Source organism: Undibacterium paludis (genome assembly GCF_022568815.1).
Taxonomy (GTDB): domain Bacteria; phylum Pseudomonadota; class Gammaproteobacteria; order Burkholderiales; family Burkholderiaceae_D; genus Undibacterium.
Genome location: NZ_JAKZHX010000016.1, coordinates 1 through 57,671, shown reverse-complemented (window position 1 = coordinate 57,671; position 57,671 = coordinate 1). Strand labels below are relative to the sequence as shown.

The following is a 57,671-nucleotide window of genomic DNA, read 5'->3' as shown; positions in this document are numbered from 1 at the left end:
CATCGGCTTTCTCCACCAATACCACAGAAACAGAAACCAGCCGCAGCAGCTATGAAGGCGCCTGTAACAAGGCACTGGAAGCTGGCTACCATGTCGCCTTTACGACGGACCAGGATAACCACTGTGCAAACTGGGGTGCTTCCTACACCAATCGCACCGGTGTATTGCTGGCTAATGGCGCGGCGTTCAACAATGCCAATTTTATCGATGCTCTGAAGGCTCGCCGCATTTTCGCGACCATGGACAAGAATTCGCAAATCGTCCTGACCGCCAATGGTCATTTGATGGGCGAACGTTTTACCAACAGTGGTGCGTTAACCCTGGTCAGCAACTTCGCCAGTACGGCAGGCCGTACTGTATCCACGGTAGCGATCTATGAAGGTGTTCCTGGTCGTAACGGCACAGTAACGCAATTGTCCAGCACTGCCACTACGACCATCACACCTGCAGTGGGTGAGCATTTTTACTATGCAAAAATTACCCAGGATGACGGCAAGATTCTGTGGTCTGCACCGATTTGGGTGACACAGTCCAATACAACTGACACGACACCACCAACTGTCAGTGTCAGCGAATCGGGCAGCAGCGGCACCATCAGCCTGTCAGCCAATGCAAGTGATAATGTCGGCGTGACCAAAGTTGAGTTTTATGTCGATGGTGCATTGAAAGGGGCGGCCACAAGCACACCTTACAGCCTGAGCCTGAACTCCACGACCCTGAGCAATGCCAGCCACAGCCTGGTTGCCAAGGCCTATGATGCGGCCAATAATGTTGGTACCTCATCAGCCGTCAGTTTCACGATCAATAACCCTGTCAGTGACACGACAGCACCGACGGTCAGTGCCAGTGAGAGTGGCAGCAGCGGTACAATCACACTGTCAGCCAATGCGACTGACAATGTGGGTGTTACCAAAGTCGAGTTTTACGTCGATGGCGCTTTGAAGGCAACCAGTACGACAGCACCGTATTCAACGACATTGAATTCGACCACGCTGTCCAATGGTACGCATAGCCTGACGGCCAAAGCCTATGACGCTGCCAACAACATTGGCACTTCTTCGGCTGTGAGCTTTACTGTCAATAACAGCACTTCAACACAGTTGATCGCCAATGGTGGTTTCGAGAGTGGCACCAGTTCCTGGACTGCCACCTCCGGTGTCATCAGCAACAGTGGATCTGAAGTGTCGCGTACTGGCAGCTACAAGGCATGGCTGAACGGCTACGGCAGTGCTCACACCGATACGCTGTACCAGCAAGTGACGATACCTGCGACGGCAACATCGGCGACCCTGAGTTTCTGGTTGAAAGTCAGTTCGGACGAAACTACGACCACGCAAGCCTATGACACCCTGAAGGTGCAAGTGCAAAACAGCAGTGGCACCGTATTGGCGACGCTGGCAACTTATTCCAACCTGAACAAGGGTTCGACTTATCTCAACAAAACCTTTGACCTTAGCTCTTATAAGGGCCAGACCATACGTGTGTATTTTGTCGGCGTAGAAGGCAGCGTGACAGCGACATCTTTCCTGCTTGATGACATATCGCTGATCGCGCAATAAGAAGCAAAAAACAGTAAAAAAGCAGCAAAGCCTTAAACATGAAAACCCGCCGTTCGCAAAGAACGGCGGGTTTTTTATTGAAGGATATCCATCAGGTATGAGGCCAGAACGAAAATTTCAGGATCAAGATACAATCGGGCATGGAGTCGCTTGTTCATACTGCTAATCAAAGTGTTGACTAAACCATCTACAGGAAAAAGCCATGCATATCAGGTTCTATCACGCACAAGAGGCAAACTGCTGTGAACGTATATTATGGATGCTGAACTATAAGCAGCTTGCCTATGAACGTATTGATGTCGGCTTGGGTGATGTCGGTGAGCATGTCAGGTTGCATAGCCCGTTCGCCAGGGTACCTCTGATGGAGGTAGATGGCATTCCCCTGAGCGAGTCCATGGCCATGGCTGAGTTCATCGAAGAAATCGCACCGCAGCCGCCTTTGCAATACACGGACCTGTTTGCCCGTGCACAGGTGCGCGAAATATGCGAAGCAGTCAATTCGTCCATACATCCTCAGCAAAACGGCAGCACAGTTCGGTATTTCCATCCTGAATGGAGCAGGGAGCAAATGAAGCCGGTGCGGGCAAAATGGCTGCACATCAATCTCGACAGGCTGCAACCCCGTCTGTGGCGCAGCAGCCAGTTTGCCGTTGGGACGCAGTTTACCCAGGCTGACATTTTTGTCAGCATCATTTATCGCAAGGCAGTAGACCTGGGCATACCTGTCAGTGATTTGCCGCGCTATGAGCAATACTGGCAATTTTTGATGTCGCAGGAAGCGATACGCAATAGCTGCCCTGTGTTGTGAAGTACGTCTTGCCCGACGTCTTTAGATCAAGGACACAAATTGACCAAAAAAATTTTCTGGGATGACCCTTACCAGACCAGCCTGACTACTCAGGTCATCAGAGTTGAAGGTCCTGACGTGCATCTCGCGTCGACCATCTTCTTTGCTTTTTCCGGAGGGCAGGAGAGTGATGCCGGTAGCATAGGTGGCCATGCAGTGACGGCCGCACGTAAAGAAGGTACGGAGATTGTTTATACCCTTGATGACGAGCATGGGTTGGCGGTCGGGCAGGAAGTGGATGTCCGTATAGACTGGGCGCGGCGTTACCGCCTCATGCGCCTACATTTTGCTGCTGAGCTGGTGCTGGAATTGTTTTATCAATCACTGCCAGGCGTTGGCAAGGTGGGGGCGCATATTGCGCAGGACAAGGCGCGCATAGATTTTGTCTGGACAGAGAGTATTGCGCCATTATTACCGGGCTATACGCAACAGGCCCAGGCCATCATTGACGCCAATCTCGATATCGTCTGTGCATTTGAGGATGAAGCGACAGAAAGACGTTACTGGGAAATTGCCGGGTTTTCCCGTGTGCCCTGCGGTGGTACCCATGTCAAACGCAGCGGTGAACTGGGGCAGATAAGATTGAAGCGCAACAATATAGGGCGCGGTAAGGAACGTGTAGAGATTTATCTGACGCCATAAATAAACAAGGGCGGATGAGGCCGCCCTTGTTCTTGTGCAAAATGGCTTTATCGCTTATTGCCCCTTTACTGACTCATTAATTGTCCCATTATTTTCCGAACAGAGAAGAAAACTGTTGCAGGACAGAAGCCGGGTCGATATTGCCTGAATCCGGCACCTGACCATGTGGGGTCAGATGATCGATAATGCCAGGCAGGAATTCTGCCAGATGGCTGGCTGCACCTTCGTGGGAAATGCCGGCAGCATCTGCCAGTTGCTGCAATTGTCCGCCGCTTAGTGCCTGCTGGATTTGTGCTGCAGAGATAGGCATATTCTGCCCTGTCCCGACCCAGGATTGCACGATGTCGGCCAGGCCATTCTGGTGAAATGCGCTGATCAGGTTCTGCAAACCGCCGACACCGCCAGGCTGTTTGTCACCCAGCATGCCGACTACTGCCTGTAGTAACATGGATTTGGGGTCATTGCCCTGGTTCACGCCGCCGAGCATGCCTAATGCGCTATCTAATAATCCCATGATATTCCTTTGTTTATGGTTTTTTCAGTCATGCCAGTGTAGAGTTAAATCGTGGATGGAATTGTGAATTTTGTATTAAATTTGACGATGTTTTACTGCCAGGGCAATATTTCTCCGGTAAGGCAAAACCTGCTTACATGCCACCCCAGGCGGCATTCAAGATGGCAATGGCTGCCAGCCCTGCTGTTTCGGTACGCAAGATGCGCGGCCCCATGGACAAGGCCAGTACGCCATGCTTGATGGCCAGGTTTTCTTCCTCGTCCGAGTAGCCACCTTCCGGCCCTATCATCAGGCTGACTGCCTGTGCCGGATGATGGCGTGCCCAGTCGGCCAGCGAATGCTCTGCGCGGGGTGACAGCAGTATGCGCTGGTGCATGTCTTGCTGGGCCAGCCACTGACTGAAGTTCATCAGCGGCGCCAGGTGTGCCAGGCGGTTGCGGCCACATTGCTCCGCTGCAGCAATGATGATGCCTTGCCAGTGAGCCAGTTTTTTTTCTGCCCTTTCTGCCGACAGCTTGACGACGCAACGCTGGGCCGCCAGCGGTTGTATCGCGCTGACGCCAAGTTCCATGGCTTTCTCTATGATCCAGTCCATCTTTGACGCTTCTGGCAGTGCCTGCACCAGATTCAGGGAATAGGGCAATTCGCATTCTTCAGGCAAGAACACCTTGACTTCGGCACCTACTTTCTTTTTGCCTACTTCAGTGAGGGTGGCAACATAGCTGCCGCCTTCACCGTTGAATATGCAGATCTTGTCGCCGACATTCTGGCGTAATACAAACACATGGTGGGCTGCCTCATCGGGCAAATCGATTGTGTCACCGATGCTTAGCGGGAGCGGGCAATAGAAACGTGGCATGCAAATCTCGATATTCTTTACTTTAATTCCGTACTTTGTTTAATAGGTCATGCAGGCTGCATTCAACATTCCCAACCCAAGGCTAAGTGCACCGAGGAATATGCCAGAAGCAATTTTATTGTCAGGGATGTCGGACACAATGCCGGGCAAAATCAGGCGCGCCACCCCGAACGCCAGCAATTGTATGACCAGGGCGACTACCCCCCAGAAACACATGTCGACCAGGCTGACACTGTTGGCGATGGCTGAGGCCAGCGCCGTACAATAACCAAGCACTGCGCCAGACAGGCTGGCAGCGGCGGCGCAATTGCCTTCACGTATCAAGGCAATTTCACGGTAAGGTGTGATGCGGATATAGATGACAACAAACAGAGCCAGCAAGACAAAGGCGGCAGCGATGTGACTGAAGAAGGCGATCAGTCCGTGTGCCAGTAATTGTTCACTCATGGAATATCCTATTCAACAAAGTAATGTGGGATGAAGCGGCTGGTGTTTTTTGTGATCAGTGTTTCATCTTCACGTATGCCTATGCCGGCAGGTTCATCACCAACTATCCACGCCCCTATTGATGTGTAGGCTGGTGTGATGCCGTCGTCAAATTTTGGTTGTGGTGCATAAGCCTGGTAGATATAACCTTCTTCACCGTAATCACCTTCTGTGCGTATGACCTGGCCATTGGCATAGATGGAAATATTTTCTCCTTCACGTGAATACAGGGGTTTTTTCACATGATTACCACTGATGCGCCAGGCGTCAAAAAAGGCAGGTAGAAGGTTGGGGTGATTCGGGAATAGTTCCCACAGTATTGGCAGGATTGCCTTGTTGGACAAGATCATCTTCCAGGCAGGTTCGATGATGCGCATGGGACGTGTCAATAACTGGCTGGAAAAGTCTTCACGGCACAGCCATTCCCAGGGGTAGAGTTTGAACAGGTTGTCGACTTGGCTGTCGGCATCATCGACAAAGACTCCGGCACTGTCGTCCCAGCCCAGGTCTTCTATGGCACATTGTTTTGTGGCAAAGCCTGCCTGTATGGCAGTATCGCGCAGGTAGGATAGATTACCTTCATCTTCTTCATTGCCGCCAACGCAGGCAAAATGCAGCAAGCCTTTGCCGGGGTACTTTTTCCATCGTTCTATCAATTTTTCATGCAGGGAATTGAACTGGTCAGCATCCGGATGTACGTCCTGCAGCCAATACCACTGGGCGACGCTGGATTCCACCAGGCCGGTAGGTGTATCGGCATTGTATTCCAGCATCTTGGGCGCACCGGTGCCATCCCATGACAGGTCAAAACGACCATAGAGCGAGAACTCTTTTTCGCGCCAGCTTTCTTCCACATGCGACCAGAAGGCTTTGGGTATGGCGAAGCGCTCCTGCATGCCATTCCTGATGACATGCTCAACGGCTTGCAGGGACATCTGGTGCAGGTCCAGGCTGGCCTGTTCCAGGATATCGATCTGCTCTGCGGTAAAGCAGTAGGCATAACGCTCATCCCAATACAAGCCATCAATTGAGTGATAGCTAAAGCCCAGTGATTCAAATTGCTGTTGCCAGCCTGTGCGCGGTGTCAGTGAGGTGCGTATCATCAACCGCCCCCGCTATGGCCGTGGGCCGTGCCACCAAAACCGCCACGACTGACGCTGCTGCGACTGACACTGCGGCTGATTGCATGGTCGCTGCCACTGCTTTGCACGCCAAAGCTTCTTTGTACGGTGTCACGATAACCGGGTGAATACAAGGGTCCGAAATAGCTATGGGTATAGCCGCTGTAATGGCTGCCACCGCTGCTGCCGCTAAGGCTGTTGCCGGTATTGCTGGCGCTGGTATCATCAATGGTGCCGGCCAGGCTGGCAGAATTCATGTCTTTGCTGGAGGCGACAGTTTCGCAGGCCGGACCATCACCCCAGTCCTTGCGGCAGTCTTCCAGACTCTGGTACTGGTCGCGTATGGTCGTCAATTCCTGGCTGCTGCCGCTGTCATTGCTGCTGCATGCAGTCAGGGCGGCACTGGTTACCAGCACTAAAGGCAGGCTGTGGCTGACTCTGCGTTTGCCATGTTGTTTGGTTTTTGTGGCACTCACGGTTTCTCCTGTTTTTCCCTATTCTTGGTTCAGGCTTGGGGCACCAGGTCTTTAACATAATTGGGTAGGGCGAACAATGCCTGATGCACTTCGCCATTGTAATACTTTAGCAATGGCAGGCTACGGTGTTTGATGCGCTGATTTACCGTTGACGCAGGCATTGTCTGTGGTCGTGCTTGCATGCTGGCAATGGCCATGCCCCAGATGGAGCCATAAAGGGGAATATACACCGTGTAAGGGGCCAGTTGCGGGAATACAAGCTGCAGTTTCTTCAATGTATCACTAAACCTTTGCGGGTGATAAAACGGGCTACCCAGATGCAGGACCAGCATGCCGTCTTCTTCCAGCCGCTGCGCGCAAGCCTGAAAAAAATCGACGGTCATGCAGCTTGCTGCCAGCGAACTGCCGGTGTGGGCATCCGGGCTGACCGGATCGGTCAGGTCCAGCAGTATCAGGTCAAACTGCTCCTCACAGGTGCGAACAAAGGCAAAGCCATCTTCATGCCGGTGTTGTATTTTTGAGTCATCAAGAGCACCTTTGTGGACGTTTTGCAGATGCTGGCGTGCCATGCTGACGACGTCAGCATCGATTTCACACAGGATGATACTCTCCATGCTGGGATGCTTGAGCAATTCTTCGCAAGAGCCGCCGTCTCCACCACCGATGATCAAGGCCCTGCGGGGGGCAGCATGGGCGATGGCTGCCGGATGCACCAGACATTCATGATAAAAGAATTCGTCTTTTTCTGAGGTCATCATGGCGCCATCAATGCGCATGATCCTGCCAAAATCCGTTGTCTCGGCAATCTCAATCTGCTGGAAACGGCTGCTCTGGCTTGCCAGCACCTTATTGATGCGGGTGGCGGCAAAGCTGTTGCTGCTCAAGGCTTCAAAGGCCAGGCCGGTGACGGGTAAGCCGGCAATGGGCAGGCCGCGTTGCAGTTCCTGGCGTGTTACGCTGGCAGGTTTGAACAGGGTGATCAGGGCGTCGACGATCTGCCTGGCTTTTGTGCCGTTGTCCTGGTTAAAGTTACAGACATAGACATCGAGTGTCACAGCGGCCCGTTCTGGCCAGGTATGGATGGCGACATGGGATTCTGCCAGCAACAGGGCGCCGGTGATGCCCGCCGGACTGCCGTCATTGTGGGTGAACGGATGGAATTTTTCACCCACGATGGTCATGCCAGCTGCCAAGGTAATGGCGGTCAGGGTATCACGCAGGCTTTGCTGGTTGATAAAAAAATCCTTGCCAGCTTCACAATCGAAGCAGTCGGCGGTCAGATGCAAGCCTTCCATAAATTCTTTTTTCTGATTCTTGTGAGTTATTGTGCGTTGCTATCTATGGGGGCAAAGATGCCTTGCAAATCATCGGCCGTCAATTGCATGCTGCCGATGTCGCCCTGGTCAAGTATGGCGCGCGCCAGATCGGATTTTTGGGCCTGCATTTCCTGGATTCTTTCTTCCAGCGTCCCTTTGGCAATCAGTCGGTAGACGAATACAGGCTTGTCCTGGCCGATGCGCCAGGCGCGGTCCGTTGCCTGGTTTTCTGCTGCCGGGTTCCACCAGGGGTCATAATGGATAACAGTATCAGCGGCAGTCAGGTTCAAACCCACGCCACCGGCTTTAAGACTGATCAGGAAGAGCGGTATATCACCTTCCTGGAAACTGCGCACGACGTCACCGCGATTGTCCGTGTCACCCGTCAGTAAGGCATAGCGGTGTTTTTTTTCATCCAGTGCCTGGGCGATCAAGTCCAGCATGCTGGTGAATTGTGAAAAAACCAGAATCTTGCGGCCTTCTTCCAGTAATTCGTCGACCATATCCAGCAATTCAGTCAGTTTAGCTGATGGCGGCGTTTTCGCCTTGGCGGGTTTTGCTCCGGTAATCTTGACCAGGCGCGGGTCACAGCATACCTGACGTAACTTGAGCAAGGCATCGAGTATCACGATCTGGCTGCGAGCAACGCCTTTTTTGGCGATTTCTTCGCGAACCTTTTCATCCATGGCCAGGCGTACGGTCTCATACAGGTCACGTTGTGCGCCCGTCAGTTCTATATGCCTGACGATCTCGGTTTTTGCAGGCAACTCCGTCGCAACCTTGTCCTTGGTGCGACGTAACAGGAAAGGCTTGATACGGCGTGTCAACAGGGCATGACGCTGGTTGTCGCCGAGCTTTTCTATAGGCTGGCGAAAATCCCTGGTAAATGTCTTGATATCACCGAGTAAACCGGGCATGAGGAAATTGAATTGCGACCACAGTTCACCGAGATGATTTTGCAGTGGCGTGCCGGTCAGGCACAGTCTGTGATTTGCCTGCAACATGCTGGCTGTCTGGCTGGCCTTGGCCTGGGCATTTTTGATGTACTGTGCTTCATCCAGTATCAGCAAATGATAGCGATGGCGACGCAAAGCTTCTTCATCGCGCGGCAGCAGGGCATAGGTGGTCAGTACCAGGTCTGCCTGCGGGATCTGCTCGAATAATTTGCTGCGGTCTTTACCCTGCAAGACCAGCACACGCAAATCAGGTGTGAAGCGGCGTGCTTCTGCCGCCCAGTTGTCCATCAGGCTGGTGGGGGCAATGACCAGCGCCGGTTGCGTTAGACGGCCAGCTTCTTTTTCTGTCAGGATATGGCTCAGGGTCTGTATGGTTTTGCCCAGGCCCATATCGTCTGCGAGTATGCCCGCGAGCTGGTATTCGCGCAAAAACTGCATCCAGGCCAGGCCCTCTTTTTGATAGTCACGCAAGCTTGCCTGCAAGCCCGCAGGTGGGGTGACACTTTGTATGCCACCAAATTCCGCCAGTCTTTGACCAAAAACCTGCAGACGTTCACCACCTATCCAGCGTAATTGCGTGGTGGCTGCCAGTTCTGCCAGACGGGCGGCATCAAGGGTAGGCAGGCGCAGACTGTCACCCGGTTGCTCATTGAAATACAGCTCGCCCAGAATCGTCAGTATGGGTTTGATACGTGCATAGGGCAGGGCGACGCGGCTATTGTCAGGCAGGGCCAGCAAGACTTGCTCGTCATCGGCACGCTGGTTCAATTGCTGCAGGCTGAAGTCTTGCGGGGTCTGGCGTATCAGACTCACCAGCAGGGGCAGTAATGATATCCTGGTCTGGTTGACAATAATGCCCAGTTCCAGGTCAAACCAGGGGGATTGCTGGTTTTCTTCTGCCACTTCGGCATACCAGTCTTCCACTTCCTGCAAATCATAGCGATAGCCGTTCAGCAATTCGACTATCCAGCCTTGCTCTTGTAAAGCCGGTAATTTGACCGTCGTGAACTTCAGCCAGGCGTTCTGATCTGCCAGCGTGTAAAAGTTGCTGTTGCCACCGTCAGGCGCCTCGACCATTTGAAAGCCGAGGTCCAGCATGGCTTGCAAGGCTTGATGTTCAGCCTGCCTGTTCCTGGTGATGTGCTCCACGCCATCATCAAGACGTCGTGTCAGTTTTTCTGTATCCATGTCGGCTGGGATGAGCAGGTCGTCATAGGCATAATTGAGCATGGCAAAGTCGCTTACATCCCAATCTGCTTCCGGATTGGTCACAGCACCCAGCATCAGGACGGGTTTCATGACGATGTCTGTACGCTGCGTCTGTTTCAGTTCGGCAGGCAGGGGGATGACATTTTGCAAACCAAGTTCAAGCAGGCGATGCGCCAATTCCTGACGTTTTTTTGTTTGCGCAGCGTTAATCGGCGGTGCTTCATTAACCAGCTTGAGCAATTCTGGCAAAGTATAGGCACCTGTCGAATTAGCATGCAATTTGCCACATTTTTCATGGGTAATAACCCATGGGGGATCAGTGGGCAGGATGTAGGGGGGCATGTCATTGCCAGTGTCAGCGATCTGCCAGTGCAGCCGCAAAAAGCCCTGTTCTTCCTGCCATTGCAAATGTGCCGGCAAATTATCCTGGTAAGTCAGTTTTTGCAGGATGCTTTGTTTGTTCTCGGTCTTGAGCCAATACAATTTGTCTGCCCTGGCCATGCGCTCAAGGACTTTTGCACCTATCTTGCCCTTTGGGGAGTAGTAGGAGAAATAGTAGGAATTCATCGTGCTCATGTTGAACAGGGCCAGTAATTCCATGTCCTCTTCATCAAGGAAATCGTTATTGCTCAGCAATTCCCTGGCATTGAGCGACAATTTGCTGTACTTCAATTCACCCTTTGCATTCAATTTTGACTTGCCCGGTATCAGACGCACTTCCTTGCTATTGGCCAGGGTGGACAGAGTGAAGATCAGGCGATCACTGCTTGTCTTGAGCTTCTTTTGCATGCCAGGTGGGTGGGCGGCGTTTTCATGCCGGGAGAACTCCAGCTCGTTAAGCCATTTTTGCTCGGCAAATGTCAGTTCAGACTTGCTTGCCTGGCGGGGCGAGGGAAGTTGTTGCCAATAATCCAATATGCTGATCAATACGGCGACGACGTGTTTGCAATTGTATTCAACCGGGCAACTGCAAGAGCCGTTGACGGCTTGCAGCTTTCCACTGGTAAAGGCCAGTTCTATTTCTTGTGTATAGATATTGCGTCCGCTGCCTTTGACTTCACTTTCTATGAAATCGTCATCGAAGCTCCAGCCTATCACTTTCTTGTCTGTTGCATAATCGATACCCTTTAGCAAGGTTGCGCGGTCAAACTCGTGGGATAAGTCATCGAACGTGAAATAACGGTTTTTTGAAGACATGCGTAAGTTTTGTAGGTAAATCAAGAAAGTTCGACTGACAAATTAGCTAGTTTGCACTGCCGAAGCGACGCAATTGTAGTATGGACCCCATGCTCTGGTAAAATATTGGGTTTTCGCGGGGATGATTTTTATTCCCGGCCTGCTTTACTGACCAGTTTTTTCCAAGACTATCTTCTGACACCATGATTTCATCTCTTCAGCCAGCAACACTCACCAAGATGGCCAATGCCATTCGTGCCTTGTCCATGGATGCCGTACAGAAAGCCAATTCCGGCCATCCTGGCGCGCCCATGGGCATGGCGGACATCGCTGTCGCACTGTGGAAAGGCCATTATCGCCACAATCCAGCCAATCCCAAATGGATTAATCGTGATCGCTTCGTGTTGTCAAATGGTCATGGTTCGATGTTGCATTATTCCCTGTTGCATCTGACAGGGTATGACCTGCCTATGGATGAAATCCGTAATTTCCGCCAGATGCATTCCAAAACTGCCGGCCATCCTGAAGTGCACATCACCCCGGGCGTGGAAACCACAACTGGTCCGCTTGGTCAGGGTATCACCAATGCCGTTGGCATGGCCCTGGCAGAAAAACTGCTGGCAGCTGAATTCAATCAGCCTGGCCACAATATTATTGATCATCATACTTATGCTTTCATGGGCGACGGCTGCCTGATGGAAGGCATTTCACATGAAGCCTGTTCCATTGCCGGCACACTGCAACTGAGCAAGCTGATTGCTTTCTGGGATGATAATGGCATCTCTATCGACGGTCATGTCGAAGGCTGGTTCACTGATGACACGCCAAAACGTTTTGAATCTTATGGCTGGAATGTCATTCGTGCGGTCGACGGCCACAATGCCGAAGCCGTATTCAATGCGATTGCTGCCGCCAAGGCCTCTGACAAACCTACACTGATCTGCTGCAAGACCATCATTGGCAAAGGTTCGCCGAACATGGAAGGCACACACAATGTGCATGGTGCCGCCCTCGGTGACAAGGAAGTCGCCGCCGTGCGCGCCCATATCGGTTGGGAATATCCCGCGTTTGAAGTGCCGGCAGATGTTTATTCCGCCTGGGATGCCAAGGCGGACGGCGCCAAAGCCGAAGGCGCATGGAATGAACAGTTTGCAGCTTATGCCGCACAATTTCCGCAAAAAGCGGCGGAACTGACACGCCGTATGAAGGGCGATTTGCCAGCCAACTTCGATGAAGTGGTGGCGAAGGCGATTGCATCCTGCGTAGAGAAAAAAGAAAATATCGCTACCCGCAAAGCCAGCCAGAATGCGATCCAGGCATTTGCGCCATCGCTGCCAGAGTTCCTCGGTGGGTCTGCGGACTTGACCGGTTCCAACCTGACCAACTGGAAAGAATGCGTGGCCGTCCGCGGCAACCAGGCTGGCAATCATATTAATTATGGTGTGCGTGAATTTGGCATGAGCGCAATGATGAACGGTATCGCCCTGCATGGTGGTTACATCCCGTTTGGCGCGACCTTCCTGACTTTCTCTGATTACAGCCGCAATGCCATCCGTATGGCTGCGCTGATGAAAATCCGTACCCTGTTTGTATTCACCCATGACTCCATCGGTCTGGGCGAGGATGGTCCTACCCATCAATCGATAGAGCATGTTTCCAGCCTGCGCCTGATCCCCAACCTGGACAACTGGCGTCCATGTGACACGGTAGAGTCTGCCGCGGCCTGGGCTCATGCAGTCAAGCGTAATGACGGTCCGTCGACATTGATTTTCTCACGCCAGAACCTGCCTTACCAGGAGCGCAGCACCCAGCAGATCGCTGATATCCAGCGTGGCGGCTACGTCCTGCAAGACGCGGCAAATGCCAAGGCTGTATTGATTGCTACTGGTTCCGAGATTGAACTGGCTGTCAAGTCTGCTGCCGAGCTGGCACAGCAGGGCATCCCTGTGCGTGTCGTGTCCATGCCGTCGACCGACGTGTTCGACCGCCAGGACGCAGCCTATAAAGCTGCGGTGCTGGGCAAGGGTTTGCCACGTGTCGCCATCGAAGCCGGTGTGACCGACTTCTGGTACAAGTACGTAGGTCTGGAAGGTGCGGTTGTCGGTATTGATACCTTCGGTGAATCAGCACCGGCAGGCGTTCTGTTCAAGCATTTTGGCTTCACTGTTGACAACGTCGTTGCCAAAGTGAAAGCGACATTGGTTTAATTAAGTAAGATTCAGCAGGAAGACGGAATTGACAGACATTACTGTGAGCAGCATCAAAGAGATCAGCCTGCGTCGTGCTACTGTGGACGATGCAGAGGCGATTGCTGCTGTACGTGTGGAAAGCTGGCAAGCGACTTATCGTGGCATGATTCCTGATGACTATCTGAATGAAATGCGCATAGAAGATAGCATGCTGCAATGGCGTCAGATATTGCAGGCGATGTCGCAGGCACAAGACCGCATTTGCGTGTATGTCGCCGAGAGCGAAGGGCATATCATTGGATTTGCATCCGGTATGATGCTGCCTGAGCCCAAGCTGGACATGCAGGCTGAATTGACAGCAGTGTATCTGCGGCCAGCCTGGCAGCGTTCCGGCATAGGCCGCCGCATGGTACAAAAGGTGGCACGCACTCTGCAGGCGCAGGGTGCGGAGAGTTTGCTGGTCTGGGTTATTTCCGGCAATGCCATCGCCCGTAATTTTTATGAAGAGCTGGGTGCCGAGCTGCTGACTGAGCAGGCGTTTAGCTGGGATGGCATGGATTTGATGGAAGCAGGCTATGGCTGGCGCGATTTGTCGGTACTGATGGCATCTGTGAATGCCATGCGTACTTCCGCTTCTTTGCATTAGGAGACACTGATTAAGCCATTGCGCGACGCGATTTTGAGCCTGCGATGCCAGTCGTACATTGGTACATCGTACGACTGCGCTTCTTAACTCAAACTAGCGCAGCTCGCTACGCTTAATCAGCGCTCCCCAACGTTTTTATTGTGTATTTATTGTTGTTAGTCCTTTGGAGATAAAACCATGACGATTCGCGTCGCAATCAACGGCTATGGCCGTATCGGCCGCAACATCCTTCGCGCTCATTACGAAGGTGGCAAGTTCAAGAACGAGATCCAGATCGTTGCGATCAATGACCTCGGCAATGCAGAATCCAATGCCCACCTGACCCGTTACGACACGGCCCACGGCAAGTTCCCCGGCACAGTCACGGTCGAAGGCGACACCATGATCGTCAATGGTGACAAGATCAAGGTATTTGCAGAACGCAACCCTGCCAATATTCCTTGGGGTGAATTGAATGTTGACGTCGTGCTGGAATGCACAGGCTTCTTCACAACCAAAGAAAAAGCGTCTGCCCATTTGGCTGGTGGCGCGAAAAAGGTCATCATCTCTGCCCCTGGCGGTAAGGATGTGGATGCAACCGTTGTGTATGGTGTCAACCACAACGTATTGAAAGCCACTGACACCGTGATTTCCAATGCATCCTGTACCACCAACTGCCTGGCGCCGCTGGCCAAGCCTCTGAATGATGCCATCGGTATCGTCAACGGTCTGATGACGACCATCCATGCCTACACCAATGACCAGGTATTGACAGACGTCATGCACGAAGACCTGCGCCGTGCCCGCTCTGCCACCATGAGCATGATCCCGACTAAGACGGGTGCTGCTGCTGCCGTCGGCCTGGTATTGCCAGAGCTGAATGGTAAACTGGACGGCTACGCCATGCGTGTACCGACCATCAACGTGTCCGTTGTTGACCTGACTTTCGTTGCTGCTCGCGATACCTCCGTTGAAGAAATCAACAAGGTGTTGAAAGAAGCATCTGAAGGCGCATTGAAAGGCATCCTGGATTACAACAAGGCGCCGCTGGTGTCTGTGGACTTCAACCACAATCCGGCTTCCAGTACTTATGACGAAACATTGACAAAAGTATCTGGCCGTCTGGTTAAGGTATCGAGCTGGTACGACAATGAATGGGGTTTCTCCAACCGTATGCTGGACACCACCGTTGCACTGATGAACGCAAAATAATCTGCTTTTTCATCCTTGCAGAAAATACCCCGAACTTTCGGGGTATTTTTTTGTCTATTGCTTGCAAGAGGATTTGTTATTACCCTATGCTGAGTAAAGTTTGAAGGAGATTGTAGTGAAACTTAAGAAAATTCTTGCCGACAATAAAGGTTTTATCGTTCTTATGCTGGGCATGGCATTTGTCCGTAGCGCACTGGCTGACTACTACACTGTGCCGACCAGCTCCATGTACCCGACCTTGCTGGAAGGAGATCGTGTCATCTGCGACCGCCTGGCTTACGACGTCAAGTTGCCATTTACTGATGTCATCCTCAAGCATATGGCTGATCCACAGCGTGGTGATGTAGTGACTTTTACCTCGCCGGAAGATGGTGTGCGTCTGATCAAGCGCCTGGTTGCTCTGCCTGGTGATGTCGTCGAAATGCGCGAAGAGAAGCTTTACATCAATGGCCAGGCTGCTACTTATGAGCCCTTGCGGCCACGCAGTGATGATCACCTGACGCCCAGGCACGAATATGCGGGCCGGCAACTCGTCTACAAAGAAAGCCTGGGCAGCCTGCAGCATGAAATGATTGTCATGCCTGAGCGTGAAGCATTGCGCTCCTTCGGCCCTGTCCATGTACCTGAGGGGGAATACCTGATGCTGGGTGACAACCGTGACAACAGCAAGGATTCCCGTTACATAGGTCTGGTCAAGCGTGAATTGATCACCGGACAGGTGAGACGCCTGATGTACTCGCTCAATGGCGATCAATATTACAAACCACGCTTTGATCGCTTTGGTGCAAAAATCTAAGTTCTGTCTCTGGTTCTGACAAAAGCATGCTGACAGCCGGAAGGGTATTTACCCTCCGGCTGTTTTTTTGCATGCAGACTTTATGGCAAATATTGGCTAATATTCAATGCGTCAGCATAGGAACAGGGGCGAATATCTTGAAATTACTCAGCTACGTAAGGTTATTTTCTGTTGTGAGCATGCTCTCCGCAGCCTGTTTTGCATTTGCAGACGAGGCCAGGAGCAATTTCTTCAATGATCCCTTCCTCCAGGTGACACATGGAATCGGCGATTGCCAGGCGCCTGAAGGGCCTATGCTGACCGAGGCTCAGGCTCGGGCAGAAGCGCATTCCAGGGTGGAGCGTGGCACAAGTTGTTATCAGTCTGGTCTGTGTCGTTTGCCTAATTCTTATTTGTACGACCGCGAAATCATTCCACGTGTAAAACGCGCCATAGAGGTTGATGGTCGCTTTGCCGAAACCAGTGTTTGGGCAGAAGGACAGCGGCGCATAGTGACACTCAAAGGCTGCGTACAGACCAGTGGCCAGGCAAAAGAGTTGGAAAAACTGGTGCGCCGTATCGATGATGTTGAAAATGTCGTCAATTTGCTGACTTACAAATGAAGCGATTTCGGCTATGCTGGTATAGGCTTTATGCTTTAGCCGGGTGATGACATGGGCAGAAAAATATGGTGAAATTTTGTGAAACACAATGTTTATTGCTGGACTAAGGTTGCCAGGTGGTGAATGATAAATGCTGCACGGAAATAAAAATCTGGTCCGGGACATACAGTCCTGGCCTCTACAATATCTACAATAAGGAGATAAGTCATGAAGCTATTGAATAAGCTGTTCCTGTTTGCTGTGATGGGTTTTTTTATGTCCTCAGCAGCCGTCGCCGCCGATGATCGTGGCACGACAGCCCAGGCTCAGGCCATGGTGAAAAAAGGTATTGCTTACATCAAGAAGAATGGCAAAGAGAAAGCTTTTGCCGACTTTGCCGACGCAGGCAACAAAGAGTTTCATGACCGCGATCTGTACTTGTTCGTCTATGACATGAACGGTGTGAATCTGTCCCATGGCGCCAACCCCAAGATGGTAGGCAAGAATCTGATCGACCTGAAAGTAGAGGGCAAGCCCATCATCAAGGACATGGTCACGGCACTCAAAACCAAGAATGACGGCTGGATAGATTATCAATGGCCCAACCCGGTCACCAAGGCCCTGGAAACCAAGTCCAGTTACTTTGAAAAAGTCGATGATTATTTTGTTGGCTGCGGAGCGTATAAATAAAATTGCAGTCTTGCACCCGTATTACATGAAACACGAAAAAAAACCGGCCCGAATTTGCGGCCGGTTTTTTTATCGTCCAAGATTACGGGCTTGATTCGCAATTGGCTGCCTTTGTGAGTTTTTGTGGATATCAGCTATACATACGGATCTCACAAAAATCTACCCGGCTTCGTTGGTTTAAATTCAATCTCCGCCTTCATTGCAGTAAGTTTTTTCTTGTCGATTGAAATCTGTTGTATTTCGTGTCGAAAGCATTTCTTCGTCGTTGTTTACCTAAACTGAGGTGCCCCTCACTCCTGTTTGCATAGCCGTCCAAGTCGTGATGGGTTAAATTAAATCATATGCAACATTATTATATAATCTAGCATTTTAATTAACTAAATGAGAGGTGAGCCGTGCAAAAATATAAAAATAAACCAACAACAGTTATCGCCAGGGCACGTATCAATAAAAGTCATGCCCTATTGCAGGCGTGTAAATTACCCCTGTCTGTCATGATGCTGGCAGTATTGGGTGCCTGCGGCGGCAGTGGTGAGAATCCGATGGCGGCGGCGCAGGATACGAGCAAGGCTGCACCAAAAAATGCTGTTGCGGTTTCTGCGACCACCACGACGGCCTCAACCACTTGCTATGACGGCGGGGTAAATAACGTCCTTTCTGGAAACGATTCCTTTTATGAAAATGCCTGGCATTTGAAAAACACTGGCCCTACCCAGGTCGTGTCCGCTGTGAACAATAACGGTCTTGCCGGTATCGACGCCAATGTTGAAAATGTACACAAAGACGGTAAGGGCTGTACTGGCAAAGGAGTGACGATAGCGATCGTGGACAGCGCGCTGGAAATCGGGCATGAAGACCTGGCAGTCAATGTATTACCTGGTAAGTCCTGGAATTTTGTCAATAATACCGACGACCCCAGTCCACCAGCCGTACAGACCAGCACTGATCATGGCACAGGTGTGGCGGGTGTTGCAGCTGCAGTGGGCTGGAATGGTCGCGGCTCACGTGGTACGGCGCCATTTGCTTCCCTGGTGGCTTATCCGACTGTCGGTGTGACACCCATGAGTGGTACCAGCCGTAGCGACATGGATTATCTGTCCTTTGGCGCCAGAAATCTGGCCGACAATGTGCAAAGCGTCGTGACCTCTTTTGGCAACAGGGCTGATGCCACTTCCATATTCAACTATAGTGCAGGTGCAGACTATGCTGCACCCGCAGCCATTGATGATTTTTCACCTTTTGAACTGGCTTCAAAATGGGGTACGACCAATTTGCGCTCCGGTTTGGGTGCCATTTATTTCCAGGCAACGGGCAATGAATTCAGTGGCATGACAGGTCAATTGCCAGACGGCACGAGCATGATGGTCAACTGCCATTCCGCTTTATTGACGGATGCCAATGCACTGGGCGGTGAGTTGTCAAACGTCAAGGGTATGTCTTGCGGTAATCCGAATCATGAGTCGCGTGGGAAACCTTATTTCTATCAGGTGGCGTCAATACATAATACCGGTAAAGCTTCGTCTTATTCCAACTCCGGTGCTGCCAACTGGATTACCGGTTTTGGCGGCGAATTTGGTACACAGGAAGCGGCCATTATCAGTACCGATAATTCGGGCTGTGTTAGCGGCGGCAACAGTGTTGGCAACAAGTCTGACCTGATTGCGCAATTTGGCGAAATTGCAGAGAAACTGATTGCCGATCTGTTTGGCGCTGCCTCATCCAAGGACCCTAATTGCAACTATACCGGGCGCATGAACGGTACTTCATCTGCCACCCCGAGTGTGTCAGGCGTAACAGCGCTGATGCTGGAGGCCAATCCCAAGCTGACCTGGCAAGATGTCGGCTACATCCTGGCAAAGACCGCGCGCAAGGTTGATACAACGATTGCTACCGGCGCCAATGCAGTCAACTTCACGCCCAGCATGGGGAATGGCCCCTGGAATATTGAAGACCCATGGATCGTCAATTCAGCTGGTTTCAACTTCCAGAATCGCTATGGTTTTGGCATGGTGGATGCGGATGCAGCGGTCAAGCTGGCGACCAAGTACACGCCGCCAGCTGGCAGACGCAGTGGCATCTTGTCGGCGACCGGCGAGCCATCAACATCGGCACGCGTCAGTCCCACTGTAGGCGTCAATTCATCGATAGTGACGTTCTCGAACGCGGGCGAGGTCAATGGACCCATCCGTATTGATTTGACCGTCACGAATAATTCTGGGGCGGATATCAATCCCGGGTATCTGCAATTCATTGTAGAAAATACGACGACGGGTACCAAATCCATCGTCATGCCAGCCTTCACATCCTGGTACGTCGGTGGCAAAAACTTCAAGATGCTCAAAGGTGCGCAACAGAAATTCCGTTTCCATTCGAATGCCTTTTACGGAGAACCTTTAGCAGGCAAGTATAAAGTCTATATTGTCGACTTTAGCGGCGCTTCCGGCGGTGTAGGCAAGGCACTGGATGTGCAGACTGTCATTACTTCATTCAGCATTTAAAAAGGAGCACTTTCCTTAGCCTACGTTTTATCGGGATTTTTCTGGATATGGTCAGGTTGGTGGCAATATGAATTGTCGCCAACCTGACATAACAGCTCAAACTAATGACTGAAAGCTCCTTAAGAAAACAAGACAAAAAGCAAGACAATGAAGAAATATTTCATCATATCAAGCATACTGGTGCTTGCAATTGCCTTCTGGCGTTTTTACTCTTCACCTGAAGCAGCGATGGCTTCGGATGAACAAGCGGCTTCCCGGCAGGTAGCGTCACAGGCGTCGACGCCTGCGACGGTTGCAACAGTACAAAGCAAGGCAGCAGATGTATCTGTCCAGACAGGGCAGGCAATGGCTCAGGTGCAGTCTCAGGAGGCGCAAATGGCATTGCGTGCGCAAAATGAAATTCGACTGGATCGTCGTTTGTCAGATTACCGTACCATGAAAATCGAAGACAGGAACTGGGCCATACTTGGCAGCAGGGAAGCAGAAGGTGCTGCAGGAAAGCAAACCGTGCTGGTGTTAAGGGATGAACTCAGTGGTCAACTGGCTTATTGCCAGTCGGGTTTGCGCTTTGTGCTTAAGGATGGGGTGGACTATGAGGCCTTCATACGCGAACGCAGCAAGGCCCGACGTTTGTTTGTGAATCCCCTGTATGGAGAAATCGCGCTTGACCTCGCAGATATCACGGACGAGTATGTCGATCTGTCGAAGGATGAACGTGTTGCCCGACTCGACTTCATACCCCTGGCGATACCTGTCAAACCTAAGTGAATATTGTTCAAAAAAGTTGAGTCACTGATTGCCTGAGCAAATTACCAACTCAGGCACTGGCTGTGTAGCCCAGTGTCAGGGAAATCTGCCTTGCTGTCTCGGTCAGGTTGCTCAGCCATTCCTCCTGCAGGCGATCGGCCGGGGCCGAGATGGACAGCCCGGCGATCATCTTGCCGCTGTCGTCATGAATGCCTGCCGCCATGCAGCGCACCCCCAATTCCAGCTCTTCATTATCCCTGGCATAGCCATTTTCACGCACGGCTGCCAGTTCTTTTTCCAGCTTTGCAAGGTCGGTGATCGAGTTTTTATTGTGACCGGCCAGGCCTGTGCGTGTTGCATAGGCGCGTATGGCCTTGGGCTCATCCAGCGACAAAAACAGTTTCCCGGTTGAAGTCAGATGCAGTGGCGCACGGCCACCTATGGCCCGCACGACCTGCATACCAGAACGCTCAGAGAAGGCACGGTCTATATATACAATTTCATCCCCCTGACGTACCGACAGGTTGATGGTCTGGTTGGTCTGCCTGTGCAGGGCGCGCATGAATTCCAGTGCTGCCTCGCGCACGTTCAGACGGCTTTTAACGATATTGCCGAGTTCCAGCAGGCGCATGCCCAGGCGGTAGGAGCCGGTATCAGCCCTGTCGACGAAGCGGGTCAGCACCATGTCATTGAGTATGCGATGCGCTGTAGAAGGGTGCAGGCCGGTGACGATAGCCAGTTCTTTCAGGCTGACAGGGTCCTGGTAGCGTGACAGTGCGTCAAGCAGGGATACCATGCGTTCTATGACCTGTATGGAAGTTTTATCTGAGCCGGGAGTATCGTTTTTCATATGATGGTTGGTGCGCTGCAATATATAAGTTATACCATAATGTGAAATTATCGTCACTGTCTAGTCGTCAAAATGACGCATGGAGAGTCAAGTGGCTTGCATTAATTTGATTTGTAACAGGTAAATCTGCTTGTTTGCTGCATCTAGTCCTGTAAAATTCGCCACCTGTGGTGGGGCAAGCTCACCAATGTATGCATATCTATGTACAACGGTAACAAGGATAAGAAATGTCGGAAAAAGAACAGGCTGTCAGCGAATTCAAGAGCAAAAGCGGCTTGCGCCGCATATTTTCAGCAATTCTCTATTCTATCGATGGCTTGCGTTCAGCCTGGAAAAATGAACATGCCTTCCGTCAGGAGCTGGTGTTGGTCGTCGTCGGTGTGGTGATCGCCCTGATTTTGCCGGTTTCCGCATTTGAAAAGCTGATGATGATCGCCGTGCTGATACTGATACTGGTGGTTGAACTCATCAATTCGGCAATTGAAGCGGTTGTTGACCGCGTATCGCTGGAGCGCCACACCTTATCCAAGAACGCCAAGGATTTTGGCAGCGCCGCTGTATTGCTGACCTGCCTGATCGCCCTGGCGACCTGGGTAGTGATATTGCTGGACCGTTTTTATTACTAATACTAGCAGGAAGGCAGGTTTCCCTAAAATGACCGGACTCAAGATGAATTTCAATATACCTTCTACCGCCAATGCCGCTCTTGAGGCAGAATTGGTTGCTGCCATCAATAACAAAACCAAACCGCTGGGTAGTTTGGGGCGTCTGGAGCTGCTGGCTGCGCAAATAGGCCTGGTGCAGCAGAGCACTACGCCGGTGCTGCGTGAACCGTCTATCATTGTGTTTGCCGGTGACCATGGAGTAGTTGCTGAGGGTATTTCTGCATTCCCACAAGATGTGACCTGGCAGATGGTCGAGAATTTCCTGGCAGATGGCGCTGCCATCAATGTGTTTGCCCGCCAGAACGGTATCGCTCTGCATGTGGTGGATACCGGTGTCAATCATGACTTTGGCGTGCGTGACAGACTGATCAACATGAAGGTGGCGCCGGGTACACAGAATTTTGCCAGGGGCGCGGCCATGTCGGCTGCACAGTGCGAGGCAGCCATGAAGAATGGACGTGATGTCGTACAGGGCCTTGCAGGCAATGTAGTCGGTTTTGGTGAAATGGGAATAGGTAATACCACTGCCGCCGCCGCCCTGATGCACAAGCTGACCGGTGTGCCGGTGGCTGATTGTGTGGGTGCAGGTACTGGCCTGACGTCGGATGGCATACGCCACAAGCAGGCTGTCATTGAAGCAGCAGTAGCTCTGCATGCAAATGCCATCTTGCCTGCGAGCGTCCTGGCGACTTTTGGCGGCTTTGAGATCGCCACCATGGTTGGCGCCATGCTGGCCGCCGCCGAGCGCCGCATGGTCTTGCTGATCGATGGTTTCATCGTCACCAGCGCCTTGCTGGTGGCTGCCAGGATGCAGCCTGCCGTGCTTGATTATTGCGTGTTCTCTCACCAGTCTGATGAAAGCGGCCACGCACGCATGCTGCAAGCCTTGCGGGTCAAACCCGTACTGCAACTCGATTTGCGTCTGGGCGAGGGGACTGGTGCTGCACTGGTGTACCCTGTAGTGCAGGCGGCAGTCAATTTCTTGAACCAGATGGCGACTTTCGCATCGGCCCAGGTCAGCGAAAAAAGCAGCAACTGAGTCGAACCAACCCGCGGGAGCAGTCGTGCACCAGTTACGCTTATTCTTGATTGCCCTGCAATTCTTTACCCGCATCCCCATACCGCGCTGGGTTGGCTTCGACGCCGCCTGGCTGCGACAGTCTTCGCGTTATTTTCCTTCCGTCGGCTGGGTGGTAGGCGCCGTTTGCGCTGCAGTGTACGCAGGCGCTGGCCTGATCTGGCCGCATGCTGTTGCCGTTGTACTGTCCACCATTGCAGGCATCCTGCTGACCGGTGCTTTTCATGAAGATGGTTTTGCCGATGTCTGTGATGGTTTTGGCGGTGGCATGACGGCAGAGCGCGTACTTGAAATCATGAAAGATTCGCGTGTCGGTGCGTATGGCGCCATTGGTATCGTACTCATGCTGGGTTTGAAGCTGGCATTGCTGACCAGTCTGCCCGCGCACCTGATTGTGATTGCGCTGCTGCTGGCACATACTTTTTCGCGGCTGGCATCCTGCAGTCTGATCTGGTGTATGCAATATGCGCGTCATGAGGGCAAAGCCAAACCGCTGGCGCAGGAAATGAGCAATGGTGAGTTTCTGTTTGCCTGCCTATCCGTCATTGTACCTGCCGCTGTCATCTGGCATTACCATCCCGTTGCCTTGCAGACGTTGCTACTGACGTTACTGCTGACCATGATGTTGACCTGGCGCATGGCTGCCATGTTTGCACGCCGCATAGGCGGTTTTACCGGTGATTGCCTGGGCGCTACCCAGCAAGTGGCTGAAGTGGCGATCTACCTGGGCTTGCTGGCAATGCCCGTAGATCTGCCGTTCATCTGATGTTCATCTGTCCATGCGCCTGTACCTGCTCAGACATACAAAGCCAGTGATTGCCGCCGGTGTTTGTTATGGACAATCCGATGTCGCTGTGCGAGAAGAGGATTTTTTGCCAGTGGTCGCGGCGTTGCGCCGGCGCTGGCCAGACGGTATTCCTGTCTATGCCAGTCCGTTGCAGCGCTGCGCCGTACTCGCGCACCAACTGCGTGGGCAGCCGCAATTTGATCCGCGCCTGATGGAACTTAACTTTGGGGACTGGGAAATGCGCGCTTGGGACGATATCCCGCGACATGCCATAGATGCATGGGCCGCCAGTCCGACAATCTATCAACCCGGCGGCGGCGAGTCTGCTTTTGATGTGGCGGTGCGTGTGTTGTCGTGGCTGGAGGATATACGAGACCTTGACGCGCCAGAAATACTGGTGGTCTGCCATGCTGGCGTCATGCGTATGTTAAACTCTTGGCAAGATGGTATGAGCGCCATGCAACTGGCCGAGGTAGTTTGCTCTAGCCAGCAAACCTTTGACTATGCGGAAATGTGCGAATTGCTGGTATTTGAATAACAATGTGGTTAATATTTTATTAAAATCAACAGTTAGCGATAAGTCGACAAGCTCAAATCAAATGATAGAACTCAGGAGATCTCCGCGCATCACTGTAACTTGGCGAGCCGGTGTCAAGTTGCCAGACGGTAGTCTGGTGATTGCCAAGATTATTAACGTCTCTGCCGAGGGCGTATTCTTGCAAACTTCTGCAAATTTGATACCGCAGCGTGCCTATCCGATGATGATAGAAATTCCCGGCATTGTGCAAGAGGCAGAAATCTACAAGGTCAGCTGCAAGGGCACGGTCAAACATGCCACACTCAGCGGTGACAGCTATAATGTTGGCATGCAGTTATCAGATATGTCTGAACTGCATGCGCAGCTTGTTATTGCCTGGGTATCAAAAACAGCACATCTGAACTGATAAAAGGGCTTCTTCAGCTTCTGCCTTGACCCGCCCAACTTGCCGCCAGCCCCATCTCTCTATAGAATGGCGGGGTTTTGGTGCTCGCAGATATGTTCATATCTGCGGTTAAACGGGAAACACCAGGCTTTACGCATAGGTGTGCTGCCCCCGCAACGGTGTACAAGTTGCTGCAAAGGATTGCTTTCAGTCATGCAGCCAGCCATTTTCCAATACCACTGTGCTTTGTGCATGGGAAGGTCAGATGGTGATACTTGTCAGCCCGGATACCGGCCAGAATAAGTCAAGTAATACGGACGGGGATACTTCGTGAAAATCAGGTGCAGAACTGCTGCGCCTGTTTCTCGCCTGCTTCTTTATGTTGAAGCGGCTGACGATACCGATTGTTCCTATTGCTTTTTCCAATGCAGCCTGCGGGGACGTCGGCTGCATGCTTTATTTTTCTGAAAATCATGACATCTGTATTCAAACCACTCGCCCTCAGCCTGGCCCTGGCTGCCGCATTCCCATCCTCCGGTGCTTTTGCCCAAACGACTATTGCTTCTGCTTCCAGCGTGGTGATTACTGCTGGCCGTCAGGCACAAGCTGCAAAAGACGTGTTGGCCGATAACGTCGTCATCACTGCTGAAGAAATCGCCAAATCCGGCGCGGCTTCCGTCGTCGATCTGTTGCAACAGCAGCGTGGCATAGAAATCGCCCGTAACGGCGGCCCTGGTACAACAGCATCCGTCTTTATCCGTGGTGGCAATAATGCGCAGAGCGTAGTGCTGATCGATGGTGTGCGCATTGGTTCTTCCACGACAGGCGGCGCAACCTGGTCTGCCATACCGCTGTCGCAAATCGATCGCATTGAAGTTGTGTATGGCCCACTGTCGAGCCTGTATGGTGCAGATGCCATGGGTGGTATCATCCAGATTTTTACCAAGAAGGGCAGCGGTGTCATTTCGCCTACGATTTCTGCAGGCCTGGGCAGTTATGGCACGCGTAAATTGCAGGCTGGATTCTTCGGCAATGTTGCCAGCAACCTCAGCCTCAACATGAGTGCGGGTCATGAAGAAAGCGATGGCTTCTCTGCAAGCAAGCCGGGCGCAGGCACTTTCACCTACAATCCTGATAAAGATGGCTACAAGATGGACAGCTTCAACGGCCGTCTGATATGGGAAATCAGCAAGGGTTATGAACTCGGCGCCAGCGTTCTGCACAGCCGAAACAATGCCCAGTTTGATGCCGGCGCAGGCTATGATGATCGCAGTATCGCCACACTGGAAACCATCGCTGTCTTTGGTCGTGGCAAATTCACCGATTACTGGTCTGCGTCCCTGCAATATGCCAAAACAGCAGATAAGGGGTATACGGATGCGTCCTATGGCAAGAGCCAGATCGATACCCGCCAGGACAGCCTCAGCTTCCAGAATGATATCCGTATAGGCAAGGACGTATTGCAACTGATCGCTGAAACACGTGATGAAAATGTTGACACTACCACCCTGGCACTGAACGGCAAGCGAACGACGAATTCCTTTGCAGCCTCTTATGTCTTCAAGCAGGATGCACATCTGGCCAGCGCTAGTATCCGCAATGACCGCAGCTCGCAATATGGCTCCAACACCACGGGTAGCCTTGCCTACGGTTACCGTTTTACTGACGCCTTGCGCGTGAATGCCAGCTACGGCACCAGCTTCCGCGCGCCGACCTTCAATGAACTGTATTACCCCGGCTATGGTGTTGCCAGCAACAAGCCTGAAAAAGCAAAGAATGCAGAAATCGGTGTTTATTTTGAACAGGGTGATACCCAGTTGAGCGCTGTGTATTATCAGAACAAGGCAACCGATCTGCTGGTCAGCACCAGTGTTTGCCCTGTAGAAAAAGCAACGCATCAGTTTGGCTGTGCCTACAACGTCAACAAGGCGACATTGTCTGGCCTCAGTGTGGGTGGTTCTACCCGTTTTGCTGACCTGACACTGCGCGGCTCCATCGACATCCAGGATCCCAAGGATGATACGACAGGCAAGCGTCTGGCGCGCCGTGCCAAGCAGCATGCCACACTGGCGGCAGAATATGCGATAGCAAATGCCCGAGTCGGTGTGGAAACCATCTACTCCGGTGATCGCTTTGATGATGCAAGCAACACCAAACCCTTGGGTTCTTATAATTTGCTGAACCTGTACGCTACCTATGAAGTTGCAAAAAATACGACTGTACTGGCGCGCTGGAACAATGCCCTGAACAAGGATTATGAACTGGCCAAAAATTACGCAACTGCCGGTTCGAATGTATTTGTCGGCATTAATTACGGTTTCAAATGAGAGTTGTAGCAAACTGATGTAAAGTACCTTGCAGAGTAGCCTGGTTCAGTTGTTCATTGGATCAATTGAACCGGGGTTTCCTGCAAGACGGATTTGTTTAGCGCATGTAACCTGCCAGAAATGACGGTGCTACATGCGAAACCTGTTTTTGCTCAGGACCAGACTGATGACAGTGTCTCTTTCTTCTTCACGGCTGCGTGGCCAGATACGTAATATGAAGGTAGCCCGACGTGCCGGGTTGGTCCTGCCGATTTTGCTGATGGCTGCGGCAGGCAGTGTTCTGCTTGCCTGCGTATGCGGATCAGTATCCCTGAGTCTTGCCGAACTCTGGCAAGCCCTGCTGGAGTTGTTGAACGGCGCACCGACAACACTGCCAGGCAGCCTGCTTGACCTGCGTCTCGGGCGTGCGTTGACTGGTTTTGTTACCGGCGCGACACTGGCGCTGGCCGGCGTCATGATGCAGGCATTATTGCGCAATCCCCTGGCTGACCCTTATGTGCTGGGTATTTCCGGCGGTGCGTCGGTGGGGGCGCTGGCGACCATACTTTTCTTCGGTTCATTCTGGCTGGTCGATGTGGCTGCTTTTGCAGGGGCCATCGCGGTGGCCTTGTTGCTGTTTGGCCTTGCTTATCATGACTTGCGTGGTGCCGGCAGTACTGATGGCAGTGCGCCAGTACTGTTGCTGACGGGTGTGATTGTGGCGACCGGCTGTGGTGCCTTGATTACCCTGATGCTGTCGATTGCGCCGGACAGCCGCCTGCGTGGCATGGTGTTCTGGTTGATAGGGGATTTATCGAATACCCAGTCGCGTTATCTTCCCTGGTTGATACTGGCAGCTGTGCTGCTGTTTGCCATGCGCAATGCGCGTTCTGTCAATATCGCCGCCATGCACGCTGACAATGCCAGTACCCTGGGTGTGAACATCGGCCGCTTGCGCCAGTTATTGTTTTTATGTTCTGCGCTGCTGACTGCCAGTGCGGTCAGCAATGCTGGCAGCATAGGTTTTGTCGGCCTGATCATGCCGCATATCTGCCGGATTGCCTGGGGACCTGACCACCGGTTGTTGATACCGGCGGCAACGCTTGCTGGTGGTTGCTTCCTGGTGTTGGCTGATACGGTTGCACGTACTGTGGTCGCGCCCCAGCAATTACCGGTAGGCGTGATTACGGCCATGGTTGGTGTGCCTTTGTTCCTGCTGCAATTGCATCAGTTGCGGAGGCGTTGATGGACATTCGTGCATTGAATTTATCCATAGGCAAGCGGGTGTTGGTGGAGCAGTTGAATTGGCGGGTGCAGCCTGGTGAATGCTGGTGCATCATCGGGCGCAACGGCGCTGGCAAAAGTACACTGCTGCGTACACTGGCAGGTTTGCGACCGATACAAAGCGGCCAGGTCAGTCTGCGCGACAAGGTTTTGCAGGACTGGCCCCTGACCCAACTGGCACGCGAGCGTTCTTTCCTGTCGCAGGGCAGGGCAGATGCTTTCGCCTATTCGGCACTTGATACTGTGCTCAGCGCACGCCACCCTTACCAGGATACGCATTACTGGGAAAACAGCGACGACATCGAACTGGCCATGACCGCCTTGCGTGACCTCGACGTTGCTGATCTGGCCGAGCGCGATGTGCGTAGCCTCTCCGGTGGAGAAAGACAACGTGTGGCCATCGCTGCCTTGCTCGCCCAGGATGCACAATGGATGCTGCTTGACGAACCTGCCAATGCGCTGGATCTCGGACACCAGGTCAGTGTCATGCAATTGTTTGCCCGGCTGTGCACTGAGAAAAACAAGGCAGTGGTGATGGTCAGCCACGACCTCAATATGGCTTATCGTATCGCCACCCATGCCTTGTTGCTGATGGGGGATGGTTCATGGCAGGCCGGGCCCGCTGACAGTATTTTCAACGCTGAACAATTAAGTGCCTGCCTTGGTCACCCCATAGAGCGTTTCCGCCATGGCGAGCAAACCTTGTTTCTTCCCCAAAACTGAATATTTACCAGGCAACCACGATGAGTAATGATCCATTGCAACAAGCAGACCAGATTCACGTCAACAAGGATATAGATACAGATACCGACAATGTCAACACCCGCCACTTGCGTCGCATGCAACGCAAGAAAACGCTGATGGATGAAAAGATAGAGGAGGCACAACGTCAGACTGGTGTCCTGCTGGTCCATACTGGCAATGGCAAAGGCAAGAGTTCCAGTGCCTTCGGCATGGTCATGCGTGCCATGGGGCATGGCATGAAGGTCGGTGTAGTACAGTTCATCAAGGGGGCCATGTCTACGGGCGAAGAAATTTTCTTGCGTCGTTTCCCTGATGAAGTGGAATTTCACGCCATGGGCGAAGGTTATACCTGGGTCACCCAGAACCGTGAACGCGATATGGAAAAAGCCGCAGCAGCCTGGGAGCAGGCAAAACGATTTCTGAGTGATCCTGGCATTGGCCTGGTCGTACTTGACGAACTTAATATTGCCCTGAAATACCATTACCTCGATTTGCAGATGGTCATCGACGATCTTGATGGCAGACCAGAAATGCAGCATGTCGCCGTCACCGGGCGCGGTGCACTACCGGAACTGATCGCGATTGCAGACACAGTCACAGAAATGCAGGTTGTCAAACATGCGTTCAAGGATGGCATCGTTGCGCAAGCCGGGGTGGAGTGGTGAACGCGACTGCCAAGGTCGTGCTGGTGTCGGCGATTGCATCGGGCCAGGGCAAGACCACGACGACTGCCGCATTGGCCCGCAAGTTGGTGGGACTGGGTAAAACAGTTCGCATCTTCAAGACCGGACCGGATTTTATCGACCCCATGATGCTTGAACGCGCCTGTGGTTCTGCCGTGCATTCCCTCGATTTGTGGATGGTGGGGCAGGCTGCATCTGAAGCGATGCTGGCACAGGCGGCGCAGCAGGCCGATGTCATCCTGATAGAGGGCGTCATGGGCCTGTATGACGGCAATCCCTCTTCTGCCGACCTGGCGCGTGCTTTTGGTGTGCCGGTACTGGCTGTGCTTGATGCCTCTGCCATGGCGCAAACCGTTGGTGCACTGGCCATGGGTTTGCGTGATTTTGGACCGGTGCATCTGGCCGGTGTTATCGCCAACCGCATTGCGTCTGACGGGCATGCAGCCATGGTGGCGGCTGCCATGCGTGATATTCCCTTGATCGGCAGCCTCAGACGCCAGACCGAAGCATTGCCCGAGCGTCATCTGGGCCTGGTGCTGCCACAGGAAGTCGAACGCATAGAGTCCATACTTGATGCCCTGGCCGCAGAACTGGACCTGGATATGGATGCCTGGGATGCTTTGCCCGCAACCATTTTCGCCGTGCATGAAACACCGTCAGTGAAGCCAGCATTGACTGGCAAAAACATTGCCATCGCACGTGATGCTGCTTTTGCTTTCTTGTACCCGGCCAACCTGGATTGCCTGCGTGCACTCGGTGCTGAACTGCTGTTTTTTTCACCACTGGCGAATCAGTCCATACCAGCCAATGCAGATGCCCTGTACTTACCCGGTGGTTATCCCGAGCTGCATGCGCAAAAACTGGCGCAGGCCAGTACCTGGCTGGCGTCGGTGCGTGCAGCGCATGCAGCCGACATGCCAATACTGGCCGAATGTGGCGGCATGATGGCGATTTGCGAAGGACTGGTTGATCAACAGGAGCAGCACTGGCCCATGGCAGGTTTGTTGCCCGGTCAGGTGGTGATGCAAAAGCGCCTGGCTGCCCTCGGTGCGCAAGCCTGGCAGAGCGACGATGGGGAAATGCACGGGCACACCTTTCATTATTCGCGCTTCGATACCTCGCTGGCTGCAAGCATGCACACAGTGAAGCAGGCGACCGGGCAAGCGGGTGAGGCGATTTATCAATGCGGCAATTTGCATGCCTCGTATTTCCACGCGTATTTCGCTTCCAATCCGGTCGCGACAGCCAGGCTGTTTTTGCGCAAGGCATATTGATGACAAAGTCATTATCAGCGTCGTTGCTACAACCCAGGGTGCACCTGGTATTTGGCGGCGCTCGCTCAGGCAAGAGCCTGTTTGCTGAACAGACCGCCATGAAACTCGCTCAGGGCGGCAAGCAGATGATCTACCTGGCAACGGCACACGGCAATGACACTGAAATGCAGGCCCGCATAGCCCATCATCGTGAACGCAGGTCAGCACACTGGGCTACCGTGGAAAGCAGTCTGGAACTGGGTGCGGCCATCATGACGCACAGCCGCGCTGACAATATTATTCTGGTTGATTGCCTGACGGTCTGGCTGTCCAATCTGCTATTTTCAGTGCCGCAGGAATATCCTGAGATAGGCCAGATCATGCCACCAGCCGGGTTCGCGATTCAACGTCAGGCTTTGCTCGATGCGCTGGCACAGGCACCGGGCGCGGTTATCCTGGTATCGAATGAAGTTGGCATGGGCATCATTCCCATGGGCGCAGTATCGCGCTGGTTTGTCGATGAGGCGGGCCGCCTGAACCAGGCTGTGGCCGCCATTGCGGACAGCGTAGTATGGGTTGCTGCGGGTTTGCCCCTGGTGCTGAAAGGTCAGCCATGTTGATGCTGGATGGTCAGAATCTGTCCATGTGCCTGCTGCTCGGTGTTCTGCTTGACGTGGCTCTGGGGGAAGTACGCAGATGGCACCCTCTGGTTGGTTTTGGCAATCTGGCCAATACCGTGGAAAAACGTTTTAATATAGTCGGCGCAAGCCGTTGGACTGGTGCCTTGGGCTGGTGCATGGTCGTATTGCCGCTGGTAGCGTTGACGGTTGCCTCGCTCGCGCTTGCCCGGTATTGCAATGTGTGGTTGAACCTCTTTTTGCATGCGCTGTTGCTGTATTTTTGCCTGGGCCTGCGCAGCCTGCATGAACACAATATAGCCATCGCCAATGCACTGGATGCTGGTGATCTGGCAGAGGCCAGAAAACGCACTGCCTATATAGTCAGCCGTGATACCGATGGTGAAGATGAATCTTATCTGGCCAAAGCCAGTGTGGAATCGGTGCTCGAAAATGGCTGTGACGCCGTGTTTGCCACGCTGTTCTGGTTTGTATTGCTTGGCGGCCCTGGTGCAGTGCTGTATCGATTGGCAAACACACTGGATGCCATGTGGGGTTATCGTTCCACACGTTTCTTGCGCTTTGGCTGTGTCGCTGCACGTATGGACGATGTCATGAACTGGTTGCCGGCACGACTGACAGCATTGACTTATGCCGCATTGGGGCAAACCAGGCTGGCCTGGCGATGCTGGCAAAGTCAGGCGCCGGGTTGGCCCAGCCCGAATGCCGGGCCGGTCATGGCAGCCGGTGCCGGCGCCCTGGGCCTGGCCCTGGGCGGTGCTGCACGTTATGACAGTATTGCAGAAATCCGCCCAACTCTGGGCGAGGGCAGGGCAGCCGTTGCTGCCGACATCAGGCGTGCACTGCGTCTGGTAGAAGGTGGCACGGCACTATGGTGTGGTTTTGTGTTTATGCTGACTTTGTTGTCGGTGAAGCTGTTTGCGGGAGGTGTATTGCATGCTTGAACATGGTGGTAATCTGCGTGATGCTGTCCGGCACTTTGCCCGGCCATTTGACGACTGGCTGGACCTGTCCACCGGCATCAACCCGCATTTTTATCCCGCGCCTACGGTAGCTGCAAATGCCTGGCACCGTTTGCCAGAACATTCCGATGCCTTGTTGCTGGCTGCACAGCAATACTATCGCGCACCGCGCATGCTGGCCGTAGCTGGCACCCAGGCAGCTATCCAGGCTCTTCCGCGTTTGCGCCCTCCGGGTCGGGTCGTCGTGTCAGCACCGAGTTATGCCGAGCATGCTTATCAGTGGCGTCAGGCCGGACATGTGGTCAGCGACTGTACCTACGATTCTTTGGGGGCTGCGGTAGCTGACGCTGATGTGGTGGTCTTGTGTAATCCGAACAATCCAACCGGTGAAATGATTGCACCTGACCTGTTGCTGACCTGGGCAGCACAACTGGCGCAACGCGGGGGGGGGTTGATCGTCGATGAAGCCTTTGCTGATACCCAGCCAGATATCAGTGTTGTCATGCGCAGTCAGCAGCCCGGCCTGATAGTCTTGCGCTCAATCGGCAAGTTTTTTGGTCTGGCTGGCATACGCCTGGGTTTTGTGGCTGCCGGAGCCGATTTGCTGACGCAACTGGCCAACTACCTGGGGCCCTGGAGTATCAGTGGCCCTGCCCAGCAGATTGCCATTGCCGCCTTGACTGACATGCAATGGCAAACAGAGACAGCCAGACGATTGAAGCGAGATGGCGAGCGTCTGCATCAACTGCTTGAGCAGCATGGTATGTATGGTGCGGGTACAGATTTGTTCCAGTGGTGCAGCGACCAGGCATTGCATGCGCAAACCGGGCAATTGTGGCAATTCATGGCAGAACGTGGCATCTGGGTACGCCTGTTTGCCAAAGCACCATTCAGGCCGCATGGCCTGCGCTTTGGTCTGCCAGGTAGCGAGGCAGGGTGGTTGCGATTGCAGGCGGCACTGGATGAATTTACCGGGAAAGACATTGTGACATAGAGACGCCGAGCCGGCTTGAATGAAGCTCGAAAATCTTCGACACATTGTTCCTGATCTTGGTTTGTATTGATTTTTATATCGGAAGCCCATGACCAAATTATTACTATCTGCATTGTTGCTGAGTCTGGCTGTTCAGGTGCAGGCCGCCATCACCGTGACGGATGATGCGGGCAATCAGGTGACGCTGGCGAAACCGGCGCAGCGCATCATCAGCCTGTCGCCGCACGTGACTGAATTGATTTATGCAGCCGGTGCAGGTGAGCGCATTATCGGCACGGTGAAGTATAGTGATTTTCCGGCGCAGGCAAAAAATATCCCGAGGATAGGTGACAATCGCCAGCTTGACCTGGAGCGCATACTGGCCATGAAGCCGGATGTCGTGATCGTCTGGATGCACGGTGCCTATGAGCGCCAGCTGGACATGTTGCGCACGTCCGGCATCCCGTACTTTTTCAGCGAACCGCACAAGCTTGAACATGTCGCTGAAACCCTGGTGAAATTCGGCACCATGTTTGGTACTGAAAGACAGGCACAGGCGGCCGCTGCCGAGTTCCGCCAGCAGGCACAACAGTTGAGCAGCCAGTATCAGAATAAAAGCAAGGTCAGGACCTTTTACCAGGTCTGGGGCAAGCCCATCTATACCTTGAACGACAGTCATATCGTCAGTGACGCCATCCGTACCTGTGGTGGTGAAAATATTTTTGGCAAGCTGACGGTGACGGCCCCTGTCGTTGGCACGGAGGCCGTCTTGCAGGAAAACCCGGAAGTCATCATCACCGGCGATAGCAAGAACCAGGCAACCAGTGGTATAGAGCAATGGAAAACCTTTCCCACTCTGGCTGCAACAAAAAACAATAACCTGATCGTCATCGAAGGTGACCTGATGAATCGTTCTGGCCCGCGCATTATTGAAGGCGCCAGACTGATCTGCCAGGCACTGGATGCCGCCAGACAAAAGCGAGTCAAACCATAGCAACGCTGATCAAGTTATAGAAAACCACAAGGAAAGCCATGAGTAGCCTGTATCAACGCATTGCCTGTCTGTCGACCGAAGCAGTTGAAGTCCTGTACGCCCTGGGCGCTGAAGATTGCATCGCCGGTATCTCCGGCTATACCACACGGCCAGCACGTGCACGCGATGAAAAACCCAAGGTCAGTGGTTTTTCATCGGCACAGATAGACCGTATTCTGGCGGTCAAACCTGACCTGGTGATCGCTTATTCCAACATGCAGGCAGAGATCGTGCGGGAACTGATTGCTGCCGGCATAGAAGTGCATGCCTTCAACCAGCGTGATGTGGAAGGCATACTGCACATGATCCGCGTATTGGCGACCATGGTTGGCCGGCAGGAGCAGGGTGCGGCCCTGATTGCCGGGTTGCAGGACCAGATAGCCCTTGTCAGGCAGCAGGCAGCGCAGTGGGCGCATCGTCCGAAAGTGTATTTTGAAGAATGGAATGAGCCGATGATGTCCGGCATAGGCTGGGTGTCAGAATTATTGCAGATTGCCGGTGGCGAAGATGCCTTTGCCGATCTGGCAGTATTCCATAGCGCAAGGGAGCGCATCATTGCCGACCCGACTGAGGTCATCAGGCGTGCGCCTGATATCATCATCGGATCGTGGTGCGGTAAAAAATTCCGGCCGGAGACAGTGGCTGCACGTGAAGGCTGGGAAAACATACCAGCCGTGCGCAATGGCCGGGTGCTGGAAATCAAGTCGGCAGACATACTTTCACCCGGACCGGCAGCGATACAGCATGGCTTGATGCAGTTACATGTGCTGATCGCTGAATGGCAGGCAGCGCAAAAAATGACGCCTTGATACAAACATCATAGAAAAAGACAGGCAGATAATCATGAAAATCAGCACCTTGATGGTTCAGGGCACGACATCCGATGCCGGTAAAAGCACGGTAGTGGCGGCCTTATGCCGCCTGTTGCACCGACAGGGTGTGAATGTGGTCCCGATGAAGCCGCAGAATATGGCGCTCAACAGCGCTGTCACCATTGATGGTGGCGAGATAGGACGTGCTCAGGCCTTACAGGCACTGGCAGCAGGTTTGCCCGCGCATACCGACATGAACCCGGTCTTGCTCAAACCATCTTCCGATACCGGTGCCCAGGTCATCATCCATGGCAAGGTCAGGGCGGACATGGATGCTCGTGATTATCACCAGTACAAAACAGTCGCCATGGGTGCTGTGCTGGAATCTTATGCCCGCCTGCAGCAGCAATATGAGGTGATTGTCGTTGAAGGCGCCGGCAGCCCGGCAGAAGTGAATTTGCGCGACCGCGATATTGCCAACATGGGTTTTGCCGAGGCGGTGGATTGCCCCGTCATCCTGGTGGCTGATATTGACCGGGGTGGTGTATTTGCCCATTTCATTGGCACGCTGGCCTGTCTGTCAGAATCAGAACAGAAACGCATTGTTGGCTTCGTCATCAACCGTTTTCGTGGCGATATCCGCCTGCTGGAACCTGGCCTGGAGTGGCTGGAGCAAAAAACCGGCAAACCGGTACTGGCTGTACTGCCTTACCTGCATGGCTTGCAGCTTGATGCTGAAGATGCGATACAGTCCAGCCAGGGTAATACCGGCAGGTTTCGCATCATCGTGCCAGCGATCCCGCGCATATCCAATCATACCGACTTTGATGCCCTGCGCGCGCACCCGGACGTTGACCTGCAATTCATTGGTCCCGACAGGGCGATACCGCCCGCTGATCTGATCATCCTGCCAGGCAGCAAAAACACACGTGCTGACCTGGCCTTTCTGCAAGCGCAGGGGTGGCAGCCCGTCCTGGAAAAGCACCTGCGTTATGGTGGTAAAGTCATCGGCATCTGCGGTGGTTACCAGATGCTGGGACAGGTCATCAGCGATCCGCATGGAGTAGAAGGACAGACCGGTGATTCTGATGGGCTTGGCCTGCTCGACATCACTACTGAACTGACACAGGAAAAACGCCTGCAACAGGTTTCCGGTATCTGTGCCTTCGGTGAAGGCGCAGCAATGGTCAGCGGCTATGAAATCCACATGGGCATCACTTATGCCAGCAATGATACGCAGCCAGTTTTCAAGATCAATGGTCAGGATGAGGGCGCGCGTTCGCCTGATGACATGATCCTGGGCACTTATCTGCACGGCTTGTTCGATCACCCTGAAGCCTGTGCCGCCTTGCTGGCCTGGGCGGGGCTGGAAAGCGAGCACAAACCTGATTTGGCTGCATTGCGTGAACTTAGCCTTGATCGTGTAGCAGATGCCTGCGTACCGTTGCTGGATGCCTTGCAGCGCCTTTAATTTGTTACCGGGCGTTTTTGTACGGGCAATAACTGCATAATCCCGAAAGCGATTTCAAATACAGTAAACGCCAGGATGATCTGGCTGGCGCCATGGGCGACTGCATATAATTGCCAGGCACTGAACAGGATACGTCCGGCAGCATCGTAGCGGCCATATTCCATGCGTGTATCGCGCAACCGGAGGATGGCCCAGATGGTGACGATGGAACCGAGCAGGTTCGCCATCAAAACATGGGCGGGTGCAAAGGCAGGGAATTCACCTGCTATGCCCAGGCTGGTATTGATTTGCAGCAGGCTTTGGTGAACCATGGAGAAACTCCAGGGTGTCGCAAAGCCTATGGTTACAATCAGGTCATACCAGGCGCTGGCACGGACGATACGCAGATAATTGTTCAGATGCATGTGAGTTCTCCAGAAAAAATCGACGAACTCATGCTAAACCCTGGTGTCTACTCCAGGGTCAAGCGAAATCTGGCATGGTATTGGGTAGGCGGGAGTTGATATTTTCAACGGCGCTGGCGTTAATGTGCGGGGGAGTGATTATTCTGCGGTTTTTTCTGGCTTCCATTCTTGCGCCAAAGCCTGGGCTTCGCTGATTTCTTCCTTGCTCATTTTTGCCTCGACAAACTTTCTGAAAATTGCGCTGTCATCATAGTCACCAGCCAGTATCAGCCATTTGTAGGCGGTGACCAGGTTGATGGCTACCCCGCGACCTTTCAGGTAAATCAGACCCAGCTGGTATTGGCCGCTGGCATTGCCCTGGTTGGCAGCCTGCTGGAACAGTTCTTTGGCCCTGCCATAATCGCGCGCCACACCTGTGCCTGTCACATATAAAATCCCCAGGCTGTACTGCGCATCAGCATATCCCTGTTCAGCAGCTTTTTTAAACCAGGATGCCGCCACGCCATGATTGGACAGTACACCTTTACCCTTGGCATACATCCGCCCGATGTTAACCTGGGCACGTACATTGCCTTGACTGGCGGATTGCTCAAACCATTTCATGGCTTGTTTGTAGTCCTGAACGACTCCTTCACCGTTCAGATACATCAGTCCCAGATTGAACTGGGCGTCTGCATTGCCTTTCTCTGCTGCGTTTTTGAAGGAATCCAGGGCTGATGCAAAATCACCTTGAGCATAATAATTGACACCATTGTTGAAGTCGTCAGCACGGACCGTGTTTGTAGCAAACGGCAGGCCCACTATCAGGGGCAGCGTCATGACGTAGTGGCTGATGTTGCGCATGGTCTTTCCCCGAGATGAGTACATTGTTTATTTTAGCAAGTAAATTGACACATGGCTCACTAGCTTGCCGGTTTGCCCACCCAGTTGCCATGGCTTTGCCGGAAATTCAATTTGGCTTTTTTGAAGGGGATTTGTATGTCAATCACGCCCTGCATCTGATTTTGCAAGCATATGCCGTTTTTGTTTGGCTCGGCGTAGGTGCTGGTCAGGTCAGCGTCTGCATACAGAGTGATGTGCAACGATGTTTCCATCTTGTGCAAACAGGCCGTATCAGGATTTACCCACATCTTGACGGTGATTTTTTGTCCCATTTCACCTTCGCTGAGCTGGAATACGGCGAAGTTTTTACCGTCCAGTGTTTCATTGTCCAGACGTTTGGGCACGTTTTTGCCCTCAAGCAGCTCCATCTTATTTTTGTCCAGGCCAGAGATTATTTTGTTGAGCGCATCGGCATTGTTTTTCTGTTCAGGCAGGGCATGCCACTGACTGTCCGTGCTGACACTGGAATATACGGGGCTTTGCTTGTCCCAATTGCTCAGGCTTGACTGGACATAATGGATTTTGGCTGGCTGTTCCTTGCGCTGTGCTTCAAGCTGGGTACGTATATCCTGGGCCACCCATGCATTGGCTGCCTTGAATTGCGTCAGTGTTCTTTGCCAGAGTGCATCCGTTTCTGCCGAATTGGCTGCACTCATCAATAAGCTCATCACCGACAGAAGTATGATTTTTTTCATTATGGCTCGTGTTTATCTGCTGGCAGAAAAAGCCTGCTGCAAGGTATCGAGAAATTGATGTACATGATATGCGTCAACCAGGCCATGGTGAACAAAAGTGGCGATGGGCAGCATCAGGCGCTGATCTTGTCTGAATAATTTGCCTACTGATATTTTGGGGACGCTGTCTTTGCGGTCATACATGCGCGCATGGGTCAGGCCGGTGAAGCTGATCCAGGGAATGGCAGAGAAATGAATCACATCTTCACGGGCGCACTCTTCATTAAAGCACAGGCCGCTGCCATTCTTGATTTTGTCCATGGCCAGCCTGGCGTCTGCTGTAAACGCTGTGAAGTCGGCATCAAAGTAAATGGGGCAAAATCCAAACGTATGATCGGCACGTTGCACGGTTGCGTTTGCGTGGATGATTTGATAGTCGAACACCTGGCCATCTTCTATACGGTAACGCATGGCATCAGTTTGTTGTGCCGCCTTCAGGATGTGGTACAGGTAGTATAAGAAAAAGGAATGCTGATGGTCTTTGCAGTATTGATAGGCCAGGGTGCAATCGAGATTGACGTTGATGCCGTGAAAGGGTTCATCAAGCTGTGAGAAAAATTCAAAATGCTCGCGACGATTCCAGCTCGTCAGGTCCAGCTGCTTTTTCATGGTGCTTGCTCAAAAAAGAAAAGGGGCAGAAAATTCTGCCCCCAATGATAGCTTTTACTGGCCAGGTTTAACGCATGCTGGCAATCATTTTTTCCAGCTTGACGGTATCTGCACAGAAAGCGCGTATGCCTTCTGACAGTTTTTCTGTCGCCATGGCGTCTTCATTCAATTCGAAGCGGAAAGTCTTTTCATCCATGCTGACTTTTTGCAGGTCGGATGTCTGAGCCATTTCCTTGCTCAGTTTTTGCGTCACATTGCTATTGCTGTCACTGAGTTTTTGCAGCAGATCTGGACTGATGGTCAGCAGGTCGCAACCGGCCAGTTCAAGGATTTGCGAGGTATTGCGGAAGCTTGCGCCCATGACTTCCGTGTCATAGCCAAACTTGCGGTAATAGGTATAGATTTTTTTGACGGACAGGACGCCGGGATCGTCGGCGCCAAAAATTTCCTGGCCTGTCTTGTTCTTGTACCAGTCATAAATGCGGCCAACGAAAGGTGAAATCAGTTGTGCACCGGCTTCAGCGCAGGCGATTGCCTGTGCCAGGCAGAACAGCAAGGTCATATTGCAGCGTATGCCCTCTTTTTCCAGCACTTCGGCGGCACGTATGCCTTCCCAGGTCGAAGCGATCTTGATCAGTACACGCTCACGCGGTATACCGGCAGCTTCGTACAGGGCGATCAGCTGGCGGCCCTTGGCAACGGTAGCTTCGGTATCAAAAGACAGACGTGCGTCAGTTTCAGTGGAGACACGACCAGGAATGACCTTCAGGATTTGCAGGCCAAAGGCGATCAGCAAATGATCGATGGTTTCGTCAATGGATTTGCCGGCAGTGTCCTTGACGGCTTTTTCCAGCAGGGGCAGGTATTCCGGCTTTTGCACGGCCTTCAGTATCAACGAAGGATTGGTCGTGGCGTCGCGCGGCGCATATGCCTGGATAGCTTGAAAATCGCCGGTGTCGGCGACCACGGTGGTGTATTGCTTGAGTTGTTCTAATTGATTCATGGTATGAGCAAAAGGAGGGGCAATTTCAAAAATATCAGGTATGTACGCTAAAAGACACGTTAAGGAGTGACATTTACCAAGACTTCACCTGCAACAATATCACCAATCACGGCAGCTTCCAAGAAGCCGCCCTGACGGAAAATTTCTAAAACTTCATCAACGGCAGCCGGATCGCAGGCTACCAGCAAACCACCCGAGGTTTGCGGGTCTGTCAGCAGTGCCTGCTGTGCTGCACTGATTTGGGTATCAAGTCGGACCGACTCGCCATAGGCTGCCCAGTTGCGGCCAGAGGCGCCGGTGATGAAACCATCTGTGGCCAGTTGTTCCACCTTGTCCAGCAGGGGGATGGCAGACGCCTGTATATTCGCCGCCAGGCCAGAGCCGCGACAGACCTCAAGCAAATGACCCAGCAGGCCAAAGCCGGTGACGTCAGTCATGGCATGTACGCTATCGAGCGCCGACAAAGCCTGGCCAGGTTTATTGAGCTTGGTGGTGCTGGCTATCATGCTGGAATAACCAGCGTCATCCAGTATTTGCTTTTTCAGTGCGGCAGACAAAATGCCTACGCCCAGGGGCTTGCCCAATATCAGCTTGTCGCCGACCCTGGCGTCGGCATTACGCTTGACCCTGGATGGATGAATCAGTCCCATCACGACCAGGCCATAAATTGGTTCTACCGAGTCTATGGTATGGCCACCGGCGATAGGGATTCCGGCTTCGGCGCAAATCGACTCGCCGCCCTGGATGACTTTACCGATGACATCAATCGGCAGTTGATTGACTGGCATGCCGACCAGCGCGAGCGCCATGATGGGTGTGCCGCCCATGGCGTATACGTCAGAGATGGCATTGGTCGCCGCAATGCGTCCGAAGTCATAAGGATCGTCGACAATCGGCATGAAAAAATCAGTGGTGGCTATTAATGCCTGTTCGTCATTGAGTTTGTAGACGGCAGCATCGTCTGAGGTTTCTATACCCACCATCAGGGCTGACGGTATCGGGAAACCGCTGGTTTTTTTTAATATTTCAGCAAGTACGCCCGGCGCAATCTTGCAGCCGCAACCACCACCATGTGAAAATGAGGTGAGTCGGATGGGTTTATCAGTTACTGTACTCATAGGCTTTGCTGCATCTTTATGCTGGTCTGGAGCTGCTGATTATACGCCGGACAAGACAGTATAAAAAAAGCGACCACAAAAGTGATCGCTTTTTTATGATATCGCTTATGCAGCAAGGTCTATGTTGTACCTTTTTGCAGGGAAGCAGGTATCTCTGGAGTCGTTGTACTGTAACTTAAGCAGCTCAATTCCAATTAATAGTCGCCAAATGTACGGCGGGCACCACTGTCGTTAGAACGATTGCCTTTGTAGCCACCGCCTTCTTTGCGTGGACCAGCGCCGTTGCCAGTCGATGTGCCTGCCGGCTTGCTGAAGCTGCGCTGACCTGGCTTGTTGTTGCCATAAGCACCACCGCCAGATTTACGGTTATCGCCTGGTTTCCAGCCGTTTGGCTTGCGTGCTGCAGAACGTGAAGGGGCAGGCGATTTTTTAGGCTCAAAGCCTTCGATGACATCAACCGGTATCAATTGCTTGGTGAAGCGCTCAATACGTTTGACGTGCATGCTTTCAGCATGGTTCACGAGAGAAACAGCCAGACCCTTGCGACCGGCACGGCCAGTACGGCCAATGCGGTGCACATAGTCTTCGGGGAATTTAGGCAAATCGTAATTGAATACGTGGGTGATACCTGGAACGTCAATACCACGGGCAGCTACGTCCGTTGCAACCAGTACACGTACCTGGCCACGGCGCAATGCGTCCAGGGTGCGGTTACGTGCGCCTTGATGCATGTCGCCATGCAGGGCTGCAGCAGCAAAGCCAGCAATGTTCAGACGGTCGGCGATACTGTCTGCATCGCGTTTTGTGGCAGTAAATACCACAGCCTGGTCAACCGATACATCACGCAGTAAATGGTCGAGCATGCGGTTTTTATGTGACAGGTCATCCACAAAGTGAACGCGTTGCTGGATATTTTCGTGCTTGCTTGCAGAACCGGCGATCTGGATAACCAAAGGCTCGGTCGTGATGCGTTTTGCCATGTTACCGACAACGCCGTCCAGTGTTGCAGAAAACAGCATGGTCTGGCGTGTCGGTGGTGTTGCAGCGACGATTTTTTCGATATCGTCGATGAAGCCCATGTCCAGCATGCGGTCAGCTTCGTCCAGGACCAGCATTTGCAGTTCAGAGAAATCGATCTTGCCTGATTCCATATGGTCGATCAGACGGCCAGGTGTTGCCACCAGGATTTCCGGATTGCGGGACAGCAATTGCATCTGTTTGGGGTAAGGCATGCCACCGAGGATGGATACAGCCTTGATGCGGCGTGAATAGGCACTGTACTTGTCAGTGGCCGTGGTCACTTGCAAAGCCAGTTCGCGGGTTGGCGTCAACACCAGCATTTTAGGTTTTGCAGCCTGAAACCGCGGGCGATCGCCACGGGAGCGCGCAGACTGACGTTCCTGATTAGGTGTTTTTGTATTGTCATAGGTGACGACTTCAGCAGTCGCCAGTTTATGCAGTGCAGGCAGCATGAAAGCGGCAGTTTTGCCGGAGCCGGTCTGGGATGAGACCATCAGGTCACGACCTTCAATCGCAGCAGGGATGGCCTGCTCTTGCACTGCTGTCGGTTTGGTATAACCGGAATCAGTCAGGGCGCGGATGATGTTGACGTGTAGGCCTAGTGCTTCAAAACTCATGAATTTCTTTCGTAAATAGAACCTGAGCCAGATCTGTTTGCAAAAATGCACGAGCCAGCATCTAAGCTGGTTTGGTAGCATGTTTGCCGGAACGATCCCGCTTTTGTTCCAGTGTAAATTAGCGCGTTGCTAAACGAACGCGCGCAACAATGCAGCGCCAACCAAACGAAATGAACACAGAAAATCCAACAAGGGACGACAATGAAATTTCGGCACAAAAGCTTTGCGCCGGGATGATGTCTATGGATTACAACCAGACATGCGAGGCGGGAGGGCTTTTACATGCACTATCTTTAAGATGTGCACAGGCTTGCGATGCTACATGTTTTGCTTAGCAATTTTTATATTGCAGCGCAAAAAACGAGACTATACAGGATTTTTCAGGAAAATGCAGCCTGTTTTAACGAAAATTATTGACTGACTGAAAAAACACTTACTTAAAAAAGCTTAAACAGAAATGCTGCCAATAAAAATCGGTATTGCCATACATGTCAAAACGAAAACGTTTTTCCTGCCATCCAAGGGCAAATAGTGACAGGACCTGATCGTAATAGGCATCTGCTTTGACTGGCTGGGCCTGCAGGCGCAATTGCTGCTGCACCAGGGTCTTTTCTATACCTTGTGCTTGCAGGAACGGTATTACAGCGGCAGAAAAACCTGAGCTGCCTGGTCCATTGATCTCTGCGGTATGGATGTTGATGAATTCTGGTGGAAAGCCCTTGTTGTCTATTAATTGCGCCATGGGGCGCAGATGCTTGAGCAAGTGACTGCGCTCAGGGTCCTGGCCAGCCATCATGCCAGCCCACAGGTAGACACGAATGGCGTTATAGCCTCCCTGGCCTTTTTCTGCGCCCAGGACATCTGCTTGAAAACCTTGCTGGCTGTCATAGACGATCCAGTCCGCTGCATATCCTTTCGGTGCGCTGCCGGTAATGAGCCTGATGGCCGGGGCGATCATGCGCTTCCAGCGTTCATCACTTTCCTTGCGCTCAAACCAGCGCAGCAAAGTGACAGGGAGGTAGCTGGCATTGAGTTTCCATTGATTGTCACCTGGTTTGAAGCCAGTTGGTGCCGGTAACAGACTCAGCCCCAGGCCGGGGATGTCGGCTGTTTCTTCATTCAGTATTCTCTGTGCAAGCAGGCTGGACAGGGCAGTGTAGCGTTTGTCTTTCCACGCATCACCGGCGACACCAAGGCTGTAGGCTATCCACAGATCAGCATCTGATGCCGGATTTTTGTCGATGACACCCCAGCTATTATCCTCGCGCTGGCCCCATTGCCAGGCGGGCAATTTTGCGGTCAGGTCGCCAGCTGCAAGATTATTTTCTGTCCATTTCAGTATGCGTTCAAAACTTGTTCTGTCATTCGCAGTCAGGGCGAAGAACAGGGCGTAGGCTTGCCCTTCAGATGTGCTTGGCTTGCGGGCTCCGCTATGGTCCACGACCCTGCCGTCGTCAGCAACAAAGGTCTTTTTAAAATACTCCCAGGCTGGCCAGGGATCATTGCAGGATGCCGCAAAGGCAGTACTGCCTGCCAACAGACTGTAACTACAAATGACCAACAATAACTTCAGAGCGAAGCTGTACGTCTGTTTCCAGGTCTTGAGCATGATTGTGGACATTCGTTTCCCATAAAAAACTGGCTGGACATGCATGACACACGTCCAGCCAGTATTCTAATTGGAATCAGGTTGATCAGTGATCGTAAGAATCAGCGTTGAGACCCATGACGTGAGAAAAACCGCCATCGACATAGGTGATTTCACCGGTGATGCCATTCGCGAGCGGGGACAGCAGGAAGGCGGCAGTGTTGCCTACATCTTCTATCGTCACGTTACGGCGCAGTGGTGCATGTTCTGCGACAAAGCCGAGCAATTTGCCAAAATCCTTGATGCCGCTGGCAGCCAGGGTCTTGATCGGGCCGGCAGAAATGCCGTTGACGCGTATGCCTTTTTTGCCCAGGTGTTCAGCCAGATAGCGTACCGATGCTTCCAGTGACGCTTTGGCCAGGCCCATTGTGTTGTAATGCGGGATAGCACGGATGGCGCCAAGGTAAGACAAGGTCAGCAATGCAGAGTCCTGGCTCAGCAAGGGCAGGGCCGCTTTTGCCATGGCCGGGAAACTGTATGCAGAAATGTCATGTGCCACGCGGAACGCTTCGCGGGAAAAACCATCGAGGAATTCACCAGCGATTGCTTCACGGGGTGCAAAGCCGATCGCATGAACCAGACCATCGAGTTGATTCCAGGATTTGCCCAGGTCGGTAAAAACGGCTTCGATTTGTTCGTCACTGGCTACGTCACAGTCAAATACCAGCTTGCTGTCAAATTCAGCAGCAAAATCGGTAATCCTGTCTTTGAAACGCTCTCCGACATAGGTGAATGCCAGTTCTGCACCTTCGCGTTTGCATGCCTGGGCGATGCCGTAGGCGATGGAACGGTTGGACAACAAACCGGTGATCAGAATTTTTTTGCCTTGCAGAAATGCCATGTTGACTCCAGATAGGACCGCATCAAGTTGATGGCAGATCGGCAAAATGCCAGGCTAAACCTGCCCCTGATACGTTTAAAAATTTTTTGATACTGCGCAAAGTGAGCCTGGGCATGTTGCACCCATACTTACAATAGGTCCGAATTGTAGTGGCTAAGACCAAATCGGGCAAATATTAAGTTTGTCCCGGAGGGGATAATGAACTTGATTTGGTGTTTTTTTGATCATTATTTTGCCACCCCTTGACTTACGCCCCCTCAATTCATGACGCAAAATGCATTTCTCTGAGCAGTGCGCCTGGCAGGATTGCTCCGCCAGTATGACGCTCATTATAGGAATGCGTGTCCATAATGATCTCTGTCTCTTCAGTCAATTCCAGCAGGTTTTCACCCAATATCCTGAATAGTGAGTCATCAAAGCGCATCACGTTCAACGGCGCCTTGATTTCACCGTTTTCTACCCAGAAAGTGGCAAAGCGAGTCATACCGGTTATGCGACAATTCGCCCTGTCAGAAAAATTCAGATACCATAAATTGGCAATGTAGATGCCAGTACCCAGACGGCTTAAAATGTCACTACTGGCCAGCTTGCCTGCACGCATGACCATGGATTGTGCGCTTTCGTCCAGGTCGGCGCCATTTGCTGTCAGACCAAATTCCCTGGCGCTCCTGGGGGAGATCATGCTACCGCCCAGTTTACCTGCGCTGATGAGGGGAATGACATCCGGTTTGATGAAACCCTGGGACTGAAAGCCCGGTGCCAGACCGGTGCGGCTGTCTTCACTGATGTCGAGCATGGGATGCATGCTGATTTCCCCTGATTGCAGCCTGAGCAGACAACTTTGCCGTGTACGCAGGGCTTTTTCGGACAAACCGCTCCAGTTCAGCATGGAGATCAATTCATTGAGTGCTGTCGGGCTGAGGTAAACCCTGTAATTGCCTGGCTCTACCGTTATTGGTGGGCGGGCCAGCAATGTCAGCTTTTTGCGGGCGTCTGCCATCTTGTCCTGGAATTGCACAGCATCCCAGCTAAGTCCTGCATAGCTGGATTTGACGGCTTTGTCTGCTGTATGGAACAGGCTCCAGTCAAAATTGACGTTGCTGCTTTCATACCAGTTGCGCTGTCCGTATGAATTGGCAAAGCCGCGATATTGTGTGCCGGTGCTCAGCAAGCCTACCATGTCCACGTCCTGTGTTGCCGCCAGTATCTGTTCCAGCATATCAGCCACAGGCGGCAGGGCAGAGGGCAGTATTTGTGTGCTGTTGTTGATTTCAGTGGCAATCAGCAAATGCGGGTCTGCGGGCAGATCTGCCAATTGAGTACGCAAATCCTGCAGGTAGTGATTGACGAGCAGCACATCGCGTTCCAGATTGCCGCTGAGATCAAAACTCATTGATGCATGACTGCCGCCGCAGATCAGTTGCAGACTCAGGGTGATTTGTACTACATGGCCCGGCTGACGTATGGCGCTGTGATTGAAACGGACAAAGTCACTGGACTCTGCCGAAAACCAGCAGGTAGTGACTTCCTCTGGTAACAGTTTGTTTGTCGTGTGATTGGCCAGAGCGAGAAAATAGGAGTGCATCAGGCTTCCCCTCCAAACACGTCGACCTGTTCAAACAGGCATGCAGGTGAGGCGTGACCTACCCGTATTAATTGCGACGGCTCGCCCTTGCCGCAATAGGGGATGCCCATGACTGCCAGGGTGCTGCTATCGCCAACCATTTTGAGCGAGCGCCAGAAGTTTTCGGATATGCCGCGATAATTCGGATTCCTGACCAGTTCCGCCAACTGACCCTGGCGTATCATTTGCCCATACTCACAACCAAACTGGAACTTGTTGCGTGAATCATCGATGGACCAGGATACATTGGTATCCATCAGTACGCCATATTCAACGCTGGCGATCATGTCATTGAGGCTGCTACTGCCTGCTTCTATGTTCAGGTTGGCCATGCGGTCTATTGGCGGGCGGTTCCAGTTGCAGGCGCGTGAATTGGCGACGCCAGTCATGCCTGCCCTGGCTTGCGACAAGGCGCCACCCAGTGGTTTTTCCAGTATACCATTCCTGATGAGCCAGGTCTTTTCGGCAATCGAACCATCGTCATCCCAGCCAAAGCTGGCGAATTGCGCTTCCATGCCGGGGTCGTAAGTGACATTCAATAATTCAGAACCGTAGCGGAAATGACCAAACATGTCCGGTCTGACAAAACTGGTGCCGGCAAAATTGCGCTCATCACCGAGTATGCGGTCCAGTTCCAGCGGGTGACCTATCGACTCGTGGATTTGCAGCATCATTTGCTCAGGCAGCAAAAGCAAGTCCATGCGGCCTGTGGGGCAGTTGGGCGCGTGCAATAACGCCAGTGCTTCTGTCGCTACGCGTTTGCCTGCACCATAAAATCCTGCCTGCTGCAAAACTTCAATGCCGCCCTGACGACAAAAACCGTTGTACTGACCGCCCAGGCTGCGGGTCTGCGTTTCCGCTCCCTGGTTGGCCGTGACGCTGAGATTGGGAATCAGGTATTGAAACTGCTGATGTATATCGGCGCCTGCACTGCTGATGAATAATTGCTCTGTGCTGACCTGGCTGATGGATGCATCCCAGTCGACAATGCGTGTATCGATCTGACAAGTGACAGATTCCTGCATCAGCAAATGGATCAATTCCTTCCTGCTCAAGCTGCCTCCAGCCGCGCTGCTGTAGCTGCCAACGGCAGAGGATTGCGGTATTTTGCTGAAGTTGATCACACTCTTGCCTGCGCTGATGCTGGCCCAGCGCATGGCTTGCTGTATTGCAGCATGCAAGCCATGTTGCGATAAATCGCTGGTGGCGGCATAGCCATATCCGCCCTGATCTATCACCGTCAGCATGGCGCCAGAACTGCGCCGGCTATGCATGGGCTGCAGGATATTCTGCCTGACCAGGACTTCTTCACTGCACTCGTCTACAAAACGCAGGGAGCAAAAATCGACAGCAGGCATGATGTCGTGAAACAATTTTCTCAACGCATCCAATATGGCTCCATTTCGCAATTGAACGGGGGTGTCACGTAGGGACAAGGTATGACGATCTTGCCAGTGTTTGCTACAATGGTCAAAATTATATGTATTTTGGGATAAGTAAGCGCCTGAATTGCAATGACAGGCGAACCGGTATGGAGCCGGTTCGCTGTCAATGACGCCGGGGAAAGAACTTAGTGCTGCAGGCCTTTGGGGATGGCGTTGAGTAAGGTTTTTGTATAGGCCTGGGCAGGATTCAGGTACAGTTCGTCTGAATTTGCCAGTTCTACGACTTTGCCTTTGTTCATCACCATGACCTGATCGGCGATGTACTTCACCACGGCCAGGTCATGTGAGATGAAGATATACGACAGGCCGAATTCTTCCTGCAAATCCTGCAACAGGTTCAATACCTGCGCTTGTACCGATACATCCAGTGCCGACACTGACTCATCACAGACCAGCACTTCCGGTTTCATGGTCAGACAACGTGCAATGGCGATACGCTGACGCTGACCGCCGGAAAATTCATGTGGATAGCGATGGAAGGCGACAGTCGGCAAACCAACCTTTTCCAGCAACTGATAAGCCATGGCTGTGCGTTCGCTGTCATTGGCGCCTATGCTGTGGATGTGCATGGGTTCCATCAGGATTTGCCCGACCGTGAAACGTGGATTCAGTGAGGCATACGGATTCTGGAAAATGATTTGTATGCGGCGTTTGTATTGATGAAATTCCTTGTTGGACATGGACAGTATATCCTTGCCTTCGAACAGGGCCTGACCAGACGTTGCCTGGTGCAGACGCATCAGCGTCAGGCCAACCGTGGTCTTGCCTGAGCCTGATTCACCGACCACGCCCAGGGTCTTGCCGCGCGCCAGTTTGAATGAGACGCCTTCGACCGCCTTGAATTCTTTTTTACCAAAGAATCCTTCGCGCGAATAAAAACTTTTCCCCAGGTCTTTGACTTCCAGAACGATTTCCTCATCACCCTTGAGGCCGCGCGAGCGCTGCTTTTGCTCGATCAGCGCACCGTTATTGTTCATGAAGTCGGCAATCACCGGCAGACGCCAGGGACGGGTGTCGAGAGTAGGACGGCAATGCAACAGGGCCTGGGTATAGGTATCTTTCGGGCTGTCAAATATCTGTTCTACTGTACCGGCTTCACGGATTTCGCCATGGCGCATGACGATGACATGATCGGCGATTTCACCAACCAGGGCCAGGTCATGGGTGATGAACAATACCGACATTTTATGCTTGATGCGCAGGGCATCGATCAGGTCGATGATCTGTTTCTGTATGGTGACATCGAGTGCGGTCGTCGGTTCATCGGCGATGAGCAATTTGGGTTCGCAGGCAATCGCCATGGCGATCATCACCCTTTGCTGCTGACCGCCTGACATCTGGCTGGGGTAAGCGTCGATCTTGGTTTTTGGCTCGGGAATGCCGACTTCCTCCAGCAATTCTATGGCGCGCTTGCGGGCCCGCTTTGCATCCATGCCCATGTGCAGGCGCAAAACCTCACCGATCTGGAAACCGACAGTAAAGACCGGGTTCAGTGAAGTCATGGGTTCCTGGAAGATCATGGAAATTTCTTTGCCACACAGGTCACGTCTTTGGTCCATGCTCAGTTCCAGCAGACTGCGGCCTTCAAAAATGATTTTGCTGTCAGCGGCGATACTGGATGTATCCGGTGGCAGCAAGCCCATGACGGCCAGCGAACTGACCGATTTGCCGCTGCCCGACTCACCTACCAGGGCGACTGTGGCATTATGCGGGATTTCAAATGAAATACCCTTGACCGTTTCTACACTGTCTTTTTTGTTGACCCGAAAAGAAACACGCAGATTTTCTACTTTCAGCAGGGTCTGGTTTTGATTGTCTTGACTCATGATCTGTCCTTATTTCAGCTTGGGGTCGAGCGCATCGCGCAAGGCATCGGTAAACAGCGAGAACGCTGTCACCAACACGGCCATTCCAGCGGTGGCCGCCACCAGTTGCCACCATTTGCCCAGTATTAATTCATTCTGAGCTTCATTGAGCATACTGCCCCAGGACACCACGCCAACCGGCACACCAAAGCCGAGGAAACTCAGGATAACCTCCGATTTGATAAAACCCACGACCAGTATCGAGACCTGGACCAGGGCCACATGGCTGACGTTGGGAAAGATGTGAACAAACATCTTGCGGAAATGCGATGCACCGATGGCGTCCGCTGCCCACACATATTCCCTGGCCTTGTGCTTCATGTATTCAGCACGGATCAGGCGGAATGGTCCCGTCCAGCCAGTAAACGCCAGGATCAGGATGATGGTGACCACGCCCTTCTGTTGCAAGACGGCTGCCACGGACAAAATTAGCAAGAGATAGGGGATGGATGTGAAAATACTGTAAAACCAATTGAAGAAATCATCGACACGATTACCGAAATAACCGGCCAATGCGCCAAACAGAGTTCCCAGCAAAGTAGCGAGAAAGGCTGCCACCAGGCCAACCACAATGGATGTTTCTGCACCCTTGATGGTTTTCTTGATGATGTCATGGCCCCACTTGTCTGCCCCAAAGGGCAGGGTGGTCAGACGTTCGCCGACATGGGCCTTGCCGGACTTGGCCAGTTCAGTACGGATTTCAGCCATTTCTTTTTCGAGGGGATCTGGAATGCCGTAGTCATTGATGACGACGGCTGATTCACTATCGGGTTGCTTGCGCAATTCACGGATGATGTCGGCCAGCGGGTCTAGCGGGTTTTCTGGCGGCGGCGCCTCCGCCTCCGCCTTGACGAAACCATCTGTATTGGCGCCGACAAAACTGGGCGGGGCATAGCTGACGCCGCTTTCTTCTTCCCAGTCGGCGGCGATCATGCCTGTCGCTGAAAGGACCAGCGTCAGCAAAAAGGCGCCGACAATGGCCATGGCAATCATGGCCACCTTGTCAGATCGCAGGCGACGCCACGCCAATGCCCACAGGCCGGGTGAAACGGTTTGATTTGTTGTAGTAGTGCTCATGGATGACCCTTATTTCAACTGTACGCGTGGATCAACTGCCTGGTACAGCAGATCGGTCAACAAATTAAAGAACATGGTGGCGGCGGCGACATACACGGTAATCGCCTTGATCACCGGAAAATCGCTGCGCTCCACGGCCAATATCACTTCGCGCCCTATGCCAGGGATGGAAAAGAAGCGCTCGATCAGGAAGGCGCCGATCAACAGGGCTGGCAGGTTGGACATGACATGAGTGATGATGGGGATAGAGGCATTGCGCAAGACATGCACCCATTTGACCCGGCTCTCATGCACACCCTTGGCACGGGCAGTACGTACATAATCCTGATTGACCTCATCCAGCACAAAGGTGCGGAACAGGCGCAGGTTGGGTGCAACACCGACTGCCAGTGCGATCAGGATGGGCAGGGCAGAATACTTGAACAGGTTTTCCGCAAAATGATTGCCCCAGCCCTGTACAGGGAACATACCGAGTTTATAGGCAAAGAAATACTGGCCAACGATGATGTACACCAGGATGCTGACGGACATGCCGACAGTACAGGCAATCATGACGCTACGGTCAGTAATGGAGCCGCGCTTGAAGGCAATGGCCAGCGCCAGGGCAATGGCAATCAGGGTTTCGATGATGGTCAGTGGTATCAGCACTGTCAGCGAAGGCCCAAGGCGCGTACCTATGATGGATGAGACCTGTTCACCAGTACTCCAGCTATTGCCGAAGTTGAAAGTGGCAATCTGCTTGATGAATATCCATAACTGTACGTAGTAAGGCTGGTCTATGCCCAGTTGTGTGCGGATATTGGCAATCTGCTCGGCATTCGACATCTTGCCCGCGAGGATGTAAGCCGGGTCGCCACCCACCCAGTTGAACAAAAAAAACACCAGCAGTATGACACCGAGCATTGTCGGGGCCATCTGCCATAAGCGGCGCAGAATATAAGCGGTCATGTTTGTCTTTCAGCGAGTTTGTGTATTCATTTATTCTTGTCTATATCTACCTGTAACCACTCTACATGCATGATAGGGTGTTTTTTATAGCCAATGACACGTGGCTGCGCCAGCATGATGCGGTAGCGGGCAAAACCTACGCGTTGCGCGGCATTCAGTTCCATGACTCTGGTCATTTTGTGATAGAGCAGGTCGCGTTCAGGGCCGGCCGGCAGTTTTTGTGATTGCTCATACAGTTTGTCGAATTCGGGGATGCTGGCACAACCGTTGTTGTTCAGGTGGATGTTCTTGCTGTAGAACAGTTGCATGAAGTTGTCACCGTCAGGGTAATCTGCCAGCCAGGGTGAAATTCTTTGCGTCAGCTGGCATTGTTTCTCTGCTTTAAGGATTTCTGAAAACGGGCGGAATTCGGCACGCATCCTGATGCCGATACGGTCATAGGATTTTTTCCAGACTTCTGCCTGCATGTGGCCGCGTGATTCAGTTTGTGCTGTGTGAACGATCTCCAGAGGTTTGCCATCAGGCAGGGTACGATAACCGTCCTTGCCTTTTTTGTAGCCGAATTTGTCGAGCAGGGCATTGGCTGCGGCGGGATTGAATTGCACGCTGCTCCTGTAGTTGGGGTCATGCCCGACCACTCCTGGCGGTATGGGGTATTGCAAGGGAATGGCCTGGCCATTGTCGACCATTTGTATTTCTTCTTCTACATTATGGGCCATGGCCATGGCGCGACGCAGTGCAATTTTTTCCTTGCTCAGGCCACCAAAGACCGGGTCCTGCATGTTCCAGTAATAGACGATCAACTCAGGATCAATGATGAGCGACATCTGTATGCCACGTTGCACATAATCAGGCTTGAGCTTGCCCTGATTCAGCACTTGCGGCGCCAGGCCTCCATATAACTGGAACAGATCAATTTCATCTTTTTGAAAGGCCAGCAGGCGTGATTGATCTTCCAGAATGACATTGACAAGTACCCGACCGACTTGCGGCATGCGCTTGCCCTTCATGGCTGCGACAATTTTCTGGTCTTCGGGATCGCTGCTGGCCTGGAAATCCCAGTAAGTCGGGCGGAAGTCGGTATTGGCATCAAGCACCATTTTTGCACCACGAACCCACTCTATCAGTTTGAACGGGCCGGTGCCGACTGGATTGGCCATGACCTGACCCTGGGCATCCTGGTATTTTTCTATGACTTCGCGGGCAACGGCAGACAGGGCGGTATAAGCCAGTATCATCGGCAAATTAAAATCGGGCCGTGTCAGATGCAGACGCAAGGTATATTTATCGACGATTTCAAAGCCGGGGATTTTTGCCGAGTAATCAAATTTCCCGGTCTTTTTTGCTTGCGCAACCAGTTGATCGAGCCCTTCGATCTTGTCTTCCAGCAGCCAGGTATGGGTAGACGCCAGTTTGGGGTCCATCAGGCGCTTGAAGGAATACACATAGTCTTCGACCGTCAACTCACGTTTTTTGCCATTGAAGGCTGGATCAGGGGTGAAATACGTTCCCTTTTTAAGCTTGATCGTATAGGTTTTGCCGTCGGCGGAAATAACGGGCAGGCCATCGGCGGTTTCAGGGATGATTTTTGCCGGACTGGCCAGATAGTCATAGGTATATAGCCGCTCAAAAATCATTTCATTGATGGCATTTGAATACAGGTCCCTGGTTGCTGCCGGGTCAAATCCTGTTTCAGCAACAGGGAAAATCGTGCGCAATACCTTCTCCGGATCAGCAAACTCTGGCTTGGCGGCGCTGGCCTGCATAGGCAAAGTTGAAGAGATCAGGCCTGACAGGGCCAGGCATAGCGCCATACCTGTTTTGCTCAAAGTGCGCGCCTTGAAGCGCTGAAACGAATGCGGTGACTTCATTGACAAATTCTCCTGCCTTAAAATATTCTTTTAAACATAATGATCTGTTGATCCACTGCTGATCAGGCAAACCTGAGCAGAGCTATGCCTGAAAAACTAAATGCTTGCAAATTGAACGGATTCATTGAGCTCAATGTTTTTCCACATCAATGAAGGCCCAGTCTGAATGCAGGATGGGGTGTTTTTTATAACCTGTAATCCAGGGCCTGTACAGCCAGCTGCGGATCCTGCTTGTGTGGACTATCCATGGCGTATCTGCTTCAACCTGACGATTCATCTGCTGATAAATCTGATTACGCTCAGGGCCTGAAGGCAGGGAAACGGCTTTGCGGAACAGGGCGTCGTAGGCCGGTGATTCATAGCAGGCATGATTGCCACTGCCAGATTTGGGGCCATACAGTAATTGCAGAAAATTTTCACCATCGGGAAAGTCCGCATTCCAGGCGCCACTCCACATTGATAATTTGCAGGCAGAGGCTGCCTTCAGGTTGTCGGCAAAATTACTGACAGGGAAATCGATGCGCACACCTATTTTGTCCAGACCCCGTTTGTAGATTTCTGCCTGTACCTTATAGATACCGGCCGGCTCTATGGTCTTTTTGAGAACCAAAGGGCTGCCGTCAGGATTGTTGCGGTAACCATCAAGCCCCCGTTTGTAGCCAAAATGATCGAGCAGTTTATTGGCCAGTTTGATGTCATAGGCCAGACTGCTGCGGTATTGCGGATCGTAGCCGACTATGTCCTTGGGAATAATCATCTCAGAACGTATTGCCTGACCCAGGCGCATTTGTTCAATTTCATCAGCATGGCTGTAAGCCATGCCCACTGCACGACGCAGGGCGATTTTTTCTTTGCTATAACCACCCACTACCGGGTCGCGCATATTGAAAATGGTGAAGGTGATCCCTGCATCGATAACCCTGTCCATCCTGATACCCTGATCCTTCATTTCAGGTTTCAGTTCGGTGCCGTTCAAAGCAGCAGTCGCGGCGCTTTGAGGCAATTTGTCGATGTCGAGCTGCATATCCTGGAAAGCCAGCCAGCGTGACTGTTCTTCTTCTATGATGCTGATCTCGACTTTGCCGACCTGCGGCATTTTTTTGCCCTTCATCTGCTTGACGATTTCTTCGTCACGGGCACTGCCGGTGGATTTGAAGTCCCAGGTATAGCCGCGATACTCAGGATTTGCGGTCAAGATGATTTTGCTGCGCGGCATATACTTTTCTATCATGTAGGGACCGGTTCCTACCGGATGCAGACCAGTCTGGTCACCATACATGTCTATGACTTCTTTGGCTACCGCACCAAATCCGCCATAGGCCACGACGTACAGGAAGTTATAGTCTGTTTGCCTGAGCTCTATGCGCAAGGTGTATTTATCTATGGCCCGCAGGCCTGCAACAGGTGCTTCGTAGTCGAATTTGCCGGTTTTTTTTGCCGCGCCGGCGACATCATCAAGACCAATGATCTTGCCTTCCAAAAAACTTGCATGCGGAGATCGATTGACCGGGTCCAGTACGCGTTTGAACGTATAGACATAGTCGCTAGCGGTTAATTCGCGTTTTTTTCCTTTGAAGGCAGGGTCTGGAGCAAAGTAAATTCCGGGCTTGATCTTGAAAACAAAGACCTTGCCGGCCTCACTGACTTCGGGCATGGCTTCTGCGGTCAGTGGTAGCAGACGGGCAGGGCGTGCCAGATAATCGTAGCTCAGCAAGGGTTCGAAGAGTGCTTCACCTACCCAGCCTGAATAAAAATTTTGTGTCTTGGCCATGTCAAAGCCATCGTCCGCTGCTTCAAACGCTTGCCGCACAACTTTGTTCAAGTCAGCAGGATTATTTGCTTGAGCTGCGCAAACAGGTATTGCCAGCAATATAGCTGCAGCAGCGCTCGAAAATAACTTGACTGGTCTGAACATGTTTCTATTCCTTGTTTCGGTTACTGCAACGTGATCTGTATAAGCATGTATCAAGCCAACCAGTCATATTGATATGGCAGAAAATTTTAAGGGGGCACCAGTCCAGCCTTCGCTCTGGTAATAGATTTATTTACATATTGCAGTTGCAAATACGGCAGATAAATACTTGCCAAATAATCTTGGCCCTGCTCACCCTTTAAAAAGCCGTAACCTTAACGCAAGTCGCCTCACCAATGGAGAAGTAAAGAAAATTTTTATTTCATTGTTGAAGGAGTCGGTGTTTTAAATTCTTTCAATTCTTGATTTGAGTGCAAGCGGAAATGAAAAACGTTCATTTTTAGGGAGTGAATTTTGCTGCTTTGCACTATCGCGGTGCAAGTCGTCGAGACAATTTTTGATAGTTTTACTACGCAAATTGAGGGCTCAAAAAAATAAAATTCAGACTTATCAGTCTGGCGGCGAATTTATCAATGTAAGGAAGTGTAAAAAAAGCTGCTTGAGCACGGTTTTTGCTGCAGAGCACAAGAAATTAGGTTTCCTTTGCGGGTGTTTTTTTGGCAAAATGCGCCATGTTGTTTTTTGGGGTACGTCTTAAGTAAAGCACTTGACAGTTGTTGCCTGGAAGTGGTTTTATGCGCCTTCGGAAAAATTTCTGACGACTAAATTTACATTTTGTCTCTGTGGAATTGCAAATTTTTTTACATTGATAAAGGCGTGTTTAATAGTTGATTGTATGTGCGCTGTCGTACTGACTTCTTTATGATGGACTGGCAAATTTCTATTCATTTTGTGTTCGGGCAATTCTTTGTCTTGCACATCATGATGAAGGGAATAGATAAATAATTTAATGCCAGCTGTTCTGTTGGTTTGTTTGGTACGACGGCTTGTTTTTTGTGGCAGGCAGAATTAAATAAGTCAGTTTTATAAAAAACTGCGATTTATATTTTGATGAGTCTGCTGCTTATGAATTTATAAGTGGTTTTGTGTCGGTATGTCTTTTTATTGATGCTCAGCATTTATAATCACTTTTTCGTTTGAGTTGTTTTGACTTACGTCAGACAGTAGACCTTGTGGTAGTGGAGGAGCAGG

General features: G+C 52.2%; 51 protein-coding genes and 1 riboswitch (1 of these 52 running past the window's edge). Of the genes, 27 read left to right on the top strand and 24 right to left on the bottom strand.

Annotation, left to right across the window (positions count from 1 at the left end; genetic code table 11):
- The 3 genes from LZ463_RS23800 to LZ463_RS23790 form a co-directional block, all read left to right on the top strand.
- Positions 1-1,559 carry the 3' portion of an Ig-like domain-containing protein gene (locus LZ463_RS23800; protein WP_241458793.1) on the top strand. 1,243 nt of this gene lie to the left of the window's left edge, so only the last 1,559 of its 2,802 coding nucleotides appear in the window; its start codon lies off the left edge, out of view; the stop codon is at positions 1,557-1,559.
- Positions 1,560-1,761: 202 nt separating this feature from the next.
- A complete protein-coding gene (locus LZ463_RS23795) occupies positions 1,762-2,367 on the top strand; it encodes a glutathione S-transferase family protein (RefSeq protein ID WP_241458792.1) in 606 nt (201 codons plus the stop codon).
- 39 nt (positions 2,368-2,406) lie between these two features.
- Positions 2,407-3,048 carry an alanyl-tRNA editing protein gene (locus LZ463_RS23790; RefSeq protein ID WP_241458791.1) on the top strand — a complete coding sequence of 214 codons (642 nt, stop codon included), beginning with the start codon at positions 2,407-2,409 and terminating at the stop codon, positions 3,046-3,048.
- A gap of 88 nt (positions 3,049-3,136) precedes the next feature.
- On the opposite strand, the gene LZ463_RS23785 is transcribed toward LZ463_RS23790, so the two are convergent.
- The 7 genes from LZ463_RS23785 to LZ463_RS23755 form a co-directional block, all read right to left on the bottom strand.
- On the bottom strand, positions 3,137-3,562 hold the full coding sequence (locus tag LZ463_RS23785) for a YidB family protein (protein ID WP_241458790.1): 426 nt from the start codon (positions 3,560-3,562) through the stop codon (positions 3,137-3,139).
- A gap of 133 nt (positions 3,563-3,695) precedes the next feature.
- Positions 3,696-4,421, bottom strand: coding sequence for a 16S rRNA (uracil(1498)-N(3))-methyltransferase (locus LZ463_RS23780; RefSeq protein WP_241458789.1), 726 nt, complete (start codon positions 4,419-4,421; stop codon positions 3,696-3,698).
- 39 nt (positions 4,422-4,460) lie between these two features.
- Complete coding sequence (locus LZ463_RS23775) at positions 4,461-4,868, bottom strand: DUF350 domain-containing protein (protein ID WP_241458788.1); 408 nt, start codon at positions 4,866-4,868, stop codon at positions 4,461-4,463.
- A gap of 8 nt (positions 4,869-4,876) precedes the next feature.
- Positions 4,877-6,010, bottom strand: a complete 1,134-nt coding sequence (locus LZ463_RS23770) for a glutathionylspermidine synthase family protein (protein WP_241458787.1) — start codon at positions 6,008-6,010, stop codon at positions 4,877-4,879.
- Positions 6,010-6,504, bottom strand: a complete 495-nt coding sequence (locus LZ463_RS23765; RefSeq protein WP_241458786.1) for a hypothetical protein — start codon at positions 6,502-6,504, stop codon at positions 6,010-6,012. The genes LZ463_RS23770 and LZ463_RS23765 overlap by 1 nt, the downstream gene beginning before the upstream one ends.
- Positions 6,505-6,533: 29 nt before the next feature.
- Positions 6,534-7,799, bottom strand: coding sequence for a polyamine aminopropyltransferase (gene speE, locus LZ463_RS23760; RefSeq protein ID WP_241458785.1), 1,266 nt, complete (start codon positions 7,797-7,799; stop codon positions 6,534-6,536).
- Between the two features lie 26 nt (positions 7,800-7,825).
- Entirely contained in the window at positions 7,826-11,182 is a 3,357-nt protein-coding gene (locus LZ463_RS23755) for a DEAD/DEAH box helicase (RefSeq protein WP_241458784.1), read from the bottom strand.
- A 182-nt stretch (positions 11,183-11,364) separates the two neighbouring features.
- Here LZ463_RS23755 and tkt point away from each other — a divergent pair, with 182 nt between their 5' ends.
- The 8 genes from tkt to LZ463_RS23715 all read left to right on the top strand — a co-directional run bounded on the left by tkt (position 11,365) and on the right by LZ463_RS23715 (position 20,520).
- Positions 11,365-13,368: a transketolase gene (gene tkt, locus LZ463_RS23750; protein WP_241458783.1), complete on the top strand. Its 2,004-nt coding sequence runs from the start codon at positions 11,365-11,367 to the stop codon at positions 13,366-13,368.
- Positions 13,369-13,396: 28 nt separating this feature from the next.
- Positions 13,397-13,996, top strand: a complete 600-nt coding sequence (locus tag LZ463_RS23745) for a GNAT family N-acetyltransferase (protein WP_241458782.1) — start codon at positions 13,397-13,399, stop codon at positions 13,994-13,996.
- A gap of 177 nt (positions 13,997-14,173) precedes the next feature.
- Positions 14,174-15,187 (top strand): type I glyceraldehyde-3-phosphate dehydrogenase, encoded by a 1,014-nt coding sequence (gene gap / locus LZ463_RS23740; RefSeq protein WP_241458781.1) that lies wholly within the window; start codon positions 14,174-14,176, stop codon positions 15,185-15,187.
- A gap of 115 nt (positions 15,188-15,302) precedes the next feature.
- Positions 15,303-15,983 carry a signal peptidase I gene (lepB, locus tag LZ463_RS23735; protein WP_347176291.1) on the top strand — a complete coding sequence of 227 codons (681 nt, stop codon included), beginning with the start codon at positions 15,303-15,305 and terminating at the stop codon, positions 15,981-15,983.
- Positions 15,984-16,162: 179 nt separating this feature from the next.
- The gene (locus tag LZ463_RS23730; RefSeq protein WP_241458858.1) at positions 16,163-16,585 is read left to right on the top strand and encodes a BON domain-containing protein; all 423 of its coding nucleotides are present in this window, start codon (positions 16,163-16,165) and stop codon (positions 16,583-16,585) included.
- Between the two features lie 207 nt (positions 16,586-16,792).
- On the top strand, positions 16,793-17,254 hold the full coding sequence (locus LZ463_RS23725) for a cache domain-containing protein (RefSeq protein WP_241458780.1): 462 nt from the start codon (positions 16,793-16,795) through the stop codon (positions 17,252-17,254).
- 395 nt (positions 17,255-17,649) lie between these two features.
- Positions 17,650-19,752, top strand: a complete 2,103-nt coding sequence (locus LZ463_RS23720; protein ID WP_241458779.1) for a S8 family serine peptidase — start codon at positions 17,650-17,652, stop codon at positions 19,750-19,752.
- A 147-nt stretch (positions 19,753-19,899) separates the two neighbouring features.
- The gene (locus LZ463_RS23715; protein WP_241458778.1) at positions 19,900-20,520 is read left to right on the top strand and encodes a hypothetical protein; all 621 of its coding nucleotides are present in this window, start codon (positions 19,900-19,902) and stop codon (positions 20,518-20,520) included.
- 49 nt (positions 20,521-20,569) lie between these two features.
- Here LZ463_RS23715 and LZ463_RS23710 read toward each other — a convergent pair whose 3' ends face one another.
- Entirely contained in the window at positions 20,570-21,349 is a 780-nt protein-coding gene (locus LZ463_RS23710) for an IclR family transcriptional regulator (protein WP_241458777.1), read from the bottom strand.
- Positions 21,350-21,576: 227 nt separating this feature from the next.
- Here LZ463_RS23710 and LZ463_RS23705 point away from each other — a divergent pair, with 227 nt between their 5' ends.
- The 16 genes from LZ463_RS23705 (at position 21,577) to LZ463_RS23630 (ending at position 36,961) form a co-directional block, all read left to right on the top strand.
- Positions 21,577-21,975 (top strand): diacylglycerol kinase, encoded by a 399-nt coding sequence (locus LZ463_RS23705; RefSeq protein ID WP_241458776.1) that lies wholly within the window; start codon positions 21,577-21,579, stop codon positions 21,973-21,975.
- A gap of 43 nt (positions 21,976-22,018) precedes the next feature.
- Positions 22,019-23,053 carry a nicotinate-nucleotide--dimethylbenzimidazole phosphoribosyltransferase gene (cobT, locus tag LZ463_RS23700; protein WP_241458775.1) on the top strand — a complete coding sequence of 345 codons (1,035 nt, stop codon included), beginning with the start codon at positions 22,019-22,021 and terminating at the stop codon, positions 23,051-23,053.
- 25 nt (positions 23,054-23,078) lie between these two features.
- Positions 23,079-23,858 (top strand): adenosylcobinamide-GDP ribazoletransferase, encoded by a 780-nt coding sequence (locus LZ463_RS23695; RefSeq protein WP_241458774.1) that lies wholly within the window; start codon positions 23,079-23,081, stop codon positions 23,856-23,858.
- A gap of 13 nt (positions 23,859-23,871) precedes the next feature.
- The gene (locus LZ463_RS23690) at positions 23,872-24,417 is read left to right on the top strand and encodes a histidine phosphatase family protein (RefSeq protein WP_241458773.1); all 546 of its coding nucleotides are present in this window, start codon (positions 23,872-23,874) and stop codon (positions 24,415-24,417) included.
- 61 nt (positions 24,418-24,478) lie between these two features.
- On the top strand, positions 24,479-24,823 hold the full coding sequence (locus tag LZ463_RS23685) for a PilZ domain-containing protein (RefSeq protein ID WP_241458772.1): 345 nt from the start codon (positions 24,479-24,481) through the stop codon (positions 24,821-24,823).
- A gap of 61 nt (positions 24,824-24,884) precedes the next feature.
- Positions 24,885-25,115, top strand: a riboswitch (cobalamin riboswitch).
- A gap of 160 nt (positions 25,116-25,275) precedes the next feature.
- A complete protein-coding gene (locus LZ463_RS23680) occupies positions 25,276-27,129 on the top strand; it encodes a TonB-dependent receptor domain-containing protein (RefSeq protein ID WP_241458771.1) in 1,854 nt (617 codons plus the stop codon).
- A 166-nt stretch (positions 27,130-27,295) separates the two neighbouring features.
- A complete protein-coding gene (locus tag LZ463_RS23675; RefSeq protein ID WP_241458770.1) occupies positions 27,296-28,354 on the top strand; it encodes a FecCD family ABC transporter permease in 1,059 nt (352 codons plus the stop codon).
- Positions 28,354-29,115: an ABC transporter ATP-binding protein gene (locus LZ463_RS23670; RefSeq protein WP_241458769.1), complete on the top strand. Its 762-nt coding sequence runs from the start codon at positions 28,354-28,356 to the stop codon at positions 29,113-29,115. The genes LZ463_RS23675 and LZ463_RS23670 overlap by 1 nt, the downstream gene beginning before the upstream one ends.
- Positions 29,116-29,135: 20 nt before the next feature.
- Positions 29,136-29,801, top strand: coding sequence for a cob(I)yrinic acid a,c-diamide adenosyltransferase (gene cobO / locus LZ463_RS23665; protein ID WP_241458768.1), 666 nt, complete (start codon positions 29,136-29,138; stop codon positions 29,799-29,801).
- The gene (locus tag LZ463_RS23660) at positions 29,795-31,093 is read left to right on the top strand and encodes a cobyrinic acid a,c-diamide synthase CobB (protein ID WP_241458767.1); all 1,299 of its coding nucleotides are present in this window, start codon (positions 29,795-29,797) and stop codon (positions 31,091-31,093) included. The genes cobO and LZ463_RS23660 overlap by 7 nt, the downstream gene beginning before the upstream one ends.
- Positions 31,093-31,692: a bifunctional adenosylcobinamide kinase/adenosylcobinamide-phosphate guanylyltransferase gene (gene cobU / locus LZ463_RS23655; protein WP_241458766.1), complete on the top strand. Its 600-nt coding sequence runs from the start codon at positions 31,093-31,095 to the stop codon at positions 31,690-31,692. Before LZ463_RS23660 ends, cobU begins: the two co-directional genes overlap by 1 nt.
- On the top strand, positions 31,692-32,654 hold the full coding sequence (cbiB, locus tag LZ463_RS23650; RefSeq protein WP_241458857.1) for an adenosylcobinamide-phosphate synthase CbiB: 963 nt from the start codon (positions 31,692-31,694) through the stop codon (positions 32,652-32,654). The genes cobU and cbiB overlap by 1 nt, the downstream gene beginning before the upstream one ends.
- Positions 32,647-33,666: a threonine-phosphate decarboxylase CobD gene (gene cobD, locus LZ463_RS23645; RefSeq protein WP_241458765.1), complete on the top strand. Its 1,020-nt coding sequence runs from the start codon at positions 32,647-32,649 to the stop codon at positions 33,664-33,666. The genes cbiB and cobD overlap by 8 nt, the downstream gene beginning before the upstream one ends.
- Positions 33,667-33,754: 88 nt before the next feature.
- The gene (locus LZ463_RS23640) at positions 33,755-34,639 is read left to right on the top strand and encodes a cobalamin-binding protein (protein WP_241458764.1); all 885 of its coding nucleotides are present in this window, start codon (positions 33,755-33,757) and stop codon (positions 34,637-34,639) included.
- Positions 34,640-34,677: 38 nt separating this feature from the next.
- Complete coding sequence (locus tag LZ463_RS23635; RefSeq protein WP_241458763.1) at positions 34,678-35,487, top strand: cobalamin-binding protein; 810 nt, start codon at positions 34,678-34,680, stop codon at positions 35,485-35,487.
- Between the two features lie 52 nt (positions 35,488-35,539).
- Entirely contained in the window at positions 35,540-36,961 is a 1,422-nt protein-coding gene (locus tag LZ463_RS23630; RefSeq protein ID WP_241458856.1) for a cobyric acid synthase, read from the top strand.
- Here LZ463_RS23630 and LZ463_RS23625 read toward each other — a convergent pair.
- The 16 genes from LZ463_RS23625 to LZ463_RS23550 all read right to left on the bottom strand — a co-directional run bounded on the left by LZ463_RS23625 (position 36,958) and on the right by LZ463_RS23550 (position 56,582).
- On the bottom strand, positions 36,958-37,365 hold the full coding sequence (locus LZ463_RS23625) for a hypothetical protein (protein ID WP_241458762.1): 408 nt from the start codon (positions 37,363-37,365) through the stop codon (positions 36,958-36,960). The two genes, LZ463_RS23630 and LZ463_RS23625, sit on opposite strands and share 4 nt — an antisense overlap.
- Before the next feature lie 138 nt (positions 37,366-37,503).
- Positions 37,504-38,208 (bottom strand): tetratricopeptide repeat protein, encoded by a 705-nt coding sequence (locus LZ463_RS23620; protein ID WP_241458761.1) that lies wholly within the window; start codon positions 38,206-38,208, stop codon positions 37,504-37,506.
- A 59-nt stretch (positions 38,209-38,267) separates the two neighbouring features.
- A complete protein-coding gene (locus tag LZ463_RS23615; protein ID WP_241458760.1) occupies positions 38,268-38,903 on the bottom strand; it encodes a hypothetical protein in 636 nt (211 codons plus the stop codon).
- Positions 38,904-38,954: 51 nt separating this feature from the next.
- Complete coding sequence (locus tag LZ463_RS23610) at positions 38,955-39,590, bottom strand: chloramphenicol acetyltransferase (protein ID WP_241458759.1); 636 nt, start codon at positions 39,588-39,590, stop codon at positions 38,955-38,957.
- Positions 39,591-39,657: 67 nt separating this feature from the next.
- A complete protein-coding gene (gene tal, locus LZ463_RS23605; protein WP_241458758.1) occupies positions 39,658-40,593 on the bottom strand; it encodes a transaldolase in 936 nt (311 codons plus the stop codon).
- 59 nt (positions 40,594-40,652) lie between these two features.
- Positions 40,653-41,711 carry a selenide, water dikinase SelD gene (gene selD / locus LZ463_RS23600; protein ID WP_241458757.1) on the bottom strand — a complete coding sequence of 353 codons (1,059 nt, stop codon included), beginning with the start codon at positions 41,709-41,711 and terminating at the stop codon, positions 40,653-40,655.
- 194 nt (positions 41,712-41,905) lie between these two features.
- Complete coding sequence (locus LZ463_RS23595; protein ID WP_241458756.1) at positions 41,906-43,348, bottom strand: DEAD/DEAH box helicase; 1,443 nt, start codon at positions 43,346-43,348, stop codon at positions 41,906-41,908.
- Positions 43,349-43,781: 433 nt separating this feature from the next.
- Positions 43,782-44,969 (bottom strand): cellulose synthase complex periplasmic endoglucanase BcsZ, encoded by a 1,188-nt coding sequence (gene bcsZ / locus LZ463_RS23590; protein ID WP_241458755.1) that lies wholly within the window; start codon positions 44,967-44,969, stop codon positions 43,782-43,784.
- Between the two features lie 73 nt (positions 44,970-45,042).
- A complete protein-coding gene (gene fabI, locus LZ463_RS23585) occupies positions 45,043-45,837 on the bottom strand; it encodes an enoyl-ACP reductase FabI (protein ID WP_241458754.1) in 795 nt (264 codons plus the stop codon).
- A gap of 262 nt (positions 45,838-46,099) precedes the next feature.
- Positions 46,100-47,422, bottom strand: coding sequence for a TldD/PmbA family protein (locus tag LZ463_RS23580; protein WP_241458753.1), 1,323 nt, complete (start codon positions 47,420-47,422; stop codon positions 46,100-46,102).
- On the bottom strand, positions 47,422-48,819 hold the full coding sequence (locus tag LZ463_RS23575) for a TldD/PmbA family protein (protein WP_241458855.1): 1,398 nt from the start codon (positions 48,817-48,819) through the stop codon (positions 47,422-47,424). Before LZ463_RS23575 ends, LZ463_RS23580 begins: the two co-directional genes overlap by 1 nt.
- A 212-nt stretch (positions 48,820-49,031) precedes the next feature.
- On the bottom strand, positions 49,032-50,732 hold the full coding sequence (locus LZ463_RS23570) for an ABC transporter ATP-binding protein (protein WP_241458752.1): 1,701 nt from the start codon (positions 50,730-50,732) through the stop codon (positions 49,032-49,034).
- Between the two features lie 9 nt (positions 50,733-50,741).
- Positions 50,742-51,848 carry an ABC transporter permease gene (locus LZ463_RS23565; RefSeq protein ID WP_241458751.1) on the bottom strand — a complete coding sequence of 369 codons (1,107 nt, stop codon included), beginning with the start codon at positions 51,846-51,848 and terminating at the stop codon, positions 50,742-50,744.
- Positions 51,849-51,857: 9 nt separating this feature from the next.
- Complete coding sequence (locus LZ463_RS23560) at positions 51,858-52,796, bottom strand: ABC transporter permease (protein WP_241458750.1); 939 nt, start codon at positions 52,794-52,796, stop codon at positions 51,858-51,860.
- A 26-nt stretch (positions 52,797-52,822) separates the two neighbouring features.
- Positions 52,823-54,667 carry an ABC transporter substrate-binding protein gene (locus tag LZ463_RS23555; RefSeq protein WP_241458749.1) on the bottom strand — a complete coding sequence of 615 codons (1,845 nt, stop codon included), beginning with the start codon at positions 54,665-54,667 and terminating at the stop codon, positions 52,823-52,825.
- Between the two features lie 130 nt (positions 54,668-54,797).
- Positions 54,798-56,582, bottom strand: coding sequence for an ABC transporter substrate-binding protein (locus tag LZ463_RS23550; protein WP_241458748.1), 1,785 nt, complete (start codon positions 56,580-56,582; stop codon positions 54,798-54,800).
- Positions 56,583-57,671 lie beyond the last annotated feature (1,089 nt).

Excerpts from the sequence above, each read along its gene's own strand:
- LZ463_RS23795 (WP_241458792.1), top strand. The coding sequence starts at position 1,762 with ATGCATATCAGGTTCTATCACGCACAAGAGGCAAACTGCTGTGAACGT.
- LZ463_RS23785 (WP_241458790.1), bottom strand. The coding sequence starts at position 3,562 with ATGGGATTATTAGATAGCGCATTAGGCATGCTCGGCGGCGTGAACCAG.
- LZ463_RS23780 (WP_241458789.1), bottom strand. The coding sequence starts at position 4,421 with ATGCCACGTTTCTATTGCCCGCTCCCGCTAAGCATCGGTGACACAATC.
- LZ463_RS23775 (WP_241458788.1), bottom strand. The coding sequence starts at position 4,868 with ATGAGTGAACAATTACTGGCACACGGACTGATCGCCTTCTTCAGTCAC.
- LZ463_RS23770 (WP_241458787.1), bottom strand. The coding sequence starts at position 6,010 with ATGATACGCACCTCACTGACACCGCGCACAGGCTGGCAACAGCAATTT.
- speE (WP_241458785.1), bottom strand. The coding sequence starts at position 7,799 with ATGGAAGGCTTGCATCTGACCGCCGACTGCTTCGATTGTGAAGCTGGC.
- LZ463_RS23755 (WP_241458784.1), bottom strand. The coding sequence starts at position 11,182 with ATGTCTTCAAAAAACCGTTATTTCACGTTCGATGACTTATCCCACGAG.
- tkt (WP_241458783.1), top strand. The coding sequence starts at position 11,365 with ATGATTTCATCTCTTCAGCCAGCAACACTCACCAAGATGGCCAATGCC.
- gap (WP_241458781.1), top strand. The coding sequence starts at position 14,174 with ATGACGATTCGCGTCGCAATCAACGGCTATGGCCGTATCGGCCGCAAC.
- LZ463_RS23730 (WP_241458858.1), top strand. The coding sequence starts at position 16,163 with ATGCTCTCCGCAGCCTGTTTTGCATTTGCAGACGAGGCCAGGAGCAAT.
- LZ463_RS23725 (WP_241458780.1), top strand. The coding sequence starts at position 16,793 with ATGAAGCTATTGAATAAGCTGTTCCTGTTTGCTGTGATGGGTTTTTTT.
- LZ463_RS23715 (WP_241458778.1), top strand. The coding sequence starts at position 19,900 with ATGAAGAAATATTTCATCATATCAAGCATACTGGTGCTTGCAATTGCC.
- LZ463_RS23710 (WP_241458777.1), bottom strand. The coding sequence starts at position 21,349 with ATGAAAAACGATACTCCCGGCTCAGATAAAACTTCCATACAGGTCATA.
- LZ463_RS23705 (WP_241458776.1), top strand. The coding sequence starts at position 21,577 with ATGTCGGAAAAAGAACAGGCTGTCAGCGAATTCAAGAGCAAAAGCGGC.
- cobT (WP_241458775.1), top strand. The coding sequence starts at position 22,019 with ATGAATTTCAATATACCTTCTACCGCCAATGCCGCTCTTGAGGCAGAA.
- LZ463_RS23690 (WP_241458773.1), top strand. The coding sequence starts at position 23,872 with ATGCGCCTGTACCTGCTCAGACATACAAAGCCAGTGATTGCCGCCGGT.
- LZ463_RS23685 (WP_241458772.1), top strand. The coding sequence starts at position 24,479 with ATGATAGAACTCAGGAGATCTCCGCGCATCACTGTAACTTGGCGAGCC.
- LZ463_RS23680 (WP_241458771.1), top strand. The coding sequence starts at position 25,276 with ATGACATCTGTATTCAAACCACTCGCCCTCAGCCTGGCCCTGGCTGCC.
- LZ463_RS23675 (WP_241458770.1), top strand. The coding sequence starts at position 27,296 with ATGACAGTGTCTCTTTCTTCTTCACGGCTGCGTGGCCAGATACGTAAT.
- LZ463_RS23670 (WP_241458769.1), top strand. The coding sequence starts at position 28,354 with ATGGACATTCGTGCATTGAATTTATCCATAGGCAAGCGGGTGTTGGTG.
- cobO (WP_241458768.1), top strand. The coding sequence starts at position 29,136 with ATGAGTAATGATCCATTGCAACAAGCAGACCAGATTCACGTCAACAAG.
- cobU (WP_241458766.1), top strand. The coding sequence starts at position 31,093 with ATGACAAAGTCATTATCAGCGTCGTTGCTACAACCCAGGGTGCACCTG.
- cbiB (WP_241458857.1), top strand. The coding sequence starts at position 31,692 with ATGCTGGATGGTCAGAATCTGTCCATGTGCCTGCTGCTCGGTGTTCTG.
- cobD (WP_241458765.1), top strand. The coding sequence starts at position 32,647 with ATGCTTGAACATGGTGGTAATCTGCGTGATGCTGTCCGGCACTTTGCC.
- LZ463_RS23640 (WP_241458764.1), top strand. The coding sequence starts at position 33,755 with ATGACCAAATTATTACTATCTGCATTGTTGCTGAGTCTGGCTGTTCAG.
- LZ463_RS23635 (WP_241458763.1), top strand. The coding sequence starts at position 34,678 with ATGAGTAGCCTGTATCAACGCATTGCCTGTCTGTCGACCGAAGCAGTT.
- LZ463_RS23630 (WP_241458856.1), top strand. The coding sequence starts at position 35,540 with ATGGTTCAGGGCACGACATCCGATGCCGGTAAAAGCACGGTAGTGGCG.
- LZ463_RS23625 (WP_241458762.1), bottom strand. The coding sequence starts at position 37,365 with ATGCATCTGAACAATTATCTGCGTATCGTCCGTGCCAGCGCCTGGTAT.
- LZ463_RS23620 (WP_241458761.1), bottom strand. The coding sequence starts at position 38,208 with ATGCGCAACATCAGCCACTACGTCATGACGCTGCCCCTGATAGTGGGC.
- LZ463_RS23615 (WP_241458760.1), bottom strand. The coding sequence starts at position 38,903 with ATGAGTGCAGCCAATTCGGCAGAAACGGATGCACTCTGGCAAAGAACA.
- LZ463_RS23610 (WP_241458759.1), bottom strand. The coding sequence starts at position 39,590 with ATGAAAAAGCAGCTGGACCTGACGAGCTGGAATCGTCGCGAGCATTTT.
- tal (WP_241458758.1), bottom strand. The coding sequence starts at position 40,593 with ATGAATCAATTAGAACAACTCAAGCAATACACCACCGTGGTCGCCGAC.
- selD (WP_241458757.1), bottom strand. The coding sequence starts at position 41,711 with ATGAGTACAGTAACTGATAAACCCATCCGACTCACCTCATTTTCACAT.
- LZ463_RS23595 (WP_241458756.1), bottom strand. The coding sequence starts at position 43,348 with ATGAGTTTTGAAGCACTAGGCCTACACGTCAACATCATCCGCGCCCTG.
- bcsZ (WP_241458755.1), bottom strand. The coding sequence starts at position 44,969 with ATGTCCACAATCATGCTCAAGACCTGGAAACAGACGTACAGCTTCGCT.
- fabI (WP_241458754.1), bottom strand. The coding sequence starts at position 45,837 with ATGGCATTTCTGCAAGGCAAAAAAATTCTGATCACCGGTTTGTTGTCC.
- LZ463_RS23580 (WP_241458753.1), bottom strand. The coding sequence starts at position 47,422 with ATGCACTCCTATTTTCTCGCTCTGGCCAATCACACGACAAACAAACTG.
- LZ463_RS23575 (WP_241458855.1), bottom strand. The coding sequence starts at position 48,819 with ATGCCTGCTGTCGATTTTTGCTCCCTGCGTTTTGTAGACGAGTGCAGT.
- LZ463_RS23570 (WP_241458752.1), bottom strand. The coding sequence starts at position 50,732 with ATGAGTCAAGACAATCAAAACCAGACCCTGCTGAAAGTAGAAAATCTG.
- LZ463_RS23565 (WP_241458751.1), bottom strand. The coding sequence starts at position 51,848 with ATGAGCACTACTACAACAAATCAAACCGTTTCACCCGGCCTGTGGGCA.
- LZ463_RS23560 (WP_241458750.1), bottom strand. The coding sequence starts at position 52,796 with ATGACCGCTTATATTCTGCGCCGCTTATGGCAGATGGCCCCGACAATG.
- LZ463_RS23555 (WP_241458749.1), bottom strand. The coding sequence starts at position 54,667 with ATGAAGTCACCGCATTCGTTTCAGCGCTTCAAGGCGCGCACTTTGAGC.
- LZ463_RS23550 (WP_241458748.1), bottom strand. The coding sequence starts at position 56,582 with ATGTTCAGACCAGTCAAGTTATTTTCGAGCGCTGCTGCAGCTATATTG.